Raw genomic sequence first — 57,671 nt, forward strand, 5'->3', positions numbered from 1 at the left:
ATTGCTTGATGCTTTTTTAAAACTTCATTTACACATCGAAGTTTAAAATCATAACCATACTTGACTTTTCTTTCCATAAAAATACCCCCAAATAGTGTCTAACTTTTTGGGGGCAGTGCAAATTATTAATCGAACAGCCTTTTTTGTTTTGATATTACTTGAGTTATTTATCTTCTTTAACAGTTTCTACAGCAACCATTTCTTGTTTTGAAGTGTTACTCCAAGGACCATGGTTTTTGTATGCTGGACCTGATAATTGTTGTCTTTCAGAACCTGTTGTTTGAACTAAAACCAGGTTTTCCTGTGGAATACTCTTCGCAGGATGTTGGTTTTTGTATGCCGGTCCCTGAAGTGTTACTTTGTTTTTTTCTGAATAAATTTTAGTAGGCACAGCTTTGTGCATCCAGGATTTAAAATTTTTATATTCCGGACCTTTTAAATCGCTTTGTTTTACATTGTCTTTATCTTGTGCCATAGCGCTTATAGATATTACTAAGAAGCCTAAAAGGAAAACTATTTTTTTCATGACTATTACTTTTTTGTTGTTTAACAAAGTTACATTCAGTAACAGTCTTTTAGGATTCTGTAAATTTACTCAATTGATATCCGTATTTATACGGATTTTTTGTTTTTTTTAGTATTAAACCAAATTCATTTTGGCTGCTTTTTTAATAAGTTCGGCTGTATTTTTTACTTCCAGTTTTTTCAGAATGTTGGCACGATGAGTTTCAATGGTACGTGAACTAACGAATAATTTGGCTGCAATTTCTTTGGTGGTTAAGCCTTTAGCAATCAATCCTAAAACTTCATTTTCTTTGTTGGATAAAATATTTTCACTAACGCTTTGTTCCGACATGAAATTGATCATTTTTTCCGAAATTTCAGCACTGAAATATTTTTTCCCGTTAGCAACGCTTCTTATGGCTATTATTAATTCAGATTCGTCAGTGTTTTTTAGTAAATAGCCGTAAGCGCCCATTTTAGCGCATTTGGCAATATAATTGCCATCATCATGCATCGAAATAACGATCGGTTTGATGTTGGAATTTAGGTTTTTCAACTCTTTTAAAACTTCAAAACCATCGCTATTAGGCATAGTGATATCTAGCAGTACAATATCGGCCTCAAAAGCACTGTTGATGAGCTCTATGAATTCTAACCCATCACCAACACTTTTTACGATTTGGATGTCGTCATGCTTTCGCAATAACTCGGCAAGTCCATTTCTAAAAAGCTCATGATCATCTGCTATTATTAGTTTTATTGCTGTCATAGTTCTATAGGTAATTCAATTTCAAAACTGCTGTTTCCTGGAGTAGCATCGATGGTAATGGTACCATTACAAATTTCAACACGCTCTTTGATGTTCGTAATTCCGGAGCCTAATTTAACCGTATTAATGTCAAATCCAATACCGTCATCAAAATAGAAAAGAGAAATAAAATCATCAAATTCCGAAAGTGTAATCCGGATATTCTGAGCATTGGCATGTTTCAACGAATTATTGATTAATTCCTGGCAAATTCTAAAAAGATTGATCGCCTGTTGGTTCGTAATATTTGAGTTTTCGTGCTGGGTCAAATCTTCGTATTCGATGGCAACGGTTGTCGATTTTTTCAGATTGTCAATAAAGTTAGTCAATGTAACGCCAATTCCAAAATCGTCTATCGAAGCCGGCATCAGAGCATTAGACATCAATCGGATTTCAGAAATGGTTTCATCCACGATTTTTTTCATTTCTGATTTTTTGACTTCATTCTCTACTCGGTTTTCAATGTAGTGCTTCAAAGAAGTTAAATACGGACCCACGCCGTCATGAAGTTCTCTCGCCAGGCGACGTCTTTCGTTTTCTAATCCGTTAACCAGCATTCGTTTGGATTGAATTCGACTGTTTTCTTCTTTATTTCTAAATTCGATGAGTTTGTCCCTCATCGCCAGGAGGCTTTTTCCTAGTAAATCATTCGAACTTTTAGGCTGAAAATCAGTGTTTAAATTCATTTTTCCTATATCGTCCGAGAATTTTACCGCACCCTGTAAGGAGGCTTTCAAATTAGCCAGAGCATCAAACATTTCCTGTATTTCACTGGAGTTTTTGATGAATTCATTGCTTTGATTGTAATCGCCTTCAGCCATAATTCGGAGGCTTTTTTGCATGTTTTTGATGGGATTGGTAATAATACGAATCAGAAAAAGCGAAAGCATCACCGCCAATAAAAAAATCCCAATCGTCAGGCCAATCAGTCTTTCTTTCAATTCCTGCAACGGAACCGTGACTTCATCCACATCCATTTCAGAAAGAATGACCAATTTTAAGTGGTGCACTTTTATGAGACTGTACACGCTGTACACATCAATTCCTCTGTAATCTTTAAAGACACCTCTGCCATCAAAACTTTTAAAAGCATTAGATACCCCTTTTGTTTTAACCGTTATCGTATAAGGAATTTTATTGGGAAAAAAACGGGATTGTGAACGCATTCGGAAATCTTCGCCCACCAGATAGGATTCGCCACTGTCGCCCATACCAGTGCGTTCCAAAAGTATTTTTTTGATTTTGTTGTAATCTAAAATTTTAATTTGCTGCCCATTTTTCGAATTAGAGATAAAAGCAAAGGTTGTTTTTTGGGCTTTATGGTAAGGTGTCAAATCATAAATGCCGTGGCCGTTTTTGATGCTGTCCGGAAGTTGGAGCAGGGCAGTGTCTATTTTTTGATTTTGCAATTCCGAAGTTTCAAAGCGTTCCCATTCGGATTTTAAAACATGTTCAATTTGGTTTTGTTTAAGCGTTTTAATCGAATTCAATTGCAGCAGAATACGATCGTTCAAAACATTTGAAAATTGTTGGTAGGACGAAAAAGACAATAATCCAATGACCAATGCGATTAAGCTATTAATGATAATCAGTATCAGTGTTTTGATATGCATGCTTTTCCGGTTTTTTTATAGATGTAAATATACTTCGTTTGTCCTTTTAAAAGCAACTTTGAAGTAATTGTTCTGCTGAATTATCTAAAAAGAGGGAAGTTAGAAGTTAGAAGTTAGAAGTCCCGATAGCTATCGGGAGAAGGCAGGAAGTAAAACCTTCAATATCAATACTTTCTTATGAAGTTGTCATGCTGACGAAGGAAGCATCTCATCAAGTAACTCGACAAAGTAACTCATCGTTGCAGGCACGGAAAGCATTTCCGCACTATCGTTGCGTTGGTATATCCGTGCGGTCGGGATCAGAGGGAGGCCGCTATTTTGTTATTTGATCGATTATTTCATTTAAATCTGATGGAATAGTGTTGTAATTGGAAATAAGTATATTCCTAAACTGCTCATAATTTAGTCCATGCCTATTACATAATCCTTTAATAAGTTCTCTCCCTTTACACCTTTTATTCCAATTATTATTTGCCATTGATTTTTCAATAATTCCTTTTGCTTCCTCTCTAATATCTGAAAAGATTACGGGCTCAATTTTTGCTAGTTCATCAAATTTCTTCTGATATATATAATCACGGGCTAATTCAGTATTCTTGAAAACTTTACTATCTAACAAAGCTCTGGTAAAAGGTAACAAATGAATATCTTCCAATGCAATTTTCTTTAAAGTATCAGCTACTTGCTCAGGAGAATCGTAGGGCATTGATCTGCCTAACATTTGCCTTAAACTTTGAAAAACAACATTCTCTTCAAGCAAATAATTTTCAACGTGATAGACAGGGAGTTGAAAAATATTATTTAAACTATCAATATCATCATGTCGTTCAAAATCTCCATCTACGATGCAATAATACTCTTGAAAAGTATTTCCTTCCGAAAGTAAAGTGTTTACTTTTGCAGCAGTTGATTTTAAGGTTAATGAATTGCCTGCAGGGATAAAGGATATATTTTTTTCAATGTTTGGAAAAAGCTTTTCAAACAAATCTATATCTGTTGAAGATTCTTCCCCTTCAATAAAAACAATCTTTTTATTCAGACTTACGAAACCTTTTGCTCCCATTATATTTGTAAGGGATTCATGAAGTTGCGAGTTAGAGCTTACCTTAAGAAACTGGTTGTCTGTTCCATTGGGGTATTTTAATACAGTAAACAATGAATCTGAACCTGCTTCAATCATCATTTCCGGTGCATGAGTAGTTAAAATCATTTGATTTCCATCTGAAAGCTGCTTTAATATTTTTAGGTATCTTCTTTCCAGCTCGGGGTGTAAATGAACATCAGGTTCATCAAAGAGAATAATTGAATCCTTAGGTTTCAATTGATGAAAATGAATATATGTGTTCAAGATTTCCTTTTCTCCAGAACTTAACTCATCGATGTCAATTGTTCCTCTTGGAGTATTGACTGAAAATTTGAAAGGATTGGTGTCTAAAAACACATCATCAAATTGCATTGGTGAAAAAAAAGAATTGAAAAATTCTCGGATATCACTTAATGAGTCATAATCTTTTATCTCTCCCTTCCTGATACTTTGTTGAATATTTTGAAGGTCTTTCATTTTAAGGCTTGTGAGGTAATACTTTATATTTTGGTATTTACTTGTGCCTTGTGATAACAACTGCTTCATCCGGTCTTCATTAAGGAAATCAGAATTCCAAGAATTAAGATTTGATTTAACGTTTATTCTTTGAGCACTGAAATAATCAAAAAAACTTCTATTCTCTGAGTATCGGCTGAAAAGTCCATTCACATTGCCTGGAGAGCTTTCGATTATACTTGTATTTCCGTTTTTTAATATTCTTATGGTAGCAGAATAATTATGCGTAATCTCATTTTGAGGGTAAATCTCTTTTAAATATTCAATTTCTTTATCAATTAGAGTTAAATCTATTTTTAGGTCACAAAATTCAGAATCAGCAGAAACACAATTAGGATTTATTTGAAAGTATCCATAACTTCCAAGAGTCTCCTTAGCTGTCATTAAAGCTTCCAAAATAGAACTTTTTCCGCTTCCGTTTCCACCACAAATTACGATGAAATCAGGTAAGTTTGTATATTCGGCATTTCTAATATTCTTAAAATTACTTATTTTAAAGTTTTCTATTCTCATGTGATTAGTTGTAAAGTACTTTAATGTTTTATTAAAGCGTAAGTGTTTTTTATTAAAATTTAAATAATTTTAATTTAAGTATTTCTTTAATTTTATACTTTACAAAAATAAAAATATTTCTTACATGTACAAAAACAGCCGCTTTAAAAACGGCTGTAAATGGGTATTAAATATTTTCTGTAAATCTGTATTCTGAAATTTGCCTTCTAAAATCTGCGTTCTGCTTTCTAAAATCTCGCAATCTTCTCTTTCCAACCCTGATAGCCTTTTGTTGATAAATCGTTATTAACGTTGACTAAAACCTGTTCCGTTTGTTTTTTATTGATTTCCGTAAGTTGGGAGATACTCTCATAAACACCACTTTTCAATCCAGAAAGATAAGCCGCTCCTAAGGCAGAAACGTCGGGGTTCTTTTGTTTGTTTAACGGAATACCTAATAAATCAGCCAGAAAGTGAATCACAAATTGGTTTTGGGTCATACCACCGTTTACCGAGATTGATTTTAATGCGGCTTGCATGTCTTTTTCCATAGCCTGCACCACATCTTTTATCTGGTACGGAATACTTTCCAGTGCCGCTCTTACAATATGATTTTTAGTAGTGCCAAAAGTCATTCCTTCAATCGATGCTTTTCGGCTCATTTGCCAATGTGGTGCGCCCAGTCCGCTAAAAGCAGGAATAAGATACACACCTGCATTGTCGTTTATAGCCGTTGCCATCGCTGCGGTTTCGGCAGGAGCCGAAAACAATTGCAATTCGTTTTTGAGCCATTCAATAGTCGAACCACAGGAAACAATAGCTCCTTCAAGAGCATAATCCACGCGGTCTTCGGTACTCCAGCAAATGGTGGTTAACATTCCCGCTTGAGACAAAACCGCTTTGTCGCCAATGTTCATCATAATCGAACTTCCTGTTCCCAGAGTAACTTTGGCAGTGCCTTTTTCAAAACAGCCTTCACCAAAAGTCGCCGCATGCGAATCGCCAATCAAGGATGTCATCGGAATAGAAAGCGTATTTTCTAATTTTAAAATTTCACTCCAATTTATTGTTCCAAAATCTTGTGAAGAAGGGCAGGGCTGAGGTAAGTTTAAATTAGACAATCCCCATTTTTCAAGTATTTCAGCATCCCAGTCTAAGGTATGAATATTAAAAAGCAAGGTTCGGGACGCATTGGTATAATCGGTTTTGAATTGGGTTCCATTAGTTAGTTTATACAAAAGCCAACAATCTACCGTTCCGAAATACACTTCGCCCTGAGTGACTTTTTGTTTCAATTCGGAGTCGTTTTCTAAAAGCCAAAGCAATTTGGTTCCTGAAAAATACGGATCTAATAACAAACCTGTTTTTAGTTTGATAAAATCATTTTGCCCTTTTTCGATTAAATCGGTACAAACAGCTATCGAACGTTTACAAGCCCAGACAACAGCTGGAGCCAGCGCTTTTCCGTTTTCGTCCCAAAGAATAAAAGTTTCTCTTTGGTTACTAATTCCGCATGAAATAATATCGGAAATATTCAGACCTTTTTGGGTGAAATCCTTCAAACATTCGGATACCGAATCCAGCACATTTTGATAAATGGCTTCGGGATTTTGCTCGACGAAACCATTGTCAAAATAATCGGTTTTTAGGTCCACGCAGCCTTTGGCGGCAGCCTGCCCCTGTTCGTCAAAAATGATGGTTTTAGTACTGCTGGTACCCTGGTCTATGGCAAGTATGTATTTTTTCATTAGTATAATTTGTATATAAAAGTCTTCGACAAGCTCAGACTGACTTTTTTTTACCATTAAGAAATTAAGGTTATTAAGTCAAATTCCTTAATAATTTAAAAATTAAAATAATAGAACCTAAAAACACCCCCCTAGCCCCTCTCAAGAGGGGAATCGTTCAGGTTTTCAAGTCACAACTACCTCCTTGAGGAGGGTTAGGGAGGTGTAAAAATCACTATTAAAAAATTAAGATGATTTAGCTTAATGCTCCTTAATTTCTTAATGGTGAAAAAGAAAAAATGTTTTATTTATTTTTCTGATTCATTTTATCAATAATCACCGCCAGTAAAATAACAATACCTTTTACTACCTGTTGCCAAAAAGGCGACACATCCAGTAAAACCAGTCCGTTATTTAAAACTCCAATAATTACGGCTCCGATAACAGTTCCGGTAACGGTTCCTACACCACCGGAAAGCGAAGTACCGCCGATAACTACGGCTGCGATGGAATCCAGTTCGTAACTCATACCGGCATTAGGTTGGGCCGAGTTCAATCTCGAAGTTACCAAAACACCACCCACAGCCGCCATCATACCAGCAATTCCATATACCGCCAGTTTTACTTTGTTAATGCTAATTCCTGATAAAAAAGCTGCTTTTTCATTGCCTCCAATCGCATAAATATAACGTCCAAAAGTGGTGCGGTTCGTGAGAAAGACCACAATTAAGACCATGAAAAGCGAAATCCAAACGGGAACAGGAATGCCTAAAATCCAACCAGAACCAATGAATTCAAAGTTAGGACCTAGGTTTGAAATCGGAATTCCTTCGGTATAAAGCATTGTTAAACCACGGGCAATGGTGAGCATGGCTAATGTGGCCACAAAAGGAGGAATGGCAAATTTGGTAATGACCCAACCATTGAATAATCCGAGCAGCATACCGATAAGCATGGCCGCCAGAATCGCACCTAAAACGGTAAAACCCACAAATAAATCCATGGATTCAAAGGAAAGTCCGCTTTTTAATAGTCCGGCGCATATTGCTGCGGTAAGACCTAAAACAGAACCTACCGAAAGATCAATTCCGGCCATTAAAACCACTAATGTCATTCCGACAGAAATACAAACATTAACTGAGATTTGTCTTAATACATTCCAAAGATTAGTGCTGGTCATGAATTTATCAGATAGCAAACTGATGAACAGACAAAGTAGAAATAAGGCAATTAGTGACTGTGATTTTTTGATTAGCGGGTGGTTAATAGCTATATTCATAATTATTCTGGTAAGGCTGATTTTAATAATTTGTCTTCATTGGCTTCTGCGGCTAAGTAGGAAGCTTTGATTTTTCCTTCCGCCATGACTAAAATTCGATCCGAAAGCGCGAGGATTTCGGGAATTTCAGAGGAAACTAAAAGAATACTCATTTGGTTGGCTGCAAGTTCTTTAATTAGGTTGTAAATTTCATTTTTGGCATTAATATCGATCCCTCGAGTAGGCTCATCCAGCATCAAAATTTGCGGATTGGTTGCGAGCCATTTGGCTAAAACTACTTTTTGTTGGTTTCCACCGCTTAAATTCTGACACAATTGGGTCTCAGAAGGGGTTTTGATGCGTAGTTTCTCGATATAATCTTTGGCGCAAGCCTTATCTTTTGAATCGCTTAAAAGTCCTAATGCTTTTAAATTAGTCAGGCTAATATTAGACGAAATATCCATTCCTAAAATTAATCCTTCCGTTTTTCGGTCTTCTGTTACAAAGGCTAGTCCGTTCTCAATAGCGTTTTTAGGTTTTTTATGAATGCTTTGGCTGCCATTAATTTTGATGTCAAAGGCACTATTGGCAGGATGCATCCCAAAAATAGTTTCCAAAAGTTCCGTTCTTCCGGCACCCATTAGGCCGAAAATCCCCAGAATTTCTCCTTTTTTGAGTTCGAATGAAATATCCTGAAGCAATTTTCGGCTCTTATTATTCGGATTGATGAGGTTTAAATTTTCGACTTTTAAAATCGTATTTTCAAAATGGTTTTCACTGTCTTTTTTGGCAATAAGTACTTCACGTCCCACCATTTTACGAATTAAATCCTGTTCAGTTGTGGCTTTCATTTCACCGGCATCAATGGTATTTCCGTCTCTTAAAACGGTGTAACGCTCCGCAATTCGGAACAATTCATCCATTTTATGTGAAATGTACACAATGGTTTTTCCTTCGGATTTCAATTCGGAAATGATGCGATGCAAATTCTCGATTTCTTTATCACTCAGGGCAGAGGTAGGTTCGTCCATCAAAATCACATTGGCATTGCTCAACAAAACCTTGGCAATTTCAACCAATTGTTGTTCGCCCACTTTCAGTTTTTGTACCAATGTTTTAGGAGCAACTTTCAATTGGATTTTGTCAAAAAGACGTTGGGCTTCGGCTTCCATTTTGGCTTTGTCCAAAAGTCCTAATGAAGTTCTGATTTCTCTTCCTAAGAACAGATTTTCGGTGACATTGAGTTCCGGAATGAGGTTTAATTCCTGATGAATCATAGCAATTCCTGCGTTTTGCGCTTCTTTGATACCCGAAAATCGCACCGATTCTCCGTTCAATTTAATTTCGCCATCGTATTCGGTATATTCGCCTGTTAAAATTTTCAACAAAGTCGATTTGCCCGCACCGTTTTCCCCCAATATGGCATTGACCTGAGCTGGGTAAAATTTAAAATTTACCTGATTCAGCACTTTAACGCCTGGGAATTCTTTCGATATATTAACTGCTTCTAACAATTTACTGAAGTTTAATTTGGGTTGGAATAACCGTAATGTCTTTAAATAAATTTTGATTTCTGCTCAACTTAATGGCTCCCATAAATGAGATGCTGTCACCAATTTTTACTTTTTTGAGCGCAGCCGGAATAACGCTGTCTCTAACGATATGGTTTAAAGATTCAGACACTTTGTTGAATTGCGCATTGGTTTTAAAATCGGTTAGCTTTACTAAACCCGATGCATCACGTATGGCATTTCCAAAAATGTATTTAGTATCTACATAAATCACCCCATTTTTTTCATCGGCAATGGTATATAATCCATCTTTGATATCCAGGATTTTACCGGTGCTTTGAATCATGAAATAAGCTGAATTTCCTATCCCCAGACGGTTTCCGTATTTTTTGAAGGCGGTTTCAGGATTGTTTTGAAACAGTTCAATTAAATTATTGAGGGAGATATTGTTTCTTTTTGTTGCGATGCCTTTGTAATAAATAGAATCGGCGTATGCTGTAAAATTAAAATTCTCTTTGTTGGCTTTTTTAACATCGCTCAACTTCTTGAAATAAACCGAATTGTAGCCCAAAATTGCAAGAATAATAAGGGCTAAAAGTAGGATATACTGTTTTTTCATCTTAATAATCTTTAATGTTGGTTGCATTTACTAACTCTACTTCAACCGGAACACGCTGCGGAAAAGTACGTCTTCCTTTAAAGTATTCATCGGCATATTGTGCGGCTGTTTGCGCCATTACCAAAGGAAATTGCATGCCAGTAGCCACAATTTTCTTTTCACGGATTTTTTCAACCACATCGCCAGCACCGTCAAAACCAAAAATTTTCACTTTGTAATCTTTTCCAGCTGCCTGTAAAGCCTGAAAAGCACCCATAGCCATAGCGTCATTTCCACAAAAAACAGCATCAATATCCGGATTAGCCTGCATGATGGTTTCCAGTACTTCCATGGCTTTATTGCGGTCAAAATTGCCACTTTGTTGGGCTACCATTTTCAAATTGGGGAATTTATCCACCACCGAATGAAATCCTCCCGAACGTGCCCAGGTATTATTGTCGCCCACTAACCCCAGAATTTCTACATAATTTCCTTTTTCCTTTAATTCTTTTACAAATTCGATTCCAATGGAAACACAGCCGGAATAATTGTCCGAAAGAATCTGACTTGTAGCTGCGTCATCAGCATTGATTTCTCTGTCCATACAAAAAACCGGAATACCCGCTGTTTTCGCTTTTAAAACATTGGAAATGGAACCGTCAGAATCGGTTGGATTCAATAAAATAGCATCATAACCAGAGGAAATGAGGTTTTCAAAATTATCCGACTCGATAGCGGGATTATTTTGGGAGTCAAAAATTTTAGCTTCGTAGCCTAATTTTTTGGCATTTTTAGCCGCTGCTTCGGCAAGCATCACAAACCAGGGATTGTTCAAGGTAGAAACTACAACTGCAATTTTTGGTTTTTCGGTTTTGTCTTTTGAAGAACATCCAAACACTAAAATCAAAGTCAGGAGGAGCAGAGAAAGCTGTTTTAATTTCATAGCTAACTTTTTATGGGTTTTTCAATGGTTTTGGTTGGTTGATTTTTTGAAATTGCTATTAATTTTATTTTGGAATAAGGTTCAACGCAGTATTTTTCAATCCCTCAGCTGAGATTCCATAATGATTGAAAATTTCAATTTGGGATCCCGAAACGGTGTGATCGTCTGGTAATCCCACAATTTTAAACGGATTGCGATTTCCATTTTGGAACAATAATGAAGCCACAGCTTCGCCCAATCCGCCATAAATAGAATGCTCTTCCACAGTAATAATTGGTGTGCCATTAGCTGCTGAGGCTAATAAAAGTTCGTTGTCCAAAGGTTTAATGCTGTGAATACTCAATATTTTACAAGAAATATTATGTTCTTTTTCTAATAACTTAGCGGCTTCCACACAAGGTAAAACGGCTTCACCGGTAGCAATGAAAGTCAAATCATTTCCTTCCTGAATTACACGACCTTTTCCGATTTTAAAATCTGTCGAATTCGGATTCAGGTTGGTAGGCATTGTTTTTTTACCAAAACGCAGGTAAACCGGGCTTTGCAATTCGGCTGCTTGTTTGATGGCTTCGGCAGTTTCAAAGTTATCTGCGGGAGCTACAATACTAATGTTGTTGATAGCTCTCAACACCGCATAATCATGCAAACTGTGGTGTGTAGTTCCTAATGCACCATAACTTACGCCGGCACTAATTCCAATCAATTTTACAGGATTGTCAGAATAGGCTACGTCATTTTTAATTTGTTCCAAAGCTCTTGCCGTAAGAAAACAGGCTGGGGAAACCGCAAAGGCTTTTTTGCCCATACTCGCTAATCCGGTAGCAACTCCTACCAGGTTTTGCTCAGCGATACCTACTTCTACAATTTGTTCCGGATATTTTTGTCCAAAAGGGACCAGTTTCCCTGAGCCACGAGAATCGCTGGTAACCACCATAATATCTTTATCGGTACCTGCCAAATTTTGAAGTACTTCAGAAAACACTTCAAGGTTAGCGGCGTCAATTGTTTTTATATCTTCCATTATTTTAAGCTGTTTTCAAATTCTTCTAATTCTTTATCTAATTCGGTAATGGCTTGGTTGTACTGCTCCTCCGAAGGAACGCCATGATGCCATTTTAAGACATTTTCCATATAACTGATTCCTTTTCCTTTGGTGGTATGAGCAATGATAAAAGTTGGTTTTCCTTTTTCCAGAGGCAGTCCGTTTAGCGTTTGCGACAGTTTTTCAATATTATGACCATCAACATGTTTTACTGCCCATCCAAAAGCTTCTAATTTTTTATCAATAGGTTCTAATCCCATCACATCTTCATTAGCAGCGGTAATTTGGAGTTTGTTGTAATCCAAAATAGCACATAGATTATCTAGCTTATAATGAGCTGCAAACATCATCGCTTCCCAGTTAGAACCTTCCGCCATTTCGCCATCACCTAAAATGGTAAAAACTTTCACTGGAGAATTATCTTTTTTGGCAGCTAATGCTGTTCCTGCGCAAATAGGCAAACCATGTCCTAAACCACCGGTATTTTGTTCAATTCCCGGAATGGATTTGGTAGGATGTCCAATATAAGGAGAGTTGTATTTGCAAAGTGTCAATAAATCTTCTTCAGGGAAAAAGCCTTTGTCAGCCAAAACCACGTATAAGGCTTCCACACTATGTCCCTTACTTTGGATGAAACGGTCTCTGTCATTGGAATGGAAATTCTCAGGGGAAACATTCATGACATCATTATAAAGCACGTTTAAAATATCCAAAATAGACAAACTTCCTCCTGTATGCCCAGCCTTAGCATTATAGATGTATTTGAGTACTTTTTTTCGGTACTCAATGGATTTTCTTTGTATTTCTTCTACAAGCATTTTGTGTTTTTTTAGTGTTTGTAAACTTCCCAACCCATGTAATTTCCAAGGGCTTCTTCAAGAATAGCAGCTGTTTTAGAAGCATTCATGACTACGTGATGCTCGAAACCGTTTTTACAAACGTATTGCATCAATCCTTGTAAGTCTGGGATTTGGGCTACGGCTCTGTTTCCAAAAGTGTTTAATTCGTCGTTAGTCAATTCACCTTCGCCAATGTACACTTTGATGATTCCTTTTGGATCATCGGTACTGATTCTACCATAAGTTAATGGCATGGCAGGAGTTCTTCCGTCCAAAGCTCCATAAGTATTTTCTACTCCTACAGAAGTTCCTAAAATAGGTGCATTACTTAATTGAATGTCCGGTAAGAAGGATTTGGCCCAGTTTCCGCAGTGGAATAACACACATTTTTCAGGATCGTCGGCATAGTTGTTATTCCAGTCCACCAAAGCACTTGGAGAACCTGAAGCCAATTGCATCGCATACATACTCAATGTACCTGTAACGTCCACTTCGCAGGCACTTGGAAGCATGTTTTCACTCATAATACTCATGCTGGTACACACGTTACAACCGTAATTTTGCTGTAAAGAAGTCCAGCATTGTATAGCAGTAGCGTCTAATGCGTATTCTTCCATATATTCTTTTAAAACCACATCCAGTTTTGCGATTTGAATCATTGCTTCATTAGGTGTTTTGCCTTGAGCTACATAGGAATTGATAGATTCTAAATGTGCTTTAACTTTGGCATCATCAGCAGTTAATTTATTGGCTTTTCCTAAAATTTCAGATAAGTCGAAAGTGGTGACGCTAATGCCGTTTCTTTGTAATATTTTTTCAGAATAACGAACGGTATTGAATGCACCCGGTCTTGCTCCGATAGCGCCAATACGTACATTACGCATTCCTTTTACTACACGACAAACAGCAGTAAAATCCAATAAATCCTTTTGGAAAATAGGGTCAGACGGACTCATTACGTGTTTGCTTGTCAATGAGTATTTAATTCCGTATTGGTATAAATTGTTGCAAACCGAAATTTTTCCGCACCAAGAATCACGACGGTTTACCACATTCATTTTAGTTAACTCATCCGGATAAGCCTGAATTAAAACAGGAACATTTAAGTTGGCTAATTTTAAGGTGTCGGCAACACCTTTTTCATCACCAAAATTAGGTAGTAATACCAGTACTCCCATGATCTCATCCTGGTGTTTTTTGAATAAATCCGCACATTTTTGTGCTTCTTTATAGGTTTCCACACCGCCTAGTTTAGTGTCAGTGCTTTCTAATAAAATAGGCTTGATGTTTAATTTAGAAAAAACTTCAATGATTTCAAATCTTGCTTTTTCTACTAAACTGTCCGGGAAAAAATCTCTGTTTCCAATTATTACTCCTAAAGTTGATGTTGCCATTTTCTTTGCTTTTTTTATGTTTTTTTTGTGTTTTGTCTATTATGCTACGATAACTTCTATTTCGTTATCCTTAAATACTTCTCTGTGTTTTTCTTCAATTCCGTTATCGGTAATGATATAATCAATTAAGGATAAGGCGCCTAAACTCGCTAAAGCACTTTTGCCAATTTTGGTGCTGTCAGCTACCAAATAGGTGATTTCAGCAGCATCAATCATAGCTTTTTTTACGACTAGGTCGCTAATGCTAGGATAGGTAAGTCCTGATTTTAAGGAGATTCCGGCTGTTGCCAAAAATAATTTTTGCACATTGAGTCCTTTGAAAAAATCAGCGGCTTTTTGTCCGGTAAGTGATAATGTTGGTGGTTTGAATTCGCCTCCGGTCATAATTACCTCAATATCAGGATCGGTTCCTAATAGTAAAGCAATGTTTAACGCATTGGTAATTACGGTCAATCGTTTAAAACCTTTTAATTTTTTGGCAATTTCAGTGGTTGTCGAACCGGAATCCAAAATGATTGTGTCACCATCCTCGATGAATTCCAGGCATTTTTGAGCTATTGCTGATTTTTCATCTAAATTTTCCTGACGTTGAAGCGAAAAGCTTCTCACTTGATCTTCAACATTTTTAATACTTGCTCCGCCATGTTCTTTTAAAATTAGCCCCTCACTTTCTAATTTTTCCAAATCCTGACGGATGGTTACTTCGGTAACTTTAAACAGACGGGCCAAATCGATTACTTTGGCAAAACCGTCTTCTTTTAATAAATCGAGAATTTTCTCTCTTCGTTGATTGGGTAACATAAATTGTGTTTTCTTTTTGTGTTAGTGTGAAAACAAATATAAAAGAAAATAAACGAAAGAAAAAGAAAATAAAAGTTAATTTTTGATAGAACGAATTGAAATTTAAGAAGCTATTTTATTATTCGAAAAAAATAAGGAGTTTTGTTGCGGTTTTTATTGTATTCAGGATTACAAAACTCTCAGGTTTGTATAATAGTATTCCTCGCAAACTTGTCATGTTGACGAAGGAAGCATCTCATGAAGGAAATTCAAATTTTTCTTATTGTTAAGGGGGCGCATTGCTTCGTTAGTTCGCAATCGCTATATGCAAATTCCCACTAACGTTTGGGTGTATATCGTGCAATCGGGTTTTCATAGCCTTAGTTTAGTGAGATTGCTTCGTTCCTCGCAATGACCCACTCGGCGCAAAGTCATTGCGAGGAACGAAGCAATCTTATCCAGTAATTTCAATTTTTTTATGAAGATGTAAGGATTTACGTTTAGTAAACCGCATTGCAAACGCTATGATTGTTTTTTTATGTGTGTAGGCACTCGTTGCAAACGATTGTAAGATGGAGAAATTACTATTAAAACTATTGTTCGCATTTTCTTCTTTTTCCAATAGATAAGTATAATAAAGAACCTATACATGGAACAAAAAGAACTACTAAAACCCATATAAGTTTGTCATTATGGGGAAACTTATTTTTTAAAATATCGATTAAACAATAAATCCAAAGTACGAGAGATAAAAGGATCAATATTTGCCAAACTAGTAGCCCAATTTCGAAGTCATTAATTAGCTTATTCATATTTTTATTTTTTCTGTATACTTATTAAAATTTTTAGTCAATTTTCACTAGCACTCCTTGTAAACGAGTGCCAAGTGGGAGTAACAATCAATCCTAATCAGGATTTTGTTACTTTAATATAGCACATATCCTAACAAAAATAGAAATACTATTTTTATTACAAAAGATAAAGAAGAAGTAATTTGTAATGGAGAGTTAAAAAAAAGAATTAACTCATCTTTTTCAGCTTAGGAATGTCTTTCAGGATGATTTTTTTTCCTTTTAATTCGATCAAGCCTATTTTGTTGAATTCAGATAGTAAACGGATGCAACTTTCGGTGGCGGTACCAATCATGCTGGCGAGTTCGTCGCGGGTCAATTGGATTTTCAAAGTGTTGTCTTCATTTTTTCCAAAAGTATCCTGAAGATATAACAGGGTTTCGGCCAGACGTTCTTTTACGGTTTTTTGTGCCATATTCACCATTTGGCTGTCGGCTTCTTTCAAATCGCCACAAATGGTACGCATCACATTCATTGAAAATTGGTTGTTTTTGTCAAAAAAGCCCATGATTTCGCTTTTTGGAACAAAACATATTTGCATATCTTCCAGCGCTACGGCACTCAGGTTAACCGGTTCGTCGCTTATCATGGAACGTTGACCTAAAAGTTCCCCTTTGGTCACCAGTTTTACGATATGATCTTTCCCATTCGGACTCAATTTGGTTAGTTTGCAAACGCCGTCTTTAACGCAAAAAATGCCATTGACATTTTCGCCTTCTTCAAAAATGACTTCTCCTTTTTTGACCAAACGCGAAGTCTTGCACTCGGCAAGTTTTACTAATTCTTCTTTGTTTAGTGCTTTAAGGGAGCTGAATTCTCTAACGATACATTGTTCGCATTTACTCATTTCGAATGGTTTTTTGATACTGTAAAATTAATCATTTATATGATATATATCATATTTTACTTAAGATTCATTCAAGAGCTTTGTATCAGGTAAAATGAGCAAAGTTATGGATACACAAAACTGTTTCCATTGTGGTTTAGATATTGAAAAAGAAGCAGAGATTCTATTTGACACAAAAACATTTTGTTGCGCTGGTTGTAAAACCGTGTACGAAATTTTTAGTCTGAATGATTTAACTTCTTATTACGATTTTGAAAAATCACCTGGAGCCACTCCGCAGGAGATTAAGGGAAAATATGATTTTTTAGAAAATGAAAACATCGTTTCGAAATTATTGGAATTTCAAGAGGATTCGACCGCCATTGTTTCACTTAGCATTCCTCATATACATTGTAGCTCTTGTATTTGGATTCTGGAAAATTTACAACGCCTTCAAAAAGGAATAAACAGTTCTCAGGTTAATTTCCCCGAGAAAAAAGTGCGTATTGTTTATAATTCTAATGAAGTTTCGCTGAGCGAAATTGTTCGTCTCTTGTGTTCTATTGGGTACGAACCGTACATCAGTCTGGAAGATTACGCGACTACAAAGGCAAAAGCCGATCGAAGTTTGATATACAAATTGTCAGTTGCTTTCTTTTGTTTTGGAAACATTATGCTGCTGTCTTTTCCGGAATATTTTGAGGTAAAAGAATATTGGCTGGACAATTACAGACCTTTTTTCAGATGGTTGATTTTCGCCCTTTCATTGCCATCTTTTCTGTATTCAGCAAGCGGTTATTATGTTTCGGCTTACAAAAGTATCAAATCCGGAATGCTGAATATCGATATTCCGATTGCTTTAGGAATCGTTGTCTTTTTTATCCGAAGCACTGTTGATATTGTGATGGATTACGGTTCAGGATTTTTTGATAGTTTGACAGGCTTGGTTTTCTTTATGCTTTTAGGGAAAATGTTCCAAATCAAAACCTATAGTTTCCTGAGTTTTGAACGAGATTTTAAATCCTATTTCCCGGTTGCTGTAACCCGAATCAATACGGATGCTACCGAAGAAAGTGTGCCGGTTTATGATATTCAAAAAGGCGACCGATTATTGATTAGAAATCAGGAATTAATTCCGGTGGATGGTATTTTGATTAGTGATCACACTGCTATCGATTATAGTTTTGTTACCGGAGAAGCCATTCCGATTACTAAGAAATCAGGCGATAAGGTTTTTGCCGGAGGAAAACAGCTGGGAAAAGTAATCGAAATGGAAGTGTTGTTTTCGGTTTCTCAAAGTTATCTGACCCAATTATGGAGTAATGATGTGTTCCAGAAAAATGTGGAGCAAAAACACAAAACCATCACCGATAGCATTTCGCGTTATTTCACGCCTATATTGTTGTTAATTGCTTTTGTGGGCTTTGGATATTGGATTTTTAAAGATGTGAATACTGCTTTCAATGTATTTACAGCGGTATTGATTGTGGCCTGTCCTTGTGCATTGGCATTGACGGCTCCTTTCACACTTGGAAATGTATTGCGAATTGTAGGGAAACAAAAATTTTATCTAAAAAATGCCCTAGTAATAGAGCAGTTAGCCAAAGTAGATACGATTGTTTTCGATAAAACAGGAACGATAACGACCAATAAAAAGTCGAATATTAGTTATGAAGGAGAACCAATTTCAGAGGAAAATTTGACACAAATTAAAGCCGTACTTCGAGGTTCTAACCATCCGTTGAGCCGAATGTTATATGACTTTTTGCCTGAGATAGGAAAAATTTCGATAAGTGAATTTGAAGAAATTACCGGAAAAGGTATTCAGGCTAAAGTTGAAGGCAGTTTTGTAAAAATAGGTTCGGCAGCATTTGCAGGAAAATTAGAAGAAAATAATGGTTTGCAAACTTCAGTTCATATTCAAATTGATGATAAATACTATGGTAAATATGTTTTTAAAAACCAATACAGAGAAGGCTTAGAGCAGTTGTTTAGTGGTTTGAAGAAAAACTATGAAGTGAAGGTTTTATCAGGTGATAATGCCGGCGAGAAAGAAGCTTTAGAGGAACTTTTACCTCAAGGAACCGAATTGGTTTTCAATCAAAAGCCGGAACAAAAACTGGAATTTATCAAACAATTACAGGCATCAGGCAAAAATGTGATGATGGTAGGCGACGGACTGAACGATGCCGGAGCTTTGGCACAGAGTAATGTAGGAATCTCAATTTCTGAAAATGTGAATGTTTTTTCACCGGCCTGTGATGCGATTTTAGACGCTACACAGTTTGAAAAGCTGAACTATTTTTTAAAATTTTCTAAAAAAGCCATGTTAGTGATTAAAATGAGTTTTGGCTTGTCATTACTCTATAATGTGGTGGGATTAACTTTTGCCGTAACAGGCAAATTAGAACCTCTGGTAGCAGCGATTATCATGCCTTTGAGTACAATTACTATTGTGAGTTTTGTGACTTTAATGAGTAATTATTATGCGAGGAAGTTAGAAGTTAGAAGTTAGAGGTTAGAAGTTAGGGGTTAGAAGTTAGAACGCAGAACGCAGAAAACAGTAGTTTTTTCAATCATTTAAGGAAATTACATGACTTCCTCTTCTTTGGAGGGGTGTCCGGAGGGCGGGGTGGTTCTTTTGTGAAAACCAAATTATCAAATAATAAAATATTTTCTCATTAATAAAATCCAAAGCATGATAAATATCATAGAATCTCCGGAAGCGGGATTCTACTTTTGGGGTATAAAATTTTAAGGTATGAGTGTCATTTATTTATTAATCACCATTAGCATATTCGTCGCTATCGCCTTTTTGATTGCTTTTTTTATGGCAGTGAAAAACGGGCAATTTGACGACGATTATACACCATCGGTCAGGATGTTATTTGACGATGAAACGAATTTAAAAGCCAAAAAAGGAATACAAACAACAGAAGAAAAACAAATTTAATTATGGAAATGCAACAGTTTTATTACGACAACAAAATTGTTAAAAAGTTCATTTACGCTACCATAGTATTTGGCGTAGTGGGAATGGCAGTCGGACTTTTATTAGCAATCTTATTTTTATTCCCTAACCTGACTGATGGAGTTTCCTGGTTGAGTTTTGGTCGTTTAAGACCATTACATACCAATGCGGTTATTTTTGCTTTTGTTGGGAATGCCATGTTTGCCGGAGTGTATTACTCTTTACAACGTTTATTAAAAGCCAGAATGTTCAGTGATCTTTTGAGTAACATTAACTTTTGGGGATGGCAATTAATCATTGTGGCTGCAGCGGTAACACTTCCTTTAGGTTACACAACTTCAAAGGAATATGCCGAGTTAGAATGGCCAATCGATATTGCGATTGCTTTAATCTGGGTAGTTTTCGGTATCAATATGATTGGAACTATTTTAAAAAGAAGAGAGCGTCATTTGTATGTAGCTATTTGGTTTTACCTTGCCACATTTGTAACGGTTGCGGTATTGCATATATTTAACAGTTTGGCTTTACCTGTTTCTGCAATGAAAAGTTACTCTGTGTATGCAGGGGTTCAGGATGCTTTAGTACAATGGTGGTACGGACATAATGCGGTGGCTTTTTTCCTTACAACACCTTTCTTAGGAATGATGTATTATTTTATTCCTAAAGCGGCTAACAGACCGGTTTATTCTTATCGATTATCTATTGTTCACTTTTGGTCTTTGATTTTCTTATACATCTGGGCAGGACCACACCACTTGTTGTATTCTGCTTTGCCTAACTGGGCTCAGAATTTAGGGGTTGTTTTCTCAGTAATGTTGATTGCTCCGTCTTGGGGAGGTATGATTAACGGATTGTTGACGCTTAGAGGGGCATGGGATAAAGTTCGTGAAGAACCAGTATTGAAATTCTTTGTTGTAGCGGTGACAGGTTATGGTATGGCTACTTTTGAAGGACCAATGTTGTCTTTGAAAAATGTAAATGCTATTGCCCACTTTACAGATTGGATTATTGCTCACGTACACGTAGGCGCTTTAGCTTGGAACGGATTCATGGCTTTTGGTATCATTTATTGGTTGATTCCTCGTATGACTAAAGGACCTTTGCACTCTCTTAAATTAGCAAATGTTCATTTCTGGTTAGGTACTTTAGGAATTATCCTTTATACTCTGCCATTATATGTGGCCGGATTTACTCAGGCTTCTATGTGGAAACAATTCAATCCTGACGGAACTTTGACTTACGGTAACTTCCTTGAAACAGTAACGCAAATTATTCCAATGTATTGGATGAGAGCGGTAGGAGGAACATTATATGTAGCGGGAATGTTCATATTAGTTTATAATATTTATCAAACCGTTAAAGCTAACAAAGTTGTAGAAGATGAATTAGCAGAAGCTCCGGCTTTACAAAAAATTAGTGCAGGAAGAATTAAAGGGGAAAAATTCCACCCTTGGTTAGAAAGAAAACCTATCCAATTGACCATTTTAGCAACTGTAGCGATTTTGATTGGAGGTATTATCCAAATTGTACCAACGATAATGGTGAAATCTAATATCCCAACGATTACAAGTGTGAAACCATATACACCATTAGAATTAGAAGGTCGTGATTTATACATCCGTGAAGGTTGTGTGAGCTGTCACTCTCAAATGGTTCGTCCATTCCGTAGTGAGGTAGAACGTTACGGACCTCAGTCTAAAGCCGGAGAATTTGTGTATGATCATCCATTCTTATGGGGTTCTAAACGTACCGGACCGGATTTATTAAGAGTAGGAGGTAAATACAACGATAACTGGCACTTTAACCACATGTGGTCTCCACAAAGTACATCAGCAGGTTCTATTATGCCAGGTTACAAATGGTTATTTGACAACAAAGCATTGGATGTTTCTGATATTGAAGCAAAAATGGAAACCATGAGAACTTTAGGTGTTCCTTACACAGATGATGATATTGCTAATGCCCAAAAAACAATTAGTGAGCAATCTGAAAAAATTGAAAGCAGTTTGCACAGTGATCCTGACTTTGTAAAAAGTTACGAAGAAAGTAAAAAGAAAGCAGCAGCCAGAGGAGAGCAATTTGTTCCAATGAAAAACAGAGAAATTGTTGCTCTTATTGCTTACATCCAAAGATTAGGGACTGATATTAAAGTGAAAACGAATTAAGTAACTAAGTAGCAAAGTGGCTAAGCAGCAAAGTTACATTGACTTTGATACTAAGCTACTTTGATACTCAAAAACTCAAAAAAAATGTTTGAACAAATAAAACACAATATGGAAACTATAGCAGGAGTGGAAATTTATCCAATACTGTCGTTGTTGATTTTCTTTTCCTTTTTTGTGGGATTAGCACTTTGGGTTTTCTCCTATAAAAAAGAGAAAATCAATGAGATGAGCGAAATTCCATTGAGAGACAGTTTATAGTATAATTTCAAAATTTGTAAAATGAAAAAATTAATTCCAGCATATGTAAGAGTCCCAGTATTTTTCTTCATCATCTTTGGTGCAATAGAATACTTTATAGACTCAGGCGATAGAGCAGCTTTTATCAAATACCCTATGGTAGATGTGGCCTTAGTGGTTGTTTTAGTACTGTTGATTGCCATAGAAATGGTTGTTAGCGCAGCCGATAATATTGTCTATCAATTATTACCTGAGGAAGAAAAAGCCCGATTAGCAGCCGAGGAGCAAAAACCGTTAAAAGAATCTGCCTGGTTTAAAAACCTGATGAAAAAATTAACGAAGACTGTTCCTATTGAAGAAGAAGGAAGCCTGTTGTTAAATCATGATTATGATGGCATCAAAGAGTTAGACAATAATCTACCACCATGGTGGGTGTATTCTTTCTATGCATGTATCATTTTTGCAGCTATTTATTTAGTGCGTTTTGAAATGCTAGGGGCTGATAATCAGGAAATGGAGTTGAAAAAAGAGTTGGCTCAGGCTAAAATCGAGGTAGAAGAATATATGAAAAATGCGCCTGATTTGATGGATGAAAAAACCGTAACCCAACTTACAGAAGCAGGAGATTTAGCTATAGGGAAAGAAATATTTACCAATAATTGTGCAGCTTGTCACAGAGCCGATGCCGGAGGGCAAATTGGACCAAACTTGACAGATGATCATTGGATTTTGGGTGGCGGAATTAAAAATATTTTCCACACTATTACTAACGGTGGGCGCGACGGAAAAGGGATGATTTCCTGGAAAGGAACATTAAAACCTAAAGAAATTCAAAAAGTAGCCAGTTATATAATGTCTTTAAAAGGAAGCAATCCTAAAGATCCAAAAGCACCGGATGGTGAAATTTGGAAAGAAGAAGCGGCAGCTGCTGTTACAGTTACAGCGGCAAAATAATAAAACAATTGATTTAAACATTGTTTTTATATAAACCATTAAGAAATTAAGATTAGTTATAAATGCTTAATGAAACACAATTTCTTAATGGTGAAAAAATCTAATGTTTTGTATATAAAAACCAAACAAAATGTCAAATTTAGCCGACGAAACTTTTAGTCACGAAAGCTTTCGGGACAGTATTGGAACCATTGACAACGAAGGAAAAAGGAAATTTATTTATCCTAAAAAACCTTCCGGTAAATTTTATAACTACCGAAAAACAGTTAGTTATGTATTGTTGTTAATTCTGGTTGCCAATCCGTTTATAAAAGTGAATGGGAATCAGTTTATGATGTTCAATATTTTGGAACGTCGATTTAATATTTTCGGATTTCCATTTTGGCCACAGGATTTCTATCTCTTTGTACTCTTTATGATTATCGGAGTAGTGTTTGTGACTTTGTTTACGGTTATTTTCGGGCGTATATTTTGTGGTTGGATTTGTCCGCAAACTATTTTCCTGGAAATGGTTTTCAGACGTATCGAATTTTGGATAGAAGGCGACAGAGGCGCTCAAATGCGATTGGCAAAACAGGAATGGAATGCCGAAAAAATTAGAAAAAAAGGTCTTAAATGGTTACTGTTCCTGTTGATCTCTTTTGCTATTGCCAATGTTTTTCTGGCTTATTTGATTGGTAGTGATGCATTGATTGCTATGGTTGAAGATAATCCGTTGAATCATTTGAAAACACTCATTTCTCTAGGCATTTTTACCGGAATCTTCTATTTTGTCTTTGTTTGGTTTAGAGAGCAGGTATGTATCATTGCCTGTCCTTACGGAAGATTGCAAGGGGTTTTATTAGACAATAAATCGATAAATGTAGCCTACGATTTTGTACGTGGGGAAAAAGAAACCGGACGAGCTAAATTCAATAAAAAAGAAGACCGTGCCTTAACCGGTAAAGGAGATTGCATTGATTGTCGCCAGTGTGTGAATGTTTGTCCTACCGGAATTGATATTCGAAACGGAACGCAATTAGAATGTGTGAATTGCACCGCCTGTATTGATGAATGTGATAGCATTATGGAAAGTGTAGGTTTGCCAAAAGGCTTGATTCGCTATGCTTCTGAGGATGAAATTGAGAAAAAAACCTCATTTAAATTCACTACCAGAATGAAAGGCTACACTGCAGTGCTGGGTATTTTGGTAGCAATGTTAATAGGTCTTTTGTTTTTAAGAACAGATGTTGAAGCACTCATATTACGATTACCGGGACAGTTGTATCAACACAAAGGCGAAAATATCAGTAATGTGTTTACCTACAAAATCATTAACAAAACCAATGATGATTTCAATGCGCTTCATTTTAAGTTGAAAAATATCAAAGGTGAATTGAAATTAGTTGGAAAACAAATAATTAAAGTGCCTAAACAGGGCATGAGTAGTGGAACTTTATTTGTTGAAATCAATAAATATTTGCTGGAAAGCGATAAAACCAAGTTAAAAATTGAAGTGTATAACGGCGATAAAAAGATAGAAACAACCAGTACTAGTTTTTTGAGCCCTAGAAGTTTTGACTAACAAATTAAATATTGTTTACTTCAAAAAAGCAAAGATGATGAAAAAAATTAATTGGGGAACAGGATTGGCAATAGCCATAGCATTATTTATAAGTTTTATTTTGTACTTCGTCATTAAAGTACAATCCAATTCTAAATACGATAACGAATTAGTGGTCGAAGAATATTACAAGCATGATGCTCGTTTTCAGGAAGAAATGGATCGAGTGCAAAATGCGCAGGATTTAGAACATAAACCTGTAATAACCAAGACAGCGGAAGGAATTACAATTGTATTTCCTCAAAATTTTAAAGCCAACCAAATTAAAGGAATAGTGTCCTTATACAGACCGTCTAACAAAAAATTAGATTTCGATACTCCGATTTCGTTGTCTAATCCAACTTTGCTCATACCTAAATCAAAATTGGTAGGCGGTCAGTGGGACATTAATATGGAATGGCAATACGAAGGAAAAAAATACCTGACCAAAGAACCGATTTATATACAGTAAAAAAGTTATGAGTTATGAGTTTTCAAAACCTCTAACTTCTAACTTCTAACCTCTAACTTCAAATAAAATGCTTTACACGGCTTTGATATTCGGATTACTAAGTAGCTTTCACTGCATAGGAATGTGCGGACCAATAGCTATGATGTTGCCTGTAGATCGAAGCAATCCGGCTAAAAAAGTAACACAAATTTTGAGTTATCACTTAGGCCGAATTTCGGCTTATGCTACTATAGGGTTTGTTTTTGGCATGTTGGGCAAAGGTTTTTTCATGGCCGGAATGCAACAAAAAATGTCTGTTATACTTGGCGTTTTAATGATTCTGGCTATCTTAATTCCCGAAAAAACTTTTGCTCAATATAATTTTTCGAAACCTTTATTCAGATTGATTTCACAAGTAAAACAAGCTTTAGGAAATCAGTTTAAGAAGAAAACGTATCGATCGCTTTTTACGATTGGTTTACTAAACGGCTTTTTACCATGCGGAATGGTGTATGTGGCTTTATTTGGCGCTATTGCGATGCAGAGTATCAGTTTCGGTATGTTGTATATGGTTTTGTTTGGTTTAGGAACCGTGCCGCTGATGAGTGCTGTGGTTTATCTCCATTCTTTTATCAGTTTACCTATGCGTAACCGCATTCAAAAAGTAATTCCTGTTGTAGTGGTTTTGATAGGAGTACTATTTATTTTACGAGGATTAGGCCTAGGAATACCTTATGTTTCACCGGCCACGATGAGCTTGTTTGTACAGGCTAATCCTAATTGTCATTGAGTGATTTTTTTAGTTTTAAATAGATTGAAAAAGCGGTTTTCTTTTAGGAAGCCGTTTTTTTTTTGAACTAGCTTATTGTTTTACAAATCCCGAAGGCAGCGCCAATAATTGGTATTGTATGGTTTTTGCCAAACGATAATCGCCTACCGCATTAGGGTGCAACATATCTGTGTCTTTTTTACTAAAATATTGCGCATGCGATTCCGCCATAGGGAATAATCCACTTGTAGAATACAAATCGATAACCGGAACAGTCCAAATAGCCGCTGCCTTTTTTAGAATTTCTACATAACTTTCTACATACAATCCCTGTTCGTTGCAATAGTTCTCATCCGGTTGCACGTTTTTGTCGTTAAACTTAGCATAACCTCTGTGGATAGGCGTCATGATAATAATTTGTTGTTTGGGATACTTGTTTTTTAAGAAAGACATGGCTTTGTTAATCCTTCCGCAAAAGGTGGTATCGTTAATGATAGGAGTGCGGTATTTACGGCTCACTTCTTTTCCGTTAAAATTGGTTTGCTTGGTGGTTTCGCTAAAAAACTCCCCTATAGGAGTATTATGCATATAATCATTGGTTCCGGCAAAGATGATAATAGCATCAATATCGCTTCCTTTTTCGGACTGTAGTTTTTCAGCTTGTTTGTAAATGTGGTTCCATTGATTACCACTGATACCATATACAAAAGGTTCGATTCCTAATAATTCCGTTAAATATTCCCAATACACATAAGTCGTTCCTACACGACGTTTGTCGGTCATGGAATCGCCTAAAAAGGCCACTTTTTTGCCTTGCCACTGAGAGTTCAATGTTTTTTCTTCTGTGGACAATGCTACTTTTGGAGCAGGCTGTTGGGCAAATCCATTAAAACAAATTGATAAAAATAGGAGGTAACTGTAGGGAATGAATTGTTTCATTTTTGATTATGCTTTGTCGAGAATATAATTAAGTTCGGTTACACCGCAGTCAAAGGCTTTGGTGTTGACCAATTTGAGTTTGGTTTTTTCTTTGATATTGGCAAATAGGGGAATACCTTGTCCAAGTAATATGGGATTAACAAACAACCAATAACCGTCAATAAGGTTTTCCTGTAGCAAGGCATGGGTAGCGGTAGGGCTGCCAAAAAGCAATATTTCACTTCCCGACTGATTTTTTATGTTGTTGATGTTTTCTGCAATGTTGTCACTTATGATAGTGCTGTTATTTAGTTGCGCTTCATTCAATGTTTTGGATAAAACAATTTTGTGCGCTTTGCTGTACCATTGTGAATGCTCGATGTCGTGCTTGCTGGCATTGGGTTTGTCAGCTGCTGTAGGCCAGTAATTTTCCATCATGTCATAGGTAATACGGCCATACATAGCAGTATCAGTCTGGCTGATGCGTTGACCCACATGATCAAAAATTGTTTCGTTAATCGTAATCCAGTCCATTTCGCCCTGAGGTCCTGCCACAAAACCATCCAGTGAAACGTGCATAAAGGAAATAATTTTTCTCATCGCTTACTTTTTATTAAACACCTCAATTTTTTATAAAGATAGAAATTTAGATTTGTTTTCGATTCGGCCTATGTGAGGTAAAATACCAGATTGTTTTGTTGTTGCAGTTTTTTTGCTGAAATTGAGGTTGCTGAAGATACTTTTTATTCGTTTTGTAATATCTCTTTTATTTTATCAAAGTTTTATCTCCAGTATTTTGGATATTTTCTATAAGGGTTTATGTTGTTAAAAAGCAAAGCAACAATAGCTATAATTGCAGAACCTGATAGAACAGGATTCAATAAAAAGTCCCAATGGCAAGCCCCTAAAATAACTACTATAGGATCTGCTCCTGCGGGTGGGTGTGTGGTTTTAGTTAGTAGCATTATACTAATGGCTAATCCAACTCCTAATGAGAGTGTGTACCATTCGTTTCCAAAGAGCCAAAAACAGCAGAGGCCAATAAATGTTGAAATTAAGTGTCCGCCAACAATGTTTCGGGGTTGCGCTAAAGGACTATCAGGAACACCAAATGCCAGTACGTAACTTGCACCAAAAGGCGCCATAATAAGCGGTATTTGGAGGTTTTTTGTCAAAAAAGATAATATTGCAATGGTTATAAAACCTCCAATTCCTGAATAAACCGAAAATTTAAAAGTCACTGGTTTGGGGCTTTTTTCTACAGTTTTAAATTTGATAATGTATTTTTTCATTTTACTATTATTGTTTTTAGATATTATTTTAATTGTCTGTTTTTGATTTATTTAAATTATAATAGATAAAAAAAGAACCTCTTCTAAATTATTTAAAAGAGGTTTCGAGTATTAGTTTACGATAAAAGCTAGGGGATTCATTTCTAAATGGCATCATCGATTGGAATATGTTTTTATAAATATCTCTCAGACTCATTTATTTCAAGATCATTGATACTTGCATATCTTTTTTTCATCAACCCATTTTCGTCAAATTCCCAGTTTTCATTACCATAGGCTCTAAACCAATTTCCATCTTTTGTTTGGTACTCATATTCAAATCTTACTGCGATTCTATTATCTGTATGTGACCAATACTCTTTTTTGAGTTTGTAATTCAATTCTCTTTTCCATTTGTCGCTAAGGAATTTTACGATTTCTTCTCGTCCATTAACGAAAGTACTTCGATTTCTCCATTCGCTGTCAATGGTATAGGCTAATGAAACTTTCTCTGGATTCTGAGAGTTCCAGGCGTCTTCAGCCATTTGAATTTTCTGTTTTGCGGTTTCCAACGTAAAAGGAGGAAGGGGATGTTTCTGTTCCATTTTGTTATTCATTTAAATTAGACTTGTTGTTATTGCTTTTGATTGATGTACAATTTCGTTTGATTGAAACAATTGACTTTCTATGATAGCGCTTTCAAATAGCAGGTAAATATGTGTTGCCAATAATTCATCTTTTATCAGTTCACTAAAGAATACTCTTAAATCATTTTTGTGTGATTGGATTACGCTTAATATGCTTTCTTGTTCTTTTGATATTTCAGATAAAATATTAAGAAAACTGCAACCTCTGAAGTTTTCTCTCTCATTCATTTGTATGATAAAGTCAAATGCGCTTATAATTTTTTCTTTTTGATTTTTTGATTTTGATGTAAAATCAATAAGCTTACTAAACCAATAGTCATGTCTTCTATTCAAAAACTCAACACATAAATCATCCTTAGATTTAAAATGCTGGTAGAAGCTGGCCTTTGCAACATTTGCTTCACTTATAATTTGGTTAATACCAGTGCTGTTATAACCTTGTTGGTGAAATAAAACAGAGGCTTGTTCTAGTATTCTTTCTCTTGGTGCACTCATGAGTTCCTTATTTTTTATCAAAGGTATAAAAAAAACAAAAATACAGACAGGTCTGTCTATTTTTATTGAATTTATTTTTTGAAAAGTTTTCAAAATCAGCTTTACAACTCCTAAAAAGGGCTATTCGTAGGAGGGGAGAAGTAATCCTAAACAGCTGTATCTACATTTAGTTTTTAGGAAAAAGATTGTAAATCAAATCTATTTAGGAATTGTTTTTTATCATAGAGTGTACCAGATAGTGGATCAGCTAGTAAACCGCTTTGTAACCGCTAGGATTTCTCTATTTACGTAACTAGGTATTAGTTGCATTATGCCACACGAAAGGATTCGTGCGGCAGCGTGGGGATTAGTATTGTAGTTCAAATTCAATATGCTTGTGTTCTGATATAATTTCAAGAATAATGTCAAAAAGAGTTTGTCCGTTATTTTCAATTAATTGTTTAAGTCCGTTTTCAAAATGTTGAAGATTCACTTCGTCATCTTTCCAAAAAATGATTCTTTCTTCATACCATTTTTTTGTTGCATCAAGTCCTAAGTCTGTTTTGCTTTTTAAAATATTTTTCCAAATCAATTTAATTGGTTCTCCGTTTTCATAAACTCCAAACCCACCACGAAGCAAATCATTAAATGCGTCTAAATTATGTCCTGTTTGCCAATTGAGGTCTTTAGTCAATACTCGGTCAATTTCGTCATAGAAACTTTCTAAGTCAGCAAAATTGTTCCCGTTTATTATGATTTTCTGTTTGTTCATTGTCGTTTTTTTTCTCAGCCTGACCGCTAACGTTCCCTTGTTACAAGAGGTCTGGGGTTAAATTAAGCCTTATCTTCGGATTTGCCAAAACATTCCAAATACAAGACCATTTTTAAATTAAGTTAATTGCCCAAATCTATTGTAGCCCGTGTGTGTGCCCTGCATGAGCAGGACACACGCTGTAAGCTTAGATAAAAATTCGAAAATACAAATTTGGGATTAGAAAACAAATCTTACAGCGTGTTATTTTTCCAGAGGGATTAGTTGCGTTATGCCACACGAAAGGATTCGTGCGGCAGAGTGGGGCAGTAGTTTTTTTAATAGATGAACTTCACTTTCGGCATTTTCATCTCAATTTTTTTTATTTTGTTAGTGTCAATTCTGTTATCTATCAATGTAATCTCTTTTAAGTTTTTCATTTTAATAATTTCGTTTGGTAATTCTGTTATTTTATTTTGATACAGATTTAATTCTTCTAAACTATTTAGAAAACTAATATCACTTGGAAGAGTTTCAATATTATTAACACTTAAATGTATTCGTTTAAGATTTTTGCACTTTGACAAATTGTTAAACAGTTCTTTAGCATTAATTTTTTCTTGTCTTATAAACCCAAGTTCTTCTAAATTTTTTAGTTCAGAAAACTTAAGAGTTAAGTTTGGAATTTGATTGCAACCAAGATTAAGTCTTTTTAGTTTTTTCAATTGATTAATTTTTGACAAATTTGAAACAAAATCAAATTCATACATACTTGTCATATCTAATTCCTCAATTATATTATTTTCAAAAAAACTATTTGGAAATGTTTTAAAATCTGTCCAATAAATATCTAAAATTTTAAGTTTTTTTAGATCACAAACTTGTTTAGGAAATGTTTTAAAATCGTTCATTCCAATATTCAATATCTGTAAGTTTTTTAAATTTTCAAGACTTTCAAGATTATTTAAATTATTTTGTGAAACATTTAATTCTTGAAGGTTCGTTAGTTTAAAAACTATTTTTGGAATTTCTTTGAGATTACTTTCTGATAAGTCTAGACGATAAACTAAATCTAGATTATTTGGTAAATTATCTAAATTTTTATAGACTTTTTCATTTCTCAATTCAGTTAAAGACATTACATTTTTTTCTTGTTTTTTGTTACAAGAAATTAACGTAAATATTAGAAAAATTGCTGTTGTTATCTGGTTTTTCATAAAATTACTGCCAAATAGTATATAAGCGAAACAAACCTTCGTATATGCACCCAAAATTGGGTAGATTGACGAAGGTTTGTTTCGTTTTTGTTTCTAACAAATATATTATTTTCTTACAAATGAGAAAAGACTAATTTCAATTTCAAGCGTTTTGTTTTCGAAATTAAAGGATAAAGAACCGTATCAGGAAAAAAAATCCGACCTGCGGGGACAAATCGGATGGAGTAGTATCGTTTAGTAAGGTTCTCGGCTGTTCTCGACTGCGCTCGAACTGACAATGTTTTGTGATATGAAGGTTCTGGGCTGTTCTCGACTGCGCTCGAACTGACAATGTTTTGTGATATGAAGGTTCTGGGCTGTTCTCGACTGCGCTCGAACTGACAATGCTTTATGATATGAAGGTTCTGGGCTGTTCTCGACTGCGCTCGAACTGACAATGTTTTGTGATATGAAGGTTTTGGGCTGTTCTCGACTGCGCTCGAACTGACAATGTTTTGTGATATGAAGGTTCAGGCTGTTCTCGACTGCGCTCGAACTGACAAAAGGTTTATACCGTCATAGAAAACAAAGCGGTTTCAGGAGCTTTTCGTTTTAAATGCAGGTCGAAGGCCATGCAAATGTTTCTTACATAGGCTTTGCCTAAATCGGTCACCTGAATACCGTTTTCTTTGATAATGAGAATGCCGTCGTTGTCCATTTCGCTTAATTGTTCCAGTATTTCCGGAATTTCTTCAAAATAACTGTCTTTGGTATCCCAATAGGTTTCAAACTGACACATCAAATTCAGGATGTGTTTGCGGACGATGAGGTCTTCTGCGGTAAGCAAATGTCCTCTGAATACCGGTAGTTTGTCCCATTCTAACAATTGGTAATAATCGTCCAAATTCTTCTCGTTTTGCGCAAAACTGTACCAGCTGTCACTGATAGAGGAAACACCCAGCCCGATCATCAACTGGGTTTTAGATGAACTGTAACCCATGAAATTACGGTGTAATTCCCCGTTTTTGAATGATTGGTACAGGCTGTCTGTAGGCAGGGCAAAATGGTCCATACCTATTTCGATATAGCCGTTTTTTTGTAATAATTCTTTACCTACTTGATACAGGATTCTTTTTTCCTGATCTTTCGGGATGTCCTCGTCTTTAAAACCGCGTTGTCCGTTGCCTTTGATCCAGGGCACATGGGCATAGCTGTAAAAAGCTAATCGATCCGGTTGCAGGGATTTGGTTTTTTCGATAGTATCTACCACATTTTCGATGGTTTGGAACGGCAACCCAAATATAATATCGTGTCCAATAGAAGTATAACCTATTTCTTTGGCCCAAAAAGTAACCTTGGCAACATTGTGAAATGGTTGTTCACGGTGGATGGCTTTTTGTACTTTCTCCGCATAATCCTGTACCCCAAAACTCACTCGACGAAAACCTAAATCGTATAATTTTTGCAAATGGGCATAGGTGGTATTGTTAGGGTGTCCTTCAAAACTGAATTCGTGATCTTCAGCTTTAATTGCGTAGGCAAAAATACCGTTGATTAAATCTTCCAGATTTTTAGTCGAAAAAAATGTTGGTGTTCCGCCGCCCAAATGAATTTCTTTGATAATTGGTTTTTCATCAAGCAATTTGCAGTACAAACGCCATTCTTTTAAAACCGCCTGAATATAAGGTGATTCTACTTCGTGATTTTTGGTAATGCGTTTGTTGCATCCGCAAAAAGTACACATACTTTCGCAAAACGGAAGGTGAATATACAGGCTGATTCCTTCTTTAGTGTTGCTTTCTTTAAATGATTTTTTAAAGGAGTCAACCCAATCCTGATAGGTAAACTCGGCTTCATTCCAGTAGGGAACAGTAGGGTAGCTGGTGTATCTGGGACCAGGAACATTGTATTTTTGAATCAGCGTATTTTTCATAAATCAATTATTTACAAGTTCAAAAGTAATGGGAATGTCCGGTAGTAGAAATGATATTTGTCATACTTTGTGAATTATGAGTTGTGAGAAATGGTTATAAAAAAAGCGACTTTCATTTGAAAATCGCTTTTTGGTATTTTTAATATCTGATTTCTTGCTTCTAGCTTCTTCCTTCTTGCATCTGCAATCTAAAATCTGCGTTCTGCTATAACTATTCTTCCTGTCCCAGATTTCTAAGCTGTTTTAGTTTTTCTTTCCAGGTTTCTAAGCTTTCTTTGTGGATGGCGATGTTCTTGCGAACTTCTAACACTATGGAGTTTTCTTTTTTAGCATTTTTAGTATTGGAAAAAAACTGAATATTGTTTTCTAATTGGAAAATTTCGTTTTGAACTTCTTCAATCTTACGAATGATGAAAATCTTTTCGCTTTCCAGTTTTCTGTTATCATGGCTTTCAGAAAGGTTTTCCAGTTTGTTTGCAAAACGCATCATATCCGAATCTTTCTTGCTTAAACTTAGTTTTTCAAAAAGTGCGTCTAATATTTTATTGAATTTACCTTCAATGTGGCGTCGTGTAAATGGAACTTTTCCCAGGCTTTTCCAGTTTTCGATGTGTTGTTTAATGGCGTCTAGATCGGTTTTGTGATCACCAATCAACTGGAATTCTTTGATGCTTTCTAAATAGGCTTTCTTTTTTTCGAAAGCTTCCATTTCTTCGGCTAAATGCTCATTTTTTTGTTCTTTTAAACGATCAAAATAATGGTTGCAGGCTTCTTTAAATTCTGCCCAAACTTTATCTGAATATTTACGAGGAACGTGACCAATTTTTTTCCAGTCTTCCTGAATTTGTTTCATGATTGGTGTTGTCGCTGCGAAATCTTCACTGTCTTTCAATTCGTTTGCTTTGGCAACCAACGCATTTTTCTTATTCAGGTTTTCAGTTTGTTCTTTTTTAATGTCTTTGTAAAAGGAGTTTTTAAAAGCATTAAAATCTCTCACGGCATTTTTAAAAGCGGCCCAAGTTGCTTCATTCACATCTGCAGGAACTTTTCCGGTTGAGAAAAAGGCTTCTCTTAAAGCTTCTACTTTCTCAATTTGAGTCAGCCATTGCGAATGCGCATTTACTTTGATAGTCGCTAATTCTTCAATTTGAGCGATTATAGCTTTCTTTTTTTCAAGGTTTTCTAGTTCTGTTCCTCTCAGTTTTTCAAAAAGGACTTCACGTTTGTCGTGCAATTTTTTAGTTAAATCACTAAATTGATTCCAAATTTCATCACGAAATTCTTTAGAAACGGGACCTATTTCTTCTTTCCAGATGCGGTGTAAATCCTGCAATTCACGGAAAGCTTTGTTTACATCTACTTCCTGAAGCAGTTCTTCAACACGAGCAATGATTTTTTGTTTTTGCTCTAAATTATGTTTAAAGTCTAAGTCTCTGGCTTCGCGGTCTAGGTGTAAATAATCATAAAAATTTTCGATGTGAAAATGATAATTGTTCCAAACGTGGTTGTATTTGTCTTTTGGGATAGGGCCTGCATTTTTCCAACGCTCTCTTAATTCGTTAAAATGTTTCAGGGTATCCTTAATATTTTCGTTAGGATTAATGATTTCTTTTAATTCGTCTACAATGGCTAAACGTGTTTCCAGATTAGCTTTGAGGTTGTTTTGCAGACTTTTAAAATGAGTGTTTTTATTGTCTTTGTATAAATTGTATAATTGATCAAATTTGTTTTTCAAAGGGTAATGATATTGAAATTCCTCAGTAGTATCTGGGTTTTCGGCATAATATTCCTCTTTTTTTTCTTCGATAAAATGGTTGTATTTAGATAAAAAAGCTTTTTTGATTTCTTCAACATGCTCTCTAATTGACATTACTTTTTCATTAGAAACCAGTTTTTGCAATTCATCTACAATACTATCCATGGACAAAGTATCATAATCCAGCATTGGGATTTCATGACGTGCTTTGATTGTTTCGTCTTCGTGTTCTTCGGCATTGGAAGCTTCAATCTCGTTTAGCGCTTTTTGCTTGTCTAAAATTTCAGTGTCTTCCGCCGTTGTAGCTTGGGCTGGTTCATTAGCCATTTCGGTGTTAGCTTGAACATCAGTTGCTAAATTTCCATCTGTCTCCGTATTAGATTGTGACAGGTTATCATTCTTTTCTTCTAACATTTTATAAATGTTTAAGGTTTTGTAATTAGTTAATTTGATGTGAAAGATACTAAAGGTCTGTTGAAAAACAAAATAAAAGCTTTGTTAATTAGTTTAGGTAGTTATTAAAGTGAAGATTTTTTTAAGAAATTGTTGTTTTTATGTAGTCTAATTGAAGGAAATTTGAAAATTAATTAAAAGCATATAAGCCACATAAGTTTTTTTAAAACAACTAAGAAAAACGTATATGGTTTATTTGTTTAAGGTTTGATCACTAACAATAGTCCTGAAAGTCAGGTTGATTCTGGGTTTGGTCACTTTTTTAGTGGGAGGAAGGCGATGCAGCCAATGTGTTTGAGTTTCATCTTTCATAACTAAAAGACTTCCGCGATCCAAGATTAGTGAGACCGTTTCTTTGGTTGATTTGTGTTTGAAAGCAAACTTTCTTTCGGTACCAAAACTCAACGAAGCAATAGCTCCGTTTTTTTTCAAATCTTTTTCTCCATCGCTGTGCCAGGCCATGCCTTCGTTGCCATCATGATATAAGTTGAGCAGACAGGAATTATAGGTTTCTCCTGTTTTTTCTTCGACTAGAGCTTTTAATTGCTTTAATTCAGGAGTCCAGTCAAGGGCTTCTTTGGTAATTTTAGAATAACTGTATTTAAAATGGCTATCGCCATACCAGGCTACTTTTCGTTTGGTGGTGATGAGTTGGCCAAAAATAATAGCTTCGTCATTTTTCCATTCGATGGTTTCTAATAAACGATTGAAGTAAAATTCTGCGGAAGTATTATCCATAATTTGCCCATAATACAGCACGGTTCCATCTTTTGGCAAAAGATTGGTATTTGGGTCAAATTCGGGACTAAATAAATCCATTGGGTTTCTTTATTATTGCAATAAAGATATTAGTTTTGGCGGTAAATTTCGATTTGTTTTCTAGTTAATCGTTGTTTTAACCACTGCATGATTTTCTTTTTTTCCGAAACATCCAGTTCATTTTTACTTTTATAAATGAGTACAGGAACTATTTTTAAGCTATCGGTTTTTTCGTTGAAAATATGATTGGATATTGATATGTTTTCAATGGAAGGGAATAATATTTTCATTTCAGCCAGCAGTTCTTTGTTGTTGAAATGATTGGCTTCTATTTCTTTTTTTAGGTTTAAAATGGTAACATCTTTTTGGCTTATAGTCGATTTGTTAAACTTAATTTCGTTTAAAATATCGCTTTTTATGTCGGTTGTGTCTTGTTTAACTATCAATTGAGTATTGGTCAAATCATAATCTTTCAGACTTTTGTTTAAATCTTTGATTTCAGAATCACTAAAACGTTTTGAAAGGAAACCCAGTTCAATTATTTTTGGATTTTTATTGAATCTTGTTTTTTGGTAGACAATGGTAATCCCTTTTTCAGTAAATTCTTTTTCAGTAAAAACAGCTAATTGTTGTTCGAATTTTTTTTCTTCAAAGAGTAGATAAGCAAAGTAAATACTTGGAAGAATAAAAATGATTAGCAGTGTGCTGATGTAATATTTTACTTTTTTTTGGGTAGGCTCGTCCAATTGTTTCTTTGTAGGATAGGCCAGGTATTTAACGATTAAAAAGGTTGAAATGCAAATAAAAATGCAGTTAATTGCATATAAATACATGGCTCCTAAAAAGAATTTAAAACTAGCGGTGGCTAGTCCATAACCTGCAGTACATAAAGGAGGCATCAAAGCTGTAGCGATGGCAACTCCGGGAATAGGATTTCCTTTTTCCACTCGGGTGATAGCTACTGCACCTACAATTCCACCAAAAAAAGCGATAAGAATATCGTAGAAATTAGGAGAAGTTCGGGATAAAAGTTCCGGCTGCGCTTCTTTAAAAGGACTGATATAGAAATAAATTGCAGAGACAATTAAGCTCACTATCGTAGCAATAAATAGGTTTTTAAGTGACCTTTTAAGTAGTTCAAAATCATAGGTCCCTAAACCAAAACCGGCACCTACAATAGGGCCCATTAATGGTGAAATAAGCATTGCGCCAATAATTACAGCGGTCGAATTAACATTTAAACCAACTGATGCTACTACAATGGCACAGGCTAAAATCCATAGATTAGACCCTCGGAAAGAGATGTTAGCAGTTACGTTCTCTAAAACCTTGGCTTTATCCTCTTCACCTTTGTTGAGGTTGATATAAGCAAATAGTTTCCTAATTAGAGACGGCATGTTGTTTCTTGTTTTTTAAATTTTGTTTTAAGGCTAAAAAACCAATGCAGCCGGCAATTAAAGACGAAATCAGAATAATGAATTTAGCGTTGTTAATGATGTGTAGGTCATCAAATGCCAATAAAGTAACAAAAATAGACATCGTAAAACCAATTCCGCCAAGGAAACCAACACTGATGATTTTTTTCCAGTTCAGGTCATTAGGTAATTTACACAAGCCAATAGTAACGACAATAAAACTAAAGAGTGTGATACCAATTGGTTTTCCTAAAACCAAACCTAACATAATTCCCATACTGTAATGTAAATGTAGCGCATCAACAATATCATCTCCTAAAACAATAGCTGTATTGGCTAAAGCAAAAAGAGGAAGGATAAAAAAAGCAACGGGTTTATGTAAATAGTGTTGCAATCGATAAGATACTGAACGGCTGCTGCCATCACCAAAAGGAATTACAAATGCTAATAAAACACCAGTAATTGTTGCGTGAATTCCTGAGTTGAGCATGAAATACCACATAATTGCACCACCTATTAAATACGGAATTAGGTTTTTGATTTTCATTCGGTTTAGGATGAATAAAAACAATAAGATGCCCATAGCAATACCCAGGTTCATCCAGGAAAGTGATTTTGTATAAAAAATAGCAATTACTAAAATAGCTCCTAAATCATCAATAACAGCTAGGGCGGTTAAGAATACTTTTAACGATAATGGTACCCGATTTCCTAATAATGATAATACACCCAGGGCAAAAGCAATATCAGTAGCCATTGGAATTCCGGCACCGGAATGTGCTGCTGTACCTACATTTAGAGCCAAATAGATTCCGGCAGGAATTAACATTCCCCCAAGTGCTGCAAAAATGGGTAATAAGGCTTCTTTGATGTTTGCTAATTCTCCTATATAAATTTCTCTTTCTAATTCTAATCCAATTAAGAGGAAGAAAATAGTCATTAAACCGTCATTGATCCAGTATTCTAGACTTTCAGTACCTAATTTCATATGCCAGATATGAAGATATTCGGTCGCAAAGGAGGAATTAGCCAATAGTAAAGAAATGAGCGTGCAACCAATTAAAACTAATCCACTGGATTTTTCATTTTCAAAAAATTCTTTAAAAAGAGCAGTACTGTAAAGGCGTTTAATTGTTTTTCTCATTTGTATAGATTATTTCTCTTGAAGATAAAAAAGAGAGTAGTAGAACCACAAAAATAACGAAATACTATATTTATTAAAAGCTTTAGGTGTTAATTTGTTTGCAATTAGTATTTTTGAATTGGTTAAAAAATGTCAAAACCATTTTATGAAAATAGTAATATCACCCGCCAAATCATTAAATTTTGAGAAAGAATTGCCTACAGCTCAGTTCACTCAGTCTTCGTTTTTAAAGGAATCCCGTCAAGTTCATAAGGTTTTAAAACAGCAATCGCCAAAAGATTTGTCTGATTTAATGGCTATTTCAGATAAGCTGGCCGATTTGAACTGGCAACGCAATAAAGAATGGAAAACGCCTTTTTCTCCTGACAATGCCCGTCCAGCCGTTTATACCTTTGATGGTGATGTTTACACCGGACTGGATGCTTATACCATTCCATTAGAAAAATTAGACGTGCTTCAAGACAAACTTCGTATTTTATCAGGCTTGTACGGGATTTTGAAACCACTGGATTTGATGCAGGCCTACCGATTAGAAATGGGAACAAAATTGCCTATTGAGGACAAAAAAAATCTGTACGATTTTTGGAAAGCAACTTTGACCAATGCACTCAATAAAGAATTGAAAAAGGATGAATTGTTCATTAATTTAGCTAGTAATGAATATTTTTCGGCTATTGATACTAAGGCTTTGAAAGTGCCTGTGATTACTCCGGATTTTAAAGATTATAAAGATGGCAAATTGAAGATGATTAGTTTTTTTGCCAAAAAAGCCAGAGGAATGATGGTGCGTTATATTATTGATACGAATGCCGAAACCATTGATGATTTAAAAGGATTTAATTATGAAGGTTATCAGTTTGATGCTAATTTATCCAAAGGAAATCATTTGGTTTTTACCAGGTAAGTTTTTAGAAGCAAGAAAAAAGAATAAAAAAAGTCGAATTCACATGAATTCGACTTTTTTTATAATCTGCCTTCTGCCTTCTGCCTTCCAGTTTCCAACTTCTAACTTCAAATTAGTGCATCGCATCGGCAGCATTGATTTGGGTTTTTCCTTTTTTGATTAACAAAATAAAAGGAATACAGCATAAAAACAGTAAACCTAAATAAAGGAAAATATCCATATAAGCTAGTACAGTGCTTTGTTTCATTACTGAAAAATCTAGTACCTGATAGGCTTTATCCAGAGATTCATTTACAGAAAATCCTTTAGCCATAAATCCTTTTTGCATTTGAGCTACTCTTTGTTGTACTTCAAACGAACTTCCGTCTAAATTGCCTACCAAATTCACACGATGTGATTGCGTTAATCGGGTGATAAATGTGGTTATAATCGCAATACCAAAGGAACCTCCTAATTGTCGCATCATTCCGGTAAAAGCAGCCCCTTCACCAATATGTTTCCCTTTAAGTGTAGAAAGAGAAAGGGTGGTAATTGGTACAAATAAAAGTCCTAAACCAATTCCTCTTAAAATTAAAGGCCAATACATATGTTCGACACCGGTATCCGGAGTCATATTGTAATACATTGTTAGCGTAAAAATGAAAAAGATCAGAAAACCTACGGCTACCATATAACTTTGAGGAACTCCTTTTTGAATCATTCTTCCCACAAAAGGCATCATAATCGCCGTAGTAATAGATCCCGGAATTAATAACAAACCAGCATCTGTAGCTGTCCAGCCTAAAATGGACTGCGTATAGATAGGAATAATCAAGGTAGAACCGTACAATCCAAATCCCATAATGAAACTCATGATCGTACCAATTCGAAGATTTCCGTCTTTTAAAACTTTTAAATTAACAATAGGATATTTGTAAACTAATTGTCTCCAGATAAAAAGAATTAATCCAAAAAGTGAAACTACACTAAGCGTTATTATCAAATTGTCATTAAACCAATCGTCTTGCTGACCGTGTTCTAAAACAAACTGTAATGAACCAATAAAGGTTGCTAAGAGTATGATTCCATACCAATCCACCTGATTGGATTTTAATTTTTCACCATATTTTGGACTTCTTACAAAGCTCAATGTTAAAAGTGTTGCAATAATCCCTAATGGAATGTTGATGTAAAAAATATAAGGCCATGAAAAATTATCTACTAAATAACCTCCTAAAGGTGGTCCTAATGTAGGTCCTACAATTACACCCATTCCGTAGATAGCCTGTGCCATTCCTCGTTTGGCTACTGGATAACTTTCGGTGATAATCGTTTGAGCGGTTACTAATAAAGCTCCTCCACCTAAACCTTGTATGAATCGGAAAACTACTAATTCCCAAATATTCGATGCGTTTCCACACAAGAAAGAAGAAACCGTAAATATGATGATCGATACAGCAAAATAATTACGTCTTCCAAATTGTTGCGAAAGCCAGCTTGTCATGGGGATTACAATAACGTTTGCAATGGCATAGGCTGTAATAACCCAGGCTACATCCGTTAAGGTAGCTCCCAGACTTCCTCTCATGTCAGTCAAAGCCACATTGACAATAGTGGTATCTACAATTTCCAGCAAGGCACAAAGTACCGCGGTTATTGTGATGATAACCCTTCTAAAGCCATATTCTACTAAATCGTCGTCTGCTAGTACCATTTATTATACTTTATTGTTTTGGTCTAATCCCGTTTGTTATTTTATACTCTAAAGTGTATTGTCAAAGCGTCTGTTCGAGTGTTTTGCGTAATGAAATGAAGCAAAATGTCCCGATAACTATCGGGACGATAACCCGTTTTTGATTGTAAATTTTTCTTTTTTGCTTGATCAAAAAAAAACAAAAAAATCAAGTCTTACGCTTCCTCGTCGGTCAAATTAGTTTTCGAATGCTAAAAGAAAAGAACTCGTCCTTCGTCCTCAAACAGCTTTTCTTTTTACGCATTCTTCAAACATTTGACACTCGACTGCGGAATCTAAGGACGCCCGAAACCGGAAATAACAATGATTTGATTTCTAATTGAATTAAACCTCTACAGTTATTTTATATGTACATCTACGTCCACATTCATTCCTGGGCGTAATAATTTTACTTTTTCAATATCATTGCTTGGATCGATACTAATTTTTACCGGTAAACGTTGGATGGTTTTTACAAAGTTTCCTGTAGCATTATCAGGAGGTAAGATTGAAAAACGTGAACCTGTAGCCGGAGAAAATGAAGTGATGGTTCCTGTAAATTCATAGTCAGGATAAGCGTCCACTTTTAAAGCTACTTTTTGACCAGCAACCATTTTGTTTAACTGCGTTTCTTTGAAATTAGCAATTACCCATGCTTCATTGTTGTTGATGATGTAAAACAAAGATTGTCCCGGTTGTACTAATTGTCCCGGTTGGATATCAATTTTAGAAACCTGTCCGTCAATTGCAGCAGTAACCACTGTATAGCTTAAATTTAATTTAGCCGATTCTAATAAAGCCTGTGCTTTTTTGATATTAGCCGAAGCGACATCAATTTGTTTGTCTGATACTACCGATTTAGCCTGTGTAACGGATTTTTGAAAAGCGGTTGCTCTTTGTTGTTGTTGTAAAATACGTACCTGATTTTCAGCTTCTTGTTTGGCTGCTAAAGCCTGCTCGTATTGTTGCTTCGTAATAGTATGATTTTTATACAAATTGCTGTAACGGTTGAAATCATTGGTTGCCAAACCTAATTTGATTTTAGCAGTTTGAATGTTTCCTGTAGCCGATTTTACATTAGCATCTGATACTGAAATATTAGCTAAAATACTTCCTACATCCGCTTTTGAAACTTCAAAATTTCCTTCGGCTGCGGCCAATGCTGCTGTAGCTTCGTCAATTTTTAACTGATAATCTTTTTGATCAATCGTAAAAAGTGTATCTCCTTTTTTTACAAAATCATTGTCTTTGATATATACTTTACTCACATAACCGGAAACTCTAGGGATAATAGGAGTCATGTATTTTTCAATTTGAGCATCATCAGTGCCTTCGTGAGATAAAGAATGTAAGTATTTGTATGAACCATATATAACGCCTAATAGTACTAAACTACCTATTATAGCTATGAATTTTTTATTTGTTTTTTTCTTTTCCATCTTGGTATCGATTATATTTTTTAAAGCTTGAAAGTTTGGTTTAATTGTCCTGTTACAGAAAGTAAGTTGTAATATTTTTGAATGATATTGGCTTTGGCCAATGTTTTATTGATTTTTGCACTAAGTTGCTCCACATCTGCTTCAAGTAAATCATTAGTGTCCGATAAACCGTTGTCGTATTTGTCTTTAATCATTCGGTAATTTTCGGTTGCCTGATCAACAGCTTGGGTGTAAACCACATTTTGTTTTTGGGCCAAATCATATTCTTCTATGGCTTGCTGTACCTGAACTTTGATATAATCAGTAAGCATCATTTCTGAATTTTGAACTTCGGCCGCCTTACTCTTTGCTATTTTTACTTCGGTACCGTTTTTAAAAATATCACTAATGTTATACGAAAGTCCCAAACCAAAATTCATCGCATTTTGAACCGTTACTACATTTTTTAAATCCAGAGTTGTGTACCCACCGATAAGTGACAGCGAAGGATAGTAACCGCTGCGAGCCACTTTTATATTAGCCTGACTGGCTTTTTCTGCAAAACGTAATGCTTCTAAATCCTTACGATTCTCTAATGCCGGATTTTCATCAACCGGGACATTGTTTGTTTCAAAATTATAGAAATCTCTTTCTTTGATTTCAATAATCGTTTTAGGATCCAGTTTTAAAAGGTTGGTCAGTTCATAGTTGATGACACTCAAATCGCTTTTAGCTTTTTCTAATGATAATTGAACTTTAGAAAGTTGTAATTGTGTTTTTAGTAAATCATTTTTAGGAACGATCTCGTTTTTTTCTAATTCGGTAAAGTCCTTTACACGTTGTTGCGCACTTTTGTAATTTTCGTTAAGTAGTTCAACTGTTTTTTGAGCTTTATATAAGGCTAAATAATAGTTAACTACTTTCATTGCGGTTTCTTCCTTAGTTTGCAAAGCATTAGCTGTTTCAGCCTGATATAAATTGTCAGAAACTTTAATACTGTTTTGTAATTTGAAACCAGAGAAAATAGGCAAATTTGCTGTAATTTGTCCCAAAACCAATTGGTCTACATTGGGAGCTTTTGATTCTGAATCGCTACCGCTGCCTTGTAGATTTACTGAAGCTTTAGTTAGCCTTTGGTATTGTGCCGCTGCTTTTAGATCAGGATAAATATGGTTTTTAACCGATTGCAATTCGTATTTTTTGGTTGCCACTTTGGCATTGGCCAGATTTACTTCATTGCTTTTCTCCGAGGCTAAATGCACCGCTTCGTCGAGAGATAAACTCTTTCTTTCCTGTGCTTTTACGGAAGATATTCCCAGTAAAATAGTTCCAAAGAGTATTAAATGATTAGCTTTCATATATTAGAAGTGCTTTTATAGTTTGTTTTATGTGTGTTTTAAATGTTGTTTGTATATAATTTTCAAATGCTTCATCCGAATCGAGATCCAGTAATTTTTTGAAATAGGCCTTATTCGTTGTAAAGTGAAAAAAGGTTCCCATAATCGTAGGAGGGATTAGCGGTATATTGATGTCTTTTCTAAAAAATCCTTTTTGCTGTCCTTCTTTGATAATAACTTCTAATGATTTTAAATTACGGTCTTTTACTTCGTTTAAGACTTTTAATTTGTCTTCAAGTTCTTCTGATGAAAATTCAAAATGAAGAATTCGGTAAATTCCTCTGTTGCATCTGATGCGGTTGACGTAAAGATCAATCAACTTGTCAATTTTTTCTATTGGATCTAAATCTTCTACAGAGAGGTTTTCTATTTGAACTTTTAATTCAGATGTTCGGTAGACTATTAGTGCTTCCAGTAGTTTTTCTTTCGAACCAAAATAATAAGAAACCATAGCAATGTTTATTTCAGCCGCTTTAGCAATGGTTCTTATTGAAGTTTTCTCAAATCCATTCTCGGCAAATAGTTCTTCGGCTATCAGAAGAATCTGGATTTGTTTTTCATTAAAATCAGTTTTCACAAGGATTTTTTTTTAATTACAGTACAAAATTAAACAAGTGTTTAATTTAAACAGATGTTTAATTTTTATTTAACCTAATATTAACATAAAAACACTAGTTGATTTTAGATGGTTTTGTTGGTTAAGTTGTTGGTTGTTAGTGGTTTTTGGACGTATGTTTGCAAAGAGAGCTTGGAGTTACACAAAGAGAAGGAACACAGATTAATCAGTGCTAATCTTTTTAATCTGTGGCAAATTTATAATTGCGAAGCTTGTTGGTTTTCAAATTGTGAATATCTATTTTGATAATCTGGAAATTATTTTGTTCTAAAATCTATCTTTGGCATCCTTAAAAAAGAAAAATTATGGCAACTTGGTACGAATGCAAAGTAAAATATAGAAAAACGGACGAAACAGGAAATCAAAAAATGGTGGGCGAAATTTATTTGGTCGACGCTATTTCTTTTACAGAAGCCGAAAGTAGAATTAATGAAGAAATGAAAGCTTATGTAAGTGAAGAGTTTAAAATAGCGAATATCAAAGTGGCTAATTATGCCGAAATTCACCCTTTTGAAAATGCTGATCGTTGGTTTAAATCCAAAATTTCATTATTAGCTTATGATGAAGAAAGTGGTAAGGAGCGCAAAACCAATATGTATTTTCTGGTTCAGGCCAATGATGTAAAAGAGGCTTATGATAATACGGTTCATACTATGAAAGGAACGATGGGCGATTATAGTATTCCAGCAATTTCAGAATCTCCGGTGTTGGATGTTTTTCCATATTTCAGTGGTGATGAAGACGAATTAGAGCAATTAGAACGTTTTAATGCGCTTAAAGCTTCAAAACCGGTTGTTGCCGAAATAGAAGATCACATGGAATTTGTAACTGAAGAGGAAGAAGAAACCGTTTAATAAAATTGCCATTTTATTCCAATCGCAAATTAGTACCGCTTTGTCTAAGCTACTAATTTGCGATTTTTTTTAGCTAAAAATAACTTTTGAAAGCGTTATTAAACCCGTAATTAAAATTAAAATAAGTACAATAGATTTGAATTGTGCTTCCGAAATATGATTTAAAATTCTTTTTCCAATATAAGTTCCCAGAATACTTACTACAAACAAAATAGGGATGAGGTACAAATCATGTTGGTGAACATAACCATTATAGGTGTAAACAAAACTTCTGCTGGAATCTATAGCTAAATCGATAATAGCCGAGGTTGCAATGAAAACTTCCATTTTAAGATTATAAGCTGCCAGTGTCATTCCTCTGATAGCACCTCCAGTTCCTAATAAACCGGCAATTAATCCGGAAAAAGTGCCGCCCAGTAATGAATTGGAAATAGTAGGCTTTATAGTGAAGTTTTTAAAAAACAGAAAAAACAAACTTGTGCCAATAAGAAACGCCGCCAGTGTAATTTCAAGAATTTTGGTGTCAATGTATTTACTAATAAAGGCTCCAATAATAACAAATAGCACCGCAGGAATACCTATTGTAATGAGTAATTTTTTATCAAAACCATTTCTGAAAAAAGCTATTTTGGTAAGATTACTCGAAACATGAAAAAGCGCTGTAATCCCTAAAACCGAATGAAAATCTAAAAAATAACTCGCTATAGGTACAAAAAACAAGGAAGAACCAAAACCGCCTACAGTACCCAAAACTTCGGCAAGTAAGGCTAATAAAATAAAGAGGTATAAGTTTTCCAAGGCGATGCGTTTTTTGGGGAGTGATTTGTTCGGTTGATTTGGTTGTTAATCAAATTATTAGTAATTACTTATGTAAAAATACACTAAAAAAGGAATAGCTAATTGATTTTTTAAAAGAATGAATAGCGATTTGTTTAATTATGGTTATTGGATTCTTAACTGTTTAAAAGTGAAGTTTTACTTAAAAAATTAATAAAAAATTGGCAGTTTTCAAGAAGATAGTTGTTAATTTTATAGAAGGTTATTGTTAGCGAAAGCCCAATTCAAGCCTTTTAAGTAATTACAATAACAAGTTTAGTATTAATTAATTTTTTCAATTATGACAGCGGAATTCACAATTATAGAGAAAGAAAATATAGCTTCTCTTAAGTTTCCAACTACAGATGTTCTGGATGACGATAACGAAATTAAAACAAGAATAAGCGAAATCAACAGGGCACTGGCGCTAGGAAATTTAGAACATTCTAAAATTAAAATTTTCTTTGAAGACAACGAATCCAAAAAAATAGTAGACACCACTATTTGGGCGGTTACTGACAAAAATGTTGTTTTAAAACAGGGAGTATTAATCCCTATTCACCGAATTTATAAATTGTTTTAATGATTTTGTCAGTTCATTAAAAAGTAACTAACATCCTGATTGTTTTAGGATAGAAAACGGCGCAAGTCTCTACAGAGTTTGCGCCGTTTTTTATGGATTAGTTTTTGCTGTGAGCTTTTATAATAGTGTGGATTTGGAGTCAAATCTGACAGGTTTTAAAAACCTGTCAGATTTAATAGATTTTATTGAGCCGCGTTGCAAACGCTACGATTTGTTTTCTAACTTAAGTAGGTACTCGATGCAATCGAGAAGCAGATTGGGGTAATCTGGTATCACATTGGTTATTCTTTGACGGTTGTTTCCAAAATATCTTTTGGAGGTATCATTTGATATGGTTTTGCAAAATATTCTGTTTTCTTTTCCCGCGGATAGGTGATCTTCCAAACTGTTTTTATTTCGTTATAGTCAACTTCGAACATTTTTGTCACAATCCATTTTCCATTTATCCATTCAAGTTGGCTTCCACTTCCACCGCCATTTCCAATGTAAAACTCCGTAATTTTCTTTTGGGCAATATAAAAAGATGGATTTCTTAATTCAGATAATTGATTGTTTAAAACGTAATTGTTTTTTTTTAAGTCATACAAATAGACCTGTACTAAATTTTTTATTCCAGTACCAGATAGACCATAATAGCCAATTACAAAATCTTTAACATTATCATAATTCAAATCAATTAATGAATCATAATCGGAAGAAGTTATTTGACTTTCCGCGTTAAATGCTTTTAATAGTTTTTGACTTTTTGTTTTTAAAATTACTTCATCAATTTTTTTGCTTTGAGAATTACAACTCATAAGAATAATTAAAGAAAAGATAAAAGTTAATGTTTTCATTTTTCGGTACTAAAATGGTGTATGACTAGTATATATCTTCTTTACGCCTGTAAGGTATTGTATTTACTAGTATTTATTAATATTTACAATCTACTAGTACAACATAAGTACAACAAATCAGAATACTTTTACTACACTATAGATACCTACACCATTGAGTTGAGCTTGGCGGTTAATTGCTTGGTACTCCGCAAGTTTACTACAATAATATTGATGAGTTGCTTTGGCATACCCATTTTGTAAAAGTAATTCATTTAAGCATAATCCACCAGGAAGAATAACATACCCTAATTGCCTGTTCCAGTAGTCATAATAATTCTCTTGTTCTGTAATGATGGTTACAGTCGTTTTGGGAGGTGCAACCGACAAAACGAAGTGCAATGATTGCAAACCAAATTGAAGCAATAATTGGGCTGGCAAACTGCTTTTCTCTTCATCCTCTTTCATCTTCCTATTAATCTTCACTTCCGGTGCATCCAAGCCATAAAGCCGAATTTCTTTTTTCATTTGAGTGAAACGATTGCAAATGATGATGCTATCTCCATCAAGGACTTCTTCAATTTGCCAATGGGTTTCCACTATGTACGGTGCTTTTGCAGTGTATTGCATTGATTTACAGTTTTTTAAGTTATTGATAATCAAAGATAATCATTGAACTTTGTTACAGCAATTGCAAGTAAATATTAACTTTTAAAAATTAGAAAAAATGGCAAGACAGAAAGGTCATATCAAGTACGTTGGAACTCTTGGAGATATCCGACATTTTAAAATTAAAGGTCAGGAAGGTTATTTTGCTGGATTGGTTGGAGGGCCATCAGGCGACCAAGTTTTAACTGCTCCTGAATTTGAGAGAACTCGTGAAAATATGAACGAATTTGGTGCTTGTGCCAAAGCAGGAAAATCGGTTCGTAGTGGTTTATCTCAAGTAATGAAACAAATGGCAGATAGCCAGGTAACAGGAAGATTGACTTCTATAATGAAGAAAATCAACCTTGAAGATCAAACTGAAGCCAGAGGGTATCGTAAAATTGAGATTTCTACTCAACGTAGTTACTTAAAAGGTTTTGAGTTTAATAAAAATATCTCTTTCAATGGTATTTTTAACGCTCCCTATATGATTTCTCATACATTGGACAGAGAAAGCTGTGAATTTATAGTTACTGATTTTAATCCAGTTAATTTGGTTCATGCTCCAGCTGGTACAACTCACTTTAGATTGATTACTTCGCTTTCTGTAGTGAGTGATTTTGAGTACAATGCTACCACAAACAGTTATGATCCTGTGGATACTGACTTGAATGAGGTAAACGATATTCAATTTAGTGATTACTTGGACTTGAATGCTCCTGTTCCTACTACTTCTGTTGCTGCTACTTTACCTGGTGGAGTACTTCCAACGGCTAACACAACCGTTTTACAGTGTATAGGAATTGAGTTCTACCAAAAAGTGGGACCAAATTACTACTTGTTCTCAAGTGGAAGCTGCTTGAGAGTGGAGGATGCTTTTTAGAAATAATCTCAAAAAATCTCTCGATACAATTGAGGGATTTCTTGTTTTAAATCCAATCTATCATAATTATGGAAAGCAAAATAATAAGAGTTGCGCAAGGCAAAGAAAGTACATTAAGTCAATTGTACATTAACGGAATCTTTCAATGTTATCTGTTAGAAGATAAAATCAGAGACGTAAAAATAGCTTCAGAAACAGCCATTCCAAAAGGTGTTTTTAGTTTGAAATTGAACACTTACGGAGCTAAAAATGTGAATTACAAGAAAGCATTTGGAAAACTACACGAAGGAATGATTGAGATTACAGGTTTGCCAAATTTTAATTTTGTGTATATCCATACCGGAAATACTGTAAAAGATACTGCCGGCTGTCCTCTTTGCGGTTTTGGTTTCCAATTTGTGGACGGTGATTTTCAAGTTTCCCAAAGTATTGCAGCTTACAAAATGATTTATCCAAAATTGGTTGCACTGGCTAAAGTTGAAACTAATAAAATAACAATTGAAAATAATTTTCAATTCTAAAAAGCCAAAATCATGGAAAACATCAATAACATCACGGTACTTTTTGGGACGCTAATCACTTTGTTACTCTCTGTAGTAGCTTATTTTATCAAGCAACTACACACTGATTTCAAGAGCATGGAAAAAGATTTGATAGAAGTTAAAACAATGGCTTTAATCATCAAAACCGAGTTTAAAAGTGGTAACGACTTATTGAACCAAAAAGTTGAATATTTAGAAAAAAGAGTGAATAACATCGAATTAACAATTTTAAAAAATCAAGATCATGAAAAATAAAAAATTGAATATCGTAGAAAGAACATTGGCACCAACACCAAAATGGTTTAAAATTCTTCGTACTGTTGGAATTGCTTTGGCATCTGTTGGCGGAGTAATTATTGCTTCACCAGTTGCTTTGCCTGTTGGATTGGTTTCAGCTGCTGGTTATTTGGTCCTGGGGGGAAGTATTATTTCGGTAGTTTCTCAAACTGCTGTAAAATCAGAAGAAGAACCATAAATAAATCTTTAAAACTGGTTAAAAACCACCCAAAAAGCTCCGAAATTCGGGGCTTTTTTTGTTTTTGGTAGTCAATAAAAGTAGATTGCTTTATTTTTCTTCGATTTATTTAAGTGGTGCAATTATATTGTACTTATGCTTCGGTTTGCTTGGGAATGAGGCGCAATCGGAAATGTATCGGTTTTGGTGTATACTGAAATAGAATCGGAAGAACTGGATTCTTTTCTTTTAAAATTTTTCAAAACAAAAAAAGAAAAAAAAGAAAGTCGTCGTGTTAGTGGAGGTTTCAAAATAAGTCAAGTTTTTTTGAAAAAATACTACCTCAATAGTTCTTAAGAATCGGAAGTGTCATTGCATAATCGGTTATTGTTATGGAAATGAAAGGGTGGAGATTTTTTCAAAAACCCATAGGGCTTGAACTTTACTTTTTGAAACCGGAACTTAGCTTTACTTTCTTTTTTTTATTTTTTTCTGAAGTCGGACGTTCTCGTTTTCCTCTTTTTGGGAGCGTTTTTATGTAATCGGCAATCAAACACCCCCAAGCACCGCAGGGAAAAGAATGGAGTTTACGGAATTCTTTTTCCCGAGGAGCGCCGTGGCGGTGTAGCGGCAATCGAACAGCCACGCTAGACCGGGAACGGAGCGTAGTCCCGTCTCGTTTTTTAGGACGAGACGTGACAAAGTGGAGAGAAGGGCTAGCAGCGTGTAACGGCGGGGAAAAAATAAAGAGCTGCCTTTAGGCTAACCTTGATTTAGGGCAAAGTGAGGTTTTTCACCGAACGGAGCCAACCCCGATGGCTGAGCGAAGGAGCAACCGCTGAAAAAATAAGGGGCGGCAGACATGATACTGCTGGAATGCAGTGGAGCGTAGCTTGCGGAGCGTAACGGAATGAAGCGGTATTGTGGATGCAATAGCCCCGACGAACGAAGGGTAGAGCGCGTGTGAAGATGAGGAACAAGCAGCGCAATAAAAACAGCTGCTTATTTTCAAGCTGCTGTTTTTATTGTAGCTGCGCCGTGTCTGTGGAACGGAGGGAGGTACGACCGACTGGAACAGCCGAACGGAACAAAGCAAACGACCGTAGTGAGACCTATTGATTGCCCGTGATGATATCTTATACTTTCTTATGAAATGAACATCTATAAAATAATTGTTTCATTTTTGTTTTACTAATTGTCACAAATTGGATTGTCAACTAATGTGACTATTTCTTTTTCTTTTTTTAATCGGAAATATATTTTCATAAGTTTAATATCATCATTATCGATTAGATATTTTTCAAGAGTTGGAATTATATATTGTACTTCTTTGAATTTTTCAAAAAAGCAATTAGAATCTATAATTTTTAACCATTCAGGGTTAAATTGATCAATTGGAAAATCTTCTGGATTAAATAAAAATTTAAAATAGTCGTCTTTTATTTCAATCCCTTTGAAAGGTTTCAAATCTATCTTTTTTAAATAAACCAGTTTGTAGAAGTTAATAATATCGTGATCTATTGTTTTTTTATATTTCACATTTTGACTTTTGTAATTGATTAAGATTTTCTGGATTCCTAATCTGTATTTCTCAATAATTTGAGGTTCAATTAGAATATCATTATAGATTGCTCTAAATAACATAAATAAATTGGCATCTTCAGACATTAGAAAACTTCTGAGTTTGTCTTTAAAATTTACTTTAAGTTCCCCCTCTAAACAGGTATAGACTATATGGTACTTCCATTTAGTATTGTTAATCTCATATTGATTTATATTAAAAAGATTTGTAGTGAAATTTTCATCTTTAGCATTTAAAACATCTAAAATACGGTCGTAGTTTTCGTCAAACCTATTGTTTGAATAAAATATCTGTAACGTATTTAAAATAGCGTCAGAGTCAATTTCTAAATGTTTTTTAAATAGTAATTTTTCTAAATATTGATAATCGAACACTCCTTTGAACTTAACGAATTTTATAAAAAGGTTTATTTTTTTATATAACTCATTCAGTTTGTCGTCAGGAAATTTGAAGTATGTTAATACCAGACAAATATTGTCAAGTTGTTTTAGAATTAATATTCTTAAATTGGTGTCTGAATTTAATCTTGCTACAATGGCATTATTCTCAAAAGGCTCGGTTGAAAAGCGGTTTGAAGTTGTTACGGAATCCAAAAAGTTTGAAATACTGGAAAAAATTTCGGGAATACTTTCTTCTGAAATCTCAATATTTTCAAGGTTATTTTCCCTTATAAAGGAATCCAATTTTTTTGTTTCTGCATATTCAATAATCTCCTTTATTAAGAAGTGATTGTAACTTTTCATATGAGGCGTACCAAAGAAACTATGCTCAACGTTATTTTCAATAAATTTCATAGAGTAAGCCACGATAAAAGCATTTATCGATTTTTCGATCGCTTTGTTTATTCTGGAAAAACCATTAATATTAATAAAATTTAGATCTCTGTAATTTTCTAATTTTATAATTGATTTGTATAAATTATTGATATTATTGTTCGAACTACCTCCGCCTCGTTCGATTAATTTTTTTGTTTCCGGTATTTCCTGATATTTTTCATCTATATCATCACATAACCTTTGCATATAGATACCACTTCTAATTTCTCTTAGGAGATCATATACTTTTTCATCTACCAGATATTTGACTTTAAATAATTCTTTGTCTAAATCAATAGTCTTTGCAATTTTTTCTACTTTTTGATAATCGATTTCATCAACGTAATCTTCATAAAAGAAATTTGATGACTTACTTAACCAAAATACATTGTAAATGGATATAAAACTGACCTCGAATCGTTTTTGTTTATTGGCTTTATAATAAATTTGTTGGAAAGCAAAAAGGGATTTAAAATTATAATTTAATTTATAAAGAGTATTAGCATAGTTTAAGTCATCTGTTAAATCAGAAGAATTTGTAATGACATATTTTTCAATTCCACTAATAATATCTGAATATTTATAATTATTGAGATTACAACTTAAACAATCACAATTGGCATCTAAATTTGTTTTTGATTTTAAATCGATTAAGCTTTCTTGCAAGAAACTATAATTTCCAAAAGAATCAGAATTCAATTTAGGCAATGCAATGTGATAAACACCTGAATACATTAATCTGTTTAAACAGTAAAGAATCTTCTCTTTTTGAATATCATTAAAAATGGTATCTTCATTTTTATCAAACTTTTGGATAAGATTATATAACTCGTTATTGAAACATATAAATATGTTGTCTCTAATGTTCCATGAAGATTTTGCATTTTTGTTTAATGGGTATAAATTGGATAAAAAGTTTTTTGGTAAAACTCTGAAATAATGGAATTTTTTGAAAGTCCTATACAGCTCATCAATAACTTGATTATCAGTTAAAATATCACCTAGATTGTTTTTGTGTTTATCTAAATTGAATTCATTAAGGTAATTTAATAATTTATATGCCCTAGAGCTATATGAACTTGCCTTAATTTGTTTATCATCATAAAAGCTATCCAAATTGGGTATCTCTTTATTTGCCTGATCATAATTAATAATATTTATTCCTAAGTTTTTATAGTACATTTTCTCAGATTCTGAGATTGAATCTGATACATCTAACATATAGGCACTTTGATGATGTTTTTTTAAAATGTATTGTACATCACGACTTAATAATTTTAGGTTTATATCAGAAAAACTATACCCTACAAAAAGGATCACTTTATTACTGAACAGTGATTTTACAAAGATTTCTTTGAGCGTATTGGTTTTCGAAAATTCTAAATAATCTGTTTCTTTTAAAATAATATTGTGGTTTTCAAAATCGCCATGATATTTGATTATCAGGTTTTTATGTTTTGCGTAAGGCAAATCTTCGTCTTTTGCAACCAATGAAAAAGGGAGGCCTTCATTTTCCGTAAATTGCTCGAAAAAGTTATCATAGTTTGTTGTAACTATATATTGTGGATTTAGTTGAAATATTAACTTATGCAATGGATTGTAGCTATTTGTACTATTATTGTAGATAAGACTTTTGATAATATCATAATATTCTTTTTCCCCTTTCTCATTAAATAACAGCTGAGCAATTTTTAAAGAATCATTTTCATTTTCAGCGTTGAAATTTAATTTTGTTTTTATCCCCTCCAATAAATCTTTCCAAAGTGGAATACCCGATTCTACAGATACACCTGAACCAGCAAAAACAACTAATTTGTCATTAAGTATTGCTTCTTTCAAGAAAGCAAATTTATTTAGGGTCTCTTTGTTCATTTTAAAGTTGTTTGATTTATATGATAGATACAGAATTGAACTAGTTTTTTAAAATTTAGAAGTAAAAATAGGATAAAATAATTTTAAATGTATGTATGAATTAACAATAGACATGCTATTGATGCAATTATGCTTTTAAATTAATATAGGAAACTCACAAAACTTTTTTGCTAAGGATTTACATAAACCTAAAACCGCCTTTTACTAAGCATCTAAAATATCATTGGGTTTGTTTATGGTAGGATCGTACCAATCTGCTTTATCATTAGCCCAGTTTATCCATTCTTGAAGCTCGGGTGTTAGTGTCTTAATTTTAATAGCTTGTTGGTATTCGGCTTGAATGTATTGCCTAATTAATTGGGATGTGTTATATTGTTCCGAAAGGGCAACCAGTTTATTAAATTTGGCAACTTCTTCCTCTTTTCGTTTTTTGATTTCGTCCTTACGTTTTACTTCGGCATCGTATTGTAGTCTCCATAAGCGTGATGCTTCTTGTTGTTTCTTTTCTTCTTGAGCATAGATTTCAAGTTTGGCAACAATACGAGCTAATAATTTTTCGATTTTTAATTTACCATCCCGCCATTCTTTTTCTCCTGAGTAACGACCTATTTTTAAAATAAATTCCCCAGTTGGAATATATTCGGAAGTACCATAAGTAGTTGTTGCAGGTACTCGTTTGGAAGCTTCCCTTAAATCGAAATCAATGTAAATGGTATTAATTAGAATATAGGTGTTTTGGTGTTCTTCTCCCAATGAATGACCTCTGTATCGAAGTAATTTAATTAGTGCGTCCATAAAACATAAGGCTCTCTGTTTGTGTTTTTCGCCTACTCTGATAGGATAGCGTAACTTTTTGTATTTTCTATAAAAAGTATCACCTTTACTTTCTTTCCAGTACTCTTGGGTTTGAATGGTTATAATGTCCGGTTTTGTAATTTTATCGGGAACAATTAAAGGAGCATTGGGATCATTCTCAATTTCTTTGGTTCTAATGGTTAATGGAGTTTGGTCTATATTAATAGTGTTTCCTTCTTCCCTTAGTGTTAAGACGATTTTATCCATACCTCCGAATATGGGATTAAATTTAGAGGTATTAACTTTTTTATTGAATTTTAATTTCATCCAATATCCTCCATCTGGCATTGGTATTTCAAACTGTTTACAGATTTTTTTTATCCCGTCATTTGAAAGTGCATACTGTTGTGTCAATTTAGAAACGGGTGTTGACCACACAATATCATATAATTCCTTTCTTGTAAGTTCTGTAGTTTTCATGTTTTTAATATTTTACATTAAAATTTTAAAGTCAAATTTACATAATTATGAAAAGTCATAATGGAAATTATTTTTGTTTTAATTTTGTACATTGTTTTGTAATTTGTAAAAAATGATTACTTTTGTAACACTAAATGAATCCTTCAAAAGAATATATTTAAATCAAAAACAAAGAAATTATGGAAGCTACGACAGGATTGGTAATTAAAGGATTGCGAGAAAAATATGGTTATACACAAGATAAACTTGCAGAGTTTCTTGGTGTGAAGAATCGTGAAATGATTAGTTTTTACGAAAATGATGAGCGAGAAATACCTCTTGAAGTTCTAGAAAAATTATCGGATTTATTTGGTGTAGAATTAGATGTTTTTTTTGTAGAAAATATTGATGAAGCCTTAGCCGAAGTAGTATTTGCATTTAGAAAGGATGACCTGAATAATGATGATATGGAAAATATGGCTGCTTTTGGGAAGATTGTAAAAAACTATTTAAAAATTAATAATTTGTATGGTAGCCTTAAACGATAAAATATTAGAAGTAAGAGCCAACAAATTTCGAAGATTGTGTGGTATAAGCAATGATGCTCCTATTGATTTTGAAAAGCTACTTACCTCTTTAGATGTTTTAACTGTTTTTAGACCTCTAACAGGTGAATTTTCAGGCATGGCATTGAAGACGAAAAACAGCAATTTCATGATGGTTAATACTAATGTTTCGGTTGGAAGACAAAACTTTACGATCGGTCATGAATTATATCATCTTTTTATTCAAGATGGATTTAGTTTTCAGATGTGTAATGCTGGAAAATTTGATAAAAAAAACAAAGAGGAATATAATGCAGATTCTTTCAGTTCCTACTTTTTAATGCCTGAAGCAGGTATTATCAAACAAATACCGGAAGAAGAACTTGCTTGGGGTGGTGAACTTTCATTAGCTACCGTTGTTAAGCTTGAACAGTATTTTGGTGTTTCAAGAACTGCTATGTTAATTCGTTTACATAAAATTGGTTTACTAAGAAAAGATTATAGTAATTGGAAAAAAGATATTACTAAAAGCGCCTTGGAGTACGGTTTTAGCGATAAACTTTATAAGAAAACCGGAGAAGAATATGTTGTAGGAAATTATGGTTTTAAAGCAAAAGAGCTGTTTGATAACGGAATAATTTCAGAGAGTCATTACAATTCTCTGATGTATGATATTAATATTGATATTGAGAACCCTAATGTAGTTGATGATGAGCAAGAAATCTAGTAAACCCAAGATATTACTGGATTGTGATGTCATTATCCATTTTATAAAAGCCGGAAAACAATTATTATTGCCAAAAATATTTCCAGATCAGTTTGTAATTCTAGATAAGGTTAAAAGTGAGCTTGATAAGCGAAAAAGTAATCTTGTAATTATAAATAATTTTCTATCCTGGTCAAAAATTCCCATTGTATCAATGCCTTCAGGAATGGATATCTTAAGGGAATATATGGTGCTAAAAAAGACTAAGGGAGAAGGAGAAGCTGCCTGTATGGCTGTAGCAAGATACACAAGGGATTATATTGCAAGCAGTAATTTAAAAGATATAGCCAACTATTGTTCAGAACACAGTATAGTTTATCTTACTACTATGGATATATTGTTGGAGGCATATAAATTAGGAATTATGGATGAGGCTGAATGTGATCAATTTATATTTGAAGTTAAATCAAAAGGCAGTATTTTGATTGCCAGCATCAATACTATAAAGGAATATCAGGACTTTGTAGAAAAAAAATAACCGAAGCAAACTGGAATAGCGCTTCGGTCGGAGTAATTTAATTGATTGGACCCTCTTAAATTATTCTGCAAAAGTAATAGAATTCT

54 protein-coding genes are annotated in these 57,671 nt (G+C 34.5%); 18 read left to right on the forward strand and 36 right to left on the reverse strand.

Features of this window, described 5'->3' with window-relative positions; genetic code table 11:
• Positions 1 to 163: 163 nt before the first annotated feature.
• The 15 genes from AAEO59_RS10635 to AAEO59_RS10705 all read right to left on the reverse strand — a co-directional run bounded on the left by AAEO59_RS10635 (position 164) and on the right by AAEO59_RS10705 (position 16,807).
• The gene (locus tag AAEO59_RS10635; RefSeq protein WP_341700721.1) at positions 164 to 526 is read right to left on the reverse strand and encodes a hypothetical protein; all 363 of its coding nucleotides are present in this window, start codon (positions 524 to 526) and stop codon (positions 164 to 166) included.
• A 114-nt stretch (positions 527 to 640) separates the two neighbouring features.
• Positions 641 to 1,273, reverse strand: coding sequence for a response regulator transcription factor (locus tag AAEO59_RS10640; protein WP_341700722.1), 633 nt, complete (start codon positions 1,271 to 1,273; stop codon positions 641 to 643).
• Positions 1,270 to 2,925, reverse strand: a complete 1,656-nt coding sequence (locus tag AAEO59_RS10645; protein WP_341700723.1) for a sensor histidine kinase — start codon at positions 2,923 to 2,925, stop codon at positions 1,270 to 1,272. Before AAEO59_RS10645 ends, AAEO59_RS10640 begins: the two co-directional genes overlap by 4 nt.
• A gap of 313 nt (positions 2,926 to 3,238) precedes the next feature.
• Positions 3,239 to 5,038 (reverse strand): AAA family ATPase, encoded by a 1,800-nt coding sequence (locus AAEO59_RS10650; RefSeq protein WP_341700724.1) that lies wholly within the window; start codon positions 5,036 to 5,038, stop codon positions 3,239 to 3,241.
• Positions 5,039 to 5,265: 227 nt separating this feature from the next.
• Positions 5,266 to 6,765, reverse strand: a complete 1,500-nt coding sequence (locus tag AAEO59_RS10655) for an FGGY family carbohydrate kinase (RefSeq protein ID WP_341700725.1) — start codon at positions 6,763 to 6,765, stop codon at positions 5,266 to 5,268.
• A 283-nt stretch (positions 6,766 to 7,048) separates the two neighbouring features.
• A complete protein-coding gene (locus AAEO59_RS10660) occupies positions 7,049 to 8,023 on the reverse strand; it encodes an ABC transporter permease (protein WP_341700726.1) in 975 nt (324 codons plus the stop codon).
• Positions 8,024 to 8,025: 2 nt separating this feature from the next.
• A complete protein-coding gene (locus AAEO59_RS10665; protein ID WP_341700727.1) occupies positions 8,026 to 9,516 on the reverse strand; it encodes a sugar ABC transporter ATP-binding protein in 1,491 nt (496 codons plus the stop codon).
• Position 9,517: 1 nt separating this feature from the next.
• Positions 9,518 to 10,132: a DUF2291 family protein gene (locus AAEO59_RS10670; protein ID WP_341700728.1), complete on the reverse strand. Its 615-nt coding sequence runs from the start codon at positions 10,130 to 10,132 to the stop codon at positions 9,518 to 9,520.
• Between the two features lies 1 nt (position 10,133).
• The gene (locus AAEO59_RS10675) at positions 10,134 to 11,054 is read right to left on the reverse strand and encodes a D-ribose ABC transporter substrate-binding protein (protein ID WP_341700729.1); all 921 of its coding nucleotides are present in this window, start codon (positions 11,052 to 11,054) and stop codon (positions 10,134 to 10,136) included.
• Between the two features lie 64 nt (positions 11,055 to 11,118).
• The gene (locus AAEO59_RS10680) at positions 11,119 to 12,075 is read right to left on the reverse strand and encodes a transketolase family protein (RefSeq protein ID WP_341700730.1); all 957 of its coding nucleotides are present in this window, start codon (positions 12,073 to 12,075) and stop codon (positions 11,119 to 11,121) included.
• Entirely contained in the window at positions 12,075 to 12,914 is an 840-nt protein-coding gene (locus tag AAEO59_RS10685; RefSeq protein ID WP_341700731.1) for a transketolase, read from the reverse strand. The genes AAEO59_RS10680 and AAEO59_RS10685 overlap by 1 nt, the downstream gene beginning before the upstream one ends.
• Before the next feature lie 11 nt (positions 12,915 to 12,925).
• Complete coding sequence (locus AAEO59_RS10690) at positions 12,926 to 14,329, reverse strand: L-fucose/L-arabinose isomerase family protein (RefSeq protein WP_341700732.1); 1,404 nt, start codon at positions 14,327 to 14,329, stop codon at positions 12,926 to 12,928.
• A 39-nt stretch (positions 14,330 to 14,368) separates the two neighbouring features.
• Entirely contained in the window at positions 14,369 to 15,130 is a 762-nt protein-coding gene (locus AAEO59_RS10695; RefSeq protein WP_341700733.1) for a DeoR/GlpR family DNA-binding transcription regulator, read from the reverse strand.
• A 572-nt stretch (positions 15,131 to 15,702) separates the two neighbouring features.
• Positions 15,703 to 15,921 carry a PLDc N-terminal domain-containing protein gene (locus AAEO59_RS10700; protein WP_341700734.1) on the reverse strand — a complete coding sequence of 73 codons (219 nt, stop codon included), beginning with the start codon at positions 15,919 to 15,921 and terminating at the stop codon, positions 15,703 to 15,705.
• A gap of 208 nt (positions 15,922 to 16,129) precedes the next feature.
• Complete coding sequence (locus AAEO59_RS10705) at positions 16,130 to 16,807, reverse strand: Crp/Fnr family transcriptional regulator (RefSeq protein WP_341700735.1); 678 nt, start codon at positions 16,805 to 16,807, stop codon at positions 16,130 to 16,132.
• Between the two features lie 106 nt (positions 16,808 to 16,913).
• Here AAEO59_RS10705 and AAEO59_RS10710 point away from each other — a divergent pair, with 106 nt between their 5' ends.
• From AAEO59_RS10710 to AAEO59_RS10745, 8 genes are all read left to right on the forward strand, one after another.
• Entirely contained in the window at positions 16,914 to 19,301 is a 2,388-nt protein-coding gene (locus AAEO59_RS10710; protein WP_341700736.1) for a heavy metal translocating P-type ATPase, read from the forward strand.
• 246 nt (positions 19,302 to 19,547) lie between these two features.
• Positions 19,548 to 19,739 (forward strand): cbb3-type cytochrome oxidase assembly protein CcoS, encoded by a 192-nt coding sequence (gene ccoS, locus AAEO59_RS10715; RefSeq protein WP_341700737.1) that lies wholly within the window; start codon positions 19,548 to 19,550, stop codon positions 19,737 to 19,739.
• A gap of 2 nt (positions 19,740 to 19,741) precedes the next feature.
• The gene (gene ccoN / locus AAEO59_RS10720) at positions 19,742 to 21,922 is read left to right on the forward strand and encodes a cytochrome-c oxidase, cbb3-type subunit I (RefSeq protein ID WP_341700738.1); all 2,181 of its coding nucleotides are present in this window, start codon (positions 19,742 to 19,744) and stop codon (positions 21,920 to 21,922) included.
• An 84-nt stretch (positions 21,923 to 22,006) separates the two neighbouring features.
• Positions 22,007 to 22,180 (forward strand): CcoQ/FixQ family Cbb3-type cytochrome c oxidase assembly chaperone, encoded by a 174-nt coding sequence (locus AAEO59_RS10725; protein WP_341700739.1) that lies wholly within the window; start codon positions 22,007 to 22,009, stop codon positions 22,178 to 22,180.
• 21 nt (positions 22,181 to 22,201) lie between these two features.
• Entirely contained in the window at positions 22,202 to 23,113 is a 912-nt protein-coding gene (locus AAEO59_RS10730; RefSeq protein WP_341700740.1) for a cbb3-type cytochrome c oxidase N-terminal domain-containing protein, read from the forward strand.
• Positions 23,114 to 23,243: 130 nt separating this feature from the next.
• Positions 23,244 to 24,677, forward strand: coding sequence for a cytochrome c oxidase accessory protein CcoG (ccoG, locus tag AAEO59_RS10735; protein WP_341700741.1), 1,434 nt, complete (start codon positions 23,244 to 23,246; stop codon positions 24,675 to 24,677).
• Between the two features lie 37 nt (positions 24,678 to 24,714).
• Positions 24,715 to 25,167: a FixH family protein gene (locus AAEO59_RS10740; protein ID WP_341700742.1), complete on the forward strand. Its 453-nt coding sequence runs from the start codon at positions 24,715 to 24,717 to the stop codon at positions 25,165 to 25,167.
• A 67-nt stretch (positions 25,168 to 25,234) separates the two neighbouring features.
• A complete protein-coding gene (locus AAEO59_RS10745; protein ID WP_341700743.1) occupies positions 25,235 to 25,936 on the forward strand; it encodes a sulfite exporter TauE/SafE family protein in 702 nt (233 codons plus the stop codon).
• 72 nt (positions 25,937 to 26,008) lie between these two features.
• Here AAEO59_RS10745 and AAEO59_RS10750 read toward each other — a convergent pair whose 3' ends face one another.
• The 12 genes from AAEO59_RS10750 to nhaA form a co-directional block, all read right to left on the reverse strand.
• Positions 26,009 to 26,854 carry an SGNH/GDSL hydrolase family protein gene (locus AAEO59_RS10750; RefSeq protein WP_341700744.1) on the reverse strand — a complete coding sequence of 282 codons (846 nt, stop codon included), beginning with the start codon at positions 26,852 to 26,854 and terminating at the stop codon, positions 26,009 to 26,011.
• A 6-nt stretch (positions 26,855 to 26,860) separates the two neighbouring features.
• Positions 26,861 to 27,433, reverse strand: a complete 573-nt coding sequence (locus tag AAEO59_RS10755) for a dihydrofolate reductase family protein (protein ID WP_341700745.1) — start codon at positions 27,431 to 27,433, stop codon at positions 26,861 to 26,863.
• Between the two features lie 182 nt (positions 27,434 to 27,615).
• A complete protein-coding gene (locus AAEO59_RS10760) occupies positions 27,616 to 28,125 on the reverse strand; it encodes an HPP family protein (protein ID WP_341700746.1) in 510 nt (169 codons plus the stop codon).
• A gap of 173 nt (positions 28,126 to 28,298) precedes the next feature.
• A complete protein-coding gene (locus tag AAEO59_RS10765; RefSeq protein WP_341700747.1) occupies positions 28,299 to 28,709 on the reverse strand; it encodes a nuclear transport factor 2 family protein in 411 nt (136 codons plus the stop codon).
• Positions 28,710 to 28,721: 12 nt separating this feature from the next.
• Complete coding sequence (locus AAEO59_RS10770; protein ID WP_341700748.1) at positions 28,722 to 29,246, reverse strand: TetR/AcrR family transcriptional regulator; 525 nt, start codon at positions 29,244 to 29,246, stop codon at positions 28,722 to 28,724.
• A gap of 346 nt (positions 29,247 to 29,592) precedes the next feature.
• Entirely contained in the window at positions 29,593 to 29,997 is a 405-nt protein-coding gene (locus AAEO59_RS10775) for a barstar family protein (RefSeq protein ID WP_341700749.1), read from the reverse strand.
• A 317-nt stretch (positions 29,998 to 30,314) separates the two neighbouring features.
• Positions 30,315 to 31,193: a leucine-rich repeat domain-containing protein gene (locus tag AAEO59_RS10780; protein WP_341700750.1), complete on the reverse strand. Its 879-nt coding sequence runs from the start codon at positions 31,191 to 31,193 to the stop codon at positions 30,315 to 30,317.
• 547 nt (positions 31,194 to 31,740) lie between these two features.
• Positions 31,741 to 33,105, reverse strand: a complete 1,365-nt coding sequence (gene hemN / locus AAEO59_RS10785) for an oxygen-independent coproporphyrinogen III oxidase (protein ID WP_341700751.1) — start codon at positions 33,103 to 33,105, stop codon at positions 31,741 to 31,743.
• Positions 33,106 to 33,316: 211 nt separating this feature from the next.
• Positions 33,317 to 35,275 (reverse strand): DUF349 domain-containing protein, encoded by a 1,959-nt coding sequence (locus AAEO59_RS10790; RefSeq protein WP_341700752.1) that lies wholly within the window; start codon positions 35,273 to 35,275, stop codon positions 33,317 to 33,319.
• 231 nt (positions 35,276 to 35,506) lie between these two features.
• Positions 35,507 to 36,133, reverse strand: coding sequence for an alpha-ketoglutarate-dependent dioxygenase AlkB family protein (locus tag AAEO59_RS10795; protein ID WP_341700753.1), 627 nt, complete (start codon positions 36,131 to 36,133; stop codon positions 35,507 to 35,509).
• A 29-nt stretch (positions 36,134 to 36,162) separates the two neighbouring features.
• Positions 36,163 to 37,470, reverse strand: a complete 1,308-nt coding sequence (locus AAEO59_RS10800) for a TIGR00341 family protein (RefSeq protein ID WP_341700754.1) — start codon at positions 37,468 to 37,470, stop codon at positions 36,163 to 36,165.
• Positions 37,454 to 38,632 carry a Na+/H+ antiporter NhaA gene (nhaA, locus tag AAEO59_RS10805; RefSeq protein ID WP_341700755.1) on the reverse strand — a complete coding sequence of 393 codons (1,179 nt, stop codon included), beginning with the start codon at positions 38,630 to 38,632 and terminating at the stop codon, positions 37,454 to 37,456. The genes AAEO59_RS10800 and nhaA overlap by 17 nt, the downstream gene beginning before the upstream one ends.
• Positions 38,633 to 38,777: 145 nt before the next feature.
• Between nhaA and yaaA the strand changes: the two genes are divergently transcribed.
• Positions 38,778 to 39,536 carry a peroxide stress protein YaaA gene (gene yaaA / locus AAEO59_RS10810; RefSeq protein ID WP_341700756.1) on the forward strand — a complete coding sequence of 253 codons (759 nt, stop codon included), beginning with the start codon at positions 38,778 to 38,780 and terminating at the stop codon, positions 39,534 to 39,536.
• Between the two features lie 112 nt (positions 39,537 to 39,648).
• Here yaaA and AAEO59_RS10815 read toward each other — a convergent pair whose 3' ends face one another.
• The 4 genes from AAEO59_RS10815 to AAEO59_RS10830 all read right to left on the reverse strand — a co-directional run bounded on the left by AAEO59_RS10815 (position 39,649) and on the right by AAEO59_RS10830 (position 44,639).
• Complete coding sequence (locus tag AAEO59_RS10815) at positions 39,649 to 41,229, reverse strand: MDR family MFS transporter (protein ID WP_341700757.1); 1,581 nt, start codon at positions 41,227 to 41,229, stop codon at positions 39,649 to 39,651.
• A gap of 377 nt (positions 41,230 to 41,606) precedes the next feature.
• Positions 41,607 to 42,686: an HlyD family secretion protein gene (locus tag AAEO59_RS10820; protein ID WP_341700758.1), complete on the reverse strand. Its 1,080-nt coding sequence runs from the start codon at positions 42,684 to 42,686 to the stop codon at positions 41,607 to 41,609.
• A gap of 20 nt (positions 42,687 to 42,706) precedes the next feature.
• Positions 42,707 to 44,023: a TolC family protein gene (locus AAEO59_RS10825; protein ID WP_341700759.1), complete on the reverse strand. Its 1,317-nt coding sequence runs from the start codon at positions 44,021 to 44,023 to the stop codon at positions 42,707 to 42,709.
• Positions 44,013 to 44,639 (reverse strand): TetR/AcrR family transcriptional regulator, encoded by a 627-nt coding sequence (locus AAEO59_RS10830; protein ID WP_341700760.1) that lies wholly within the window; start codon positions 44,637 to 44,639, stop codon positions 44,013 to 44,015. The genes AAEO59_RS10825 and AAEO59_RS10830 overlap by 11 nt, the downstream gene beginning before the upstream one ends.
• 341 nt (positions 44,640 to 44,980) lie before the next feature.
• On the opposite strand from AAEO59_RS10830, the gene AAEO59_RS10835 reads away from it, so the two are divergent.
• A complete protein-coding gene (locus tag AAEO59_RS10835; protein WP_341700778.1) occupies positions 44,981 to 45,532 on the forward strand; it encodes a DUF4494 domain-containing protein in 552 nt (183 codons plus the stop codon).
• Between the two features lie 69 nt (positions 45,533 to 45,601).
• Here AAEO59_RS10835 and AAEO59_RS10840 read toward each other — a convergent pair whose 3' ends face one another.
• Positions 45,602 to 46,330, reverse strand: coding sequence for a sulfite exporter TauE/SafE family protein (locus AAEO59_RS10840; protein WP_341700761.1), 729 nt, complete (start codon positions 46,328 to 46,330; stop codon positions 45,602 to 45,604).
• Between the two features lie 319 nt (positions 46,331 to 46,649).
• Here AAEO59_RS10840 and AAEO59_RS10845 point away from each other — a divergent pair, with 319 nt between their 5' ends.
• The gene (locus AAEO59_RS10845; RefSeq protein ID WP_341700762.1) at positions 46,650 to 46,931 is read left to right on the forward strand and encodes a hypothetical protein; all 282 of its coding nucleotides are present in this window, start codon (positions 46,650 to 46,652) and stop codon (positions 46,929 to 46,931) included.
• Between the two features lie 281 nt (positions 46,932 to 47,212).
• On the opposite strand, the gene AAEO59_RS10850 is transcribed toward AAEO59_RS10845, so the two are convergent.
• Together AAEO59_RS10850 and AAEO59_RS10855 are read right to left on the reverse strand one after the other, a co-directional pair.
• Positions 47,213 to 47,767 carry an XAC2610-related protein gene (locus AAEO59_RS10850; RefSeq protein WP_341700763.1) on the reverse strand — a complete coding sequence of 185 codons (555 nt, stop codon included), beginning with the start codon at positions 47,765 to 47,767 and terminating at the stop codon, positions 47,213 to 47,215.
• Positions 47,768 to 47,884: 117 nt separating this feature from the next.
• Positions 47,885 to 48,376 carry a thermonuclease family protein gene (locus AAEO59_RS10855; RefSeq protein WP_341700764.1) on the reverse strand — a complete coding sequence of 164 codons (492 nt, stop codon included), beginning with the start codon at positions 48,374 to 48,376 and terminating at the stop codon, positions 47,885 to 47,887.
• A 97-nt stretch (positions 48,377 to 48,473) separates the two neighbouring features.
• On the opposite strand from AAEO59_RS10855, the gene AAEO59_RS10860 reads away from it, so the two are divergent.
• The 4 genes from AAEO59_RS10860 (at position 48,474) to AAEO59_RS10875 (ending at position 50,294) form a co-directional block, all read left to right on the forward strand.
• Positions 48,474 to 49,277, forward strand: coding sequence for a hypothetical protein (locus tag AAEO59_RS10860; RefSeq protein WP_341700765.1), 804 nt, complete (start codon positions 48,474 to 48,476; stop codon positions 49,275 to 49,277).
• Between the two features lie 68 nt (positions 49,278 to 49,345).
• On the forward strand, positions 49,346 to 49,798 hold the full coding sequence (locus tag AAEO59_RS10865) for a DUF5675 family protein (RefSeq protein ID WP_341700766.1): 453 nt from the start codon (positions 49,346 to 49,348) through the stop codon (positions 49,796 to 49,798).
• A 12-nt stretch (positions 49,799 to 49,810) separates the two neighbouring features.
• Positions 49,811 to 50,074, forward strand: coding sequence for a hypothetical protein (locus tag AAEO59_RS10870; protein ID WP_341700767.1), 264 nt, complete (start codon positions 49,811 to 49,813; stop codon positions 50,072 to 50,074).
• A complete protein-coding gene (locus tag AAEO59_RS10875; protein ID WP_341700768.1) occupies positions 50,064 to 50,294 on the forward strand; it encodes a hypothetical protein in 231 nt (76 codons plus the stop codon). The genes AAEO59_RS10870 and AAEO59_RS10875 overlap by 11 nt, the downstream gene beginning before the upstream one ends.
• 1,170 nt (positions 50,295 to 51,464) lie before the next feature.
• Here the strand turns inward: AAEO59_RS10875 and AAEO59_RS10880 are convergent.
• Both AAEO59_RS10880 and AAEO59_RS10885 read right to left on the reverse strand, forming a co-directional pair.
• Positions 51,465 to 54,542: an SIR2 family protein gene (locus AAEO59_RS10880; RefSeq protein WP_341700769.1), complete on the reverse strand. Its 3,078-nt coding sequence runs from the start codon at positions 54,540 to 54,542 to the stop codon at positions 51,465 to 51,467.
• Positions 54,543 to 54,746: 204 nt separating this feature from the next.
• Complete coding sequence (locus tag AAEO59_RS10885; RefSeq protein WP_341700770.1) at positions 54,747 to 55,817, reverse strand: hypothetical protein; 1,071 nt, start codon at positions 55,815 to 55,817, stop codon at positions 54,747 to 54,749.
• A 179-nt stretch (positions 55,818 to 55,996) separates the two neighbouring features.
• Between AAEO59_RS10885 and AAEO59_RS10890 the strand changes: the two genes are divergently transcribed.
• The 3 genes from AAEO59_RS10890 to AAEO59_RS10900 are packed head-to-tail and all read left to right on the forward strand — an operon-like array spanning position 55,997 to position 57,585.
• Complete coding sequence (locus AAEO59_RS10890; protein ID WP_341700771.1) at positions 55,997 to 56,344, forward strand: helix-turn-helix domain-containing protein; 348 nt, start codon at positions 55,997 to 55,999, stop codon at positions 56,342 to 56,344.
• Positions 56,325 to 57,068 (forward strand): ImmA/IrrE family metallo-endopeptidase, encoded by a 744-nt coding sequence (locus tag AAEO59_RS10895; protein WP_341700772.1) that lies wholly within the window; start codon positions 56,325 to 56,327, stop codon positions 57,066 to 57,068. Before AAEO59_RS10890 ends, AAEO59_RS10895 begins: the two co-directional genes overlap by 20 nt.
• Entirely contained in the window at positions 57,052 to 57,585 is a 534-nt protein-coding gene (locus AAEO59_RS10900; protein ID WP_341700773.1) for a hypothetical protein, read from the forward strand. Before AAEO59_RS10895 ends, AAEO59_RS10900 begins: the two co-directional genes overlap by 17 nt.
• The last annotated feature ends 86 nt before the right edge of the window (positions 57,586 to 57,671 follow it).

The organism is Flavobacterium flavipallidum, assembly GCF_038289905.1.
In the GTDB taxonomy this organism is placed as follows: domain Bacteria; phylum Bacteroidota; class Bacteroidia; order Flavobacteriales; family Flavobacteriaceae; genus Flavobacterium; species Flavobacterium flavipallidum.

Excerpts from the sequence above, each read along its gene's own strand:
- AAEO59_RS10635 (WP_341700721.1), bottom strand. The coding sequence starts at position 526 with ATGAAAAAAATAGTTTTCCTTTTAGGCTTCTTAGTAATATCTATAAGC.
- AAEO59_RS10640 (WP_341700722.1), bottom strand. The coding sequence starts at position 1,273 with ATGACAGCAATAAAACTAATAATAGCAGATGATCATGAGCTTTTTAGA.
- AAEO59_RS10645 (WP_341700723.1), bottom strand. The coding sequence starts at position 2,925 with ATGCATATCAAAACACTGATACTGATTATCATTAATAGCTTAATCGCA.
- AAEO59_RS10650 (WP_341700724.1), bottom strand. The coding sequence starts at position 5,038 with ATGAGAATAGAAAACTTTAAAATAAGTAATTTTAAGAATATTAGAAAT.
- AAEO59_RS10655 (WP_341700725.1), bottom strand. The coding sequence starts at position 6,765 with ATGAAAAAATACATACTTGCCATAGACCAGGGTACCAGCAGTACTAAA.
- AAEO59_RS10660 (WP_341700726.1), bottom strand. The coding sequence starts at position 8,023 with ATGAATATAGCTATTAACCACCCGCTAATCAAAAAATCACAGTCACTA.
- AAEO59_RS10670 (WP_341700728.1), bottom strand. The coding sequence starts at position 10,132 with ATGAAAAAACAGTATATCCTACTTTTAGCCCTTATTATTCTTGCAATT.
- AAEO59_RS10675 (WP_341700729.1), bottom strand. The coding sequence starts at position 11,054 with ATGAAATTAAAACAGCTTTCTCTGCTCCTCCTGACTTTGATTTTAGTG.
- AAEO59_RS10680 (WP_341700730.1), bottom strand. The coding sequence starts at position 12,075 with ATGGAAGATATAAAAACAATTGACGCCGCTAACCTTGAAGTGTTTTCT.
- AAEO59_RS10685 (WP_341700731.1), bottom strand. The coding sequence starts at position 12,914 with ATGCTTGTAGAAGAAATACAAAGAAAATCCATTGAGTACCGAAAAAAA.
- AAEO59_RS10690 (WP_341700732.1), bottom strand. The coding sequence starts at position 14,329 with ATGGCAACATCAACTTTAGGAGTAATAATTGGAAACAGAGATTTTTTC.
- AAEO59_RS10695 (WP_341700733.1), bottom strand. The coding sequence starts at position 15,130 with ATGTTACCCAATCAACGAAGAGAGAAAATTCTCGATTTATTAAAAGAA.
- AAEO59_RS10700 (WP_341700734.1), bottom strand. The coding sequence starts at position 15,921 with ATGAATAAGCTAATTAATGACTTCGAAATTGGGCTACTAGTTTGGCAA.
- AAEO59_RS10705 (WP_341700735.1), bottom strand. The coding sequence starts at position 16,807 with ATGAGTAAATGCGAACAATGTATCGTTAGAGAATTCAGCTCCCTTAAA.
- AAEO59_RS10710 (WP_341700736.1), top strand. The coding sequence starts at position 16,914 with ATGGATACACAAAACTGTTTCCATTGTGGTTTAGATATTGAAAAAGAA.
- ccoS (WP_341700737.1), top strand. The coding sequence starts at position 19,548 with ATGAGTGTCATTTATTTATTAATCACCATTAGCATATTCGTCGCTATC.
- ccoN (WP_341700738.1), top strand. The coding sequence starts at position 19,742 with ATGGAAATGCAACAGTTTTATTACGACAACAAAATTGTTAAAAAGTTC.
- AAEO59_RS10725 (WP_341700739.1), top strand. The coding sequence starts at position 22,007 with ATGTTTGAACAAATAAAACACAATATGGAAACTATAGCAGGAGTGGAA.
- AAEO59_RS10730 (WP_341700740.1), top strand. The coding sequence starts at position 22,202 with ATGAAAAAATTAATTCCAGCATATGTAAGAGTCCCAGTATTTTTCTTC.
- ccoG (WP_341700741.1), top strand. The coding sequence starts at position 23,244 with ATGTCAAATTTAGCCGACGAAACTTTTAGTCACGAAAGCTTTCGGGAC.
- AAEO59_RS10740 (WP_341700742.1), top strand. The coding sequence starts at position 24,715 with ATGAAAAAAATTAATTGGGGAACAGGATTGGCAATAGCCATAGCATTA.
- AAEO59_RS10745 (WP_341700743.1), top strand. The coding sequence starts at position 25,235 with ATGCTTTACACGGCTTTGATATTCGGATTACTAAGTAGCTTTCACTGC.
- AAEO59_RS10750 (WP_341700744.1), bottom strand. The coding sequence starts at position 26,854 with ATGAAACAATTCATTCCCTACAGTTACCTCCTATTTTTATCAATTTGT.
- AAEO59_RS10755 (WP_341700745.1), bottom strand. The coding sequence starts at position 27,433 with ATGAGAAAAATTATTTCCTTTATGCACGTTTCACTGGATGGTTTTGTG.
- AAEO59_RS10760 (WP_341700746.1), bottom strand. The coding sequence starts at position 28,125 with ATGAAAAAATACATTATCAAATTTAAAACTGTAGAAAAAAGCCCCAAA.
- AAEO59_RS10765 (WP_341700747.1), bottom strand. The coding sequence starts at position 28,709 with ATGGAACAGAAACATCCCCTTCCTCCTTTTACGTTGGAAACCGCAAAA.
- AAEO59_RS10770 (WP_341700748.1), bottom strand. The coding sequence starts at position 29,246 with ATGAGTGCACCAAGAGAAAGAATACTAGAACAAGCCTCTGTTTTATTT.
- AAEO59_RS10775 (WP_341700749.1), bottom strand. The coding sequence starts at position 29,997 with ATGAACAAACAGAAAATCATAATAAACGGGAACAATTTTGCTGACTTA.
- AAEO59_RS10780 (WP_341700750.1), bottom strand. The coding sequence starts at position 31,193 with ATGAAAAACCAGATAACAACAGCAATTTTTCTAATATTTACGTTAATT.
- hemN (WP_341700751.1), bottom strand. The coding sequence starts at position 33,105 with ATGAAAAATACGCTGATTCAAAAATACAATGTTCCTGGTCCCAGATAC.
- AAEO59_RS10790 (WP_341700752.1), bottom strand. The coding sequence starts at position 35,275 with ATGTTAGAAGAAAAGAATGATAACCTGTCACAATCTAATACGGAGACA.
- AAEO59_RS10795 (WP_341700753.1), bottom strand. The coding sequence starts at position 36,133 with ATGGATTTATTTAGTCCCGAATTTGACCCAAATACCAATCTTTTGCCA.
- AAEO59_RS10800 (WP_341700754.1), bottom strand. The coding sequence starts at position 37,470 with ATGCCGTCTCTAATTAGGAAACTATTTGCTTATATCAACCTCAACAAA.
- nhaA (WP_341700755.1), bottom strand. The coding sequence starts at position 38,632 with ATGAGAAAAACAATTAAACGCCTTTACAGTACTGCTCTTTTTAAAGAA.
- yaaA (WP_341700756.1), top strand. The coding sequence starts at position 38,778 with ATGAAAATAGTAATATCACCCGCCAAATCATTAAATTTTGAGAAAGAA.
- AAEO59_RS10815 (WP_341700757.1), bottom strand. The coding sequence starts at position 41,229 with ATGGTACTAGCAGACGACGATTTAGTAGAATATGGCTTTAGAAGGGTT.
- AAEO59_RS10820 (WP_341700758.1), bottom strand. The coding sequence starts at position 42,686 with ATGGAAAAGAAAAAAACAAATAAAAAATTCATAGCTATAATAGGTAGT.
- AAEO59_RS10825 (WP_341700759.1), bottom strand. The coding sequence starts at position 44,023 with ATGAAAGCTAATCATTTAATACTCTTTGGAACTATTTTACTGGGAATA.
- AAEO59_RS10845 (WP_341700762.1), top strand. The coding sequence starts at position 46,650 with ATGACAGCGGAATTCACAATTATAGAGAAAGAAAATATAGCTTCTCTT.
- AAEO59_RS10850 (WP_341700763.1), bottom strand. The coding sequence starts at position 47,767 with ATGAAAACATTAACTTTTATCTTTTCTTTAATTATTCTTATGAGTTGT.
- AAEO59_RS10855 (WP_341700764.1), bottom strand. The coding sequence starts at position 48,376 with ATGCAATACACTGCAAAAGCACCGTACATAGTGGAAACCCATTGGCAA.
- AAEO59_RS10860 (WP_341700765.1), top strand. The coding sequence starts at position 48,474 with ATGGCAAGACAGAAAGGTCATATCAAGTACGTTGGAACTCTTGGAGAT.
- AAEO59_RS10865 (WP_341700766.1), top strand. The coding sequence starts at position 49,346 with ATGGAAAGCAAAATAATAAGAGTTGCGCAAGGCAAAGAAAGTACATTA.
- AAEO59_RS10870 (WP_341700767.1), top strand. The coding sequence starts at position 49,811 with ATGGAAAACATCAATAACATCACGGTACTTTTTGGGACGCTAATCACT.
- AAEO59_RS10875 (WP_341700768.1), top strand. The coding sequence starts at position 50,064 with ATGAAAAATAAAAAATTGAATATCGTAGAAAGAACATTGGCACCAACA.
- AAEO59_RS10880 (WP_341700769.1), bottom strand. The coding sequence starts at position 54,542 with ATGAACAAAGAGACCCTAAATAAATTTGCTTTCTTGAAAGAAGCAATA.
- AAEO59_RS10885 (WP_341700770.1), bottom strand. The coding sequence starts at position 55,817 with ATGAAAACTACAGAACTTACAAGAAAGGAATTATATGATATTGTGTGG.
- AAEO59_RS10890 (WP_341700771.1), top strand. The coding sequence starts at position 55,997 with ATGGAAGCTACGACAGGATTGGTAATTAAAGGATTGCGAGAAAAATAT.
- AAEO59_RS10895 (WP_341700772.1), top strand. The coding sequence starts at position 56,325 with ATGGTAGCCTTAAACGATAAAATATTAGAAGTAAGAGCCAACAAATTT.
- AAEO59_RS10900 (WP_341700773.1), top strand. The coding sequence starts at position 57,052 with ATGAGCAAGAAATCTAGTAAACCCAAGATATTACTGGATTGTGATGTC.